Source organism: Streptomyces tanashiensis (genome assembly GCF_014648895.1).
Lineage (GTDB): Bacteria > Actinomycetota > Actinomycetes > Streptomycetales > Streptomycetaceae > Streptomyces > Streptomyces tanashiensis.
Map to the genome: position 1 here is coordinate 115344 of NZ_BMRZ01000009.1, position 56989 is coordinate 172332.

Consider the following 56989-nt stretch of genomic DNA (forward strand, 5'->3'; position numbering starts at 1 on the left):
CGTGGCGTACGCCTGCCAGTGGGTGACGACGAGGGTGACCGGACGGGGCAGGTCGGTGAGGCAGTCGGCGAGGGCGTCCCAGTTGCGGCCGAACCAGTCGGGCAGGTCGAGCGTGTCGGCGCACCGGTCCATGAGGGCGGCCTTGTCCGTGACGCCGGCCAGGTCGAGGACGACGGGGTCGTCAAGTCTCATCGGTGACCACCTCCCGGAAGGTCTCGTAGTGGTCGTCGGTGTAGTAGGTCTCGCCGCTCCGCCCGGTGACGATCCGGCGCGCTCCCCGGTCGCGTTCGCCGGGGGTCTTCACGGTGTACTCGTGGTAGTAGCCGCGCTCCCTGCGGGGCAGCACGCGCTCGAAGTTCGAGAAGACCGTGCCGTCCTTGGCGTACGGGAAGGGGCCGCCGCGCGCGATGAGGGCGAGCGTCCTCCGTGCCTCGGGCGGCAGGTCCGCGGCGCGTACGGCGGGGAGCCCGGAGGTGCCGGTGGGTGCGACGGCGGCCGCGGTCGTACGGGGGGAGGCGGGGGTGGCGGTGCCGGTCCCGCCGCCCGCCGAGGAGCACCCGGCCAGGAGGACGGCGAGGACGAGCGCGAGGAGAACGCGCGGGGGCCGGAGCGACATGTCCCGAACATACCGTTACGGGATGGCTCCGGCCCCTCCTCGAAAGGCGCGTTCAGCTGCCGTCGGGGTCCTTGCGGTCGAGCGCCGGGTGCGTGCCCGGGCTGGACTCGGTGAGCAGGTAGTCGGCCGCGGCGCGGTCGGTGACCAGGCTGGTGACGAGCCCGGAGCGGAGGACCGCCCCGATCGCCGCCGCCTTGCGCTGGCCGCCGGCGATCGCCACGACCTCGGGGATCCGGCGCAGCCGGTCGGCCTCGACGGTGATGCAGCGCTCGCCCAGGTCGCGGCCGACCCGGCGGCCCTCGGCGTCGAAGAGGTGCGCGGACATCTCGGCGGCGACGCCGAGCGAGGCGTAGTGGGCGCGCTCTGTGTCGGAGAGCATGTCGTGGACGGTCGAGATGCCGGGCTCCCAGGAGCCGATGGAGACGCAGGCGACCGTCACCTTGTCGAAGTACTCGAAGGCCCGCGCGATGCCGGTCTGGCTGCGCAGGGCGGCCGCGGTGGCCGGGTCGGGCAGCAGCATGGGCGCGTAGATGGGGTGGGCCTCGCCGCCGGAGACCTGTGCCGCGCGCCGCACGGCCTCGACCGAGCCGCGCTCGGCGGTCCCGGCGTCGTACACCCCGGTGAGCTGGACGACCGTGCAGGGCGGGAGCCGGTCGAGGGCCGCCGCCATGTGGATGGTGGAGCGGCCCCAGGCCAGGCCGAGGACGTCGCCCTCGGTGACGAGCTCGCCGAGCAGGTCGGCCGCGACCTCGCCGAGGTTCTCCGGGTCGGGCGACTCGTCGTCGCCCTCCGCCGGGGACTCGACGACGACAGCGTGGCGGAGCCCGTAGCGGGCGCGGAGCGCGTCGGAGCGCTCGGCGTCCAGCTCGGCCGGTACACGGATCTCGATCCGTACGAGATCGCGCTCCAGGGCGGTCTCCAGGACCCGGGCCACCTTGAAGCGGCTCACGCCGAACTCCTCGGCGATCTGGATCTTGGACTTGCCCTCGAGGTAGAAGCGGCGGGCCATGGCCGCCGCCTGCACCAGCTCCGCGGGGCCCATCCGCAGGGCTGACCGTCCCGCCGACATACCCGCCACCGCGATCTCCTCACTGCTGTTCACGTACCGCTGTTCACGTACGGCTGTCGTTCACACTCTGGCTCGCCGTTCATCCTGTCAGAAACGACGGGCCCTGATCAGTCCTGTCGGCGGCCCGACGGACCGCGTTCATCCGCCGGAGGCTCAGTGGCCACACGCCCACGCGGCGGAGGCGGTCGCGGCCTCCGCGCGGGCCCGGAGCGAGGCGACGGCCGCGGCCGGATCGGCCGCGCCGTACACCGCGGAACCGGCGACGAAGACGTCGGCTCCGGCCTCGGCGCACCGCTCGATCGTGGACTCGGCGACCCCTCCGTCGACCTGGAGCCACAGCTCCAGGCCGTGCTTGGAGATCAGCTCACGGGTACGGCGGATCTTGGGCAGCATGATGTCGAGGAAGGCCTGGCCGCCGAAGCCGGGCTCGACGGTCATGATGAGCAGCATGTCGAGCTCGGGGAGCAGGTCCTCGTACGGCTCGATGGGCGTGGCCGGCTTGAGCGCCATCGAGGCCCGCGCGCCCTTGGCCCGGATCTCCCGCGCGAGCCGCACCGGCGCGGCGGCCGCCTCGACGTGGAAGGTCACCGAACCGGCGCCCGCCTCCACGTACTGCGGGGCCCAGCGGTCGGGGTCCTCGATCATCAGGTGGCAGTCGAGCGGCGTGTCGGTCGCACGGGCCAGCGACTCCACGATCGGCACGCCCAGCGTCAGGTTGGGCACGAAGTGGTTGTCCATCACGTCGACGTGCAGCCAGTCGGCACCGCCGACGGCCTTCGCCTCATCGGCGAGCCGGGCGAAGTCCGCGGACAGGATGCTGGGGTTGATCTGCGCCATGTGCCAAGCCTCCCACGTTCTTGGGTACTTCTTTGCCGCTCAGCGGTTTCGAATCCGGTCCAGACCAATTTCGGTACGAAGCGACGAGACCGGGACCGGGACGGACCGGGAGATTGCGGTCAGATGATCGAAGGGTCGGGCGGCCGGAATCAGGCGGTCCGGCGCAGCAGCGCCAGATACATGGCGTCCGTGCCGTGCAGATGCGGCCACAGCTGGACGTCCGGGCCGTCGCCGAGCGCCGGGACGCCGGGCAGCAGCGGGCGGGCGTCGATCAGCTCGGCGCCGCCGACCTTCTTGAGGACGTCGTCGACGACCACCCGGGTCTCGGCGAGATGCGGCGAGCAGGTCGCGTAGCCGACGACGCCGCCGACGCGCACGGCGCTCAGCGCCTCGGTGAGCAGGGCGCGCTGCAGCGGCGCGAAGCCGTCCAGGTCCTCGGGGCGGCGGCGCCAGCGTGCCTCGGGGCGGCGGCGGAGGGCTCCGAGGCCCGAGCACGGCACGTCCATGAGGATCCGGTCGAAGGAGCCGGGGCGCCACGGCGGGCGGGTGCCGTCGGCGGTGATCACCTGGTACGGGCCGGGGTTGCCGGCCAGGGCGCGCTCGACCAGGCGGGCGCGGTGCTGCTGCTTCTCGGAGGCGAGCAGGAAGGCGCCGCGCTCGGCCGCGAGGGCGCCGAGCAGGGCGGCCTTGCCGCCGGGACCGGCGCAGCCGTCGAGCCAGCGGGTGTCGCTGCCCTCCAGAGGGGCGTTCGCGAGGGCGATGGCGACGAGCTGGCTGCCCTCGTCCTGGACGCCGGCCCGGCCCTCCTTGACGGCCTCGATGGCGCCGGGCTCGCCGCCCTCGGTCATCCGCAGGGCGTACGGAGACCAGCGGCCGGGCAGAGTCTCGGTGGCCGCGGCCAGCTCCTCGGTGGTGGAGCGGCCGGGGCGGGCGACGAGGGTGACCTCGGGGCGCTCGTTGTCGGCCTCCAGGAGGTCCTCGATGCCGGCGCGGCCGCCGCCGAGGGAGTCCCAGAGCGCCGAGACGACCCAGCGGGGGTGCGAGTGGACGACGGCGAGGTGGTCCTCGGCGTCGTCGTCGTACGGCGGGGCGACCTGCGCGACCCAGGCGTCGAGGTCCTGCTGCGAGATCTTCCGCAGGACGGCGTTCACGAACTTGGCGCGCCCGTCGCCCAGCACCACACGGGCCAGCTCGACGCTGGCGGAGACGGCGGCGTGGGTCGGGATCCGGGTGCCCAGGAGCTGGTGGGCACCGAGCGAGAGGACGTCGAGCACGGGCGGGTCGACCTCGCGCAGCGGCCGGTCGACGCAGGCGGAGATGATCGCGTCGTACGTGCCCTGGCGGCGCAGCGTCCCGTACACGAGCTCGGTCGCGAGCGCGGCGTCCCGCCCGTCGAAGTCGCCCTTCTCGCGGGCCTTCCGCAGCAGCGGCGGCAGTACCAGGTTCGCGTAGGCGTCCCGCTCGTCCACCGCCCTCAGCGCCTCGAAGGCGAGCATCCGGACGGGGTCCTTCTGGGGCCGCCGGTAGGGCTTGTGGGGACGACGACGTGCCTGCTCGCTCAAAGGTGCTCCGCGTGACGAAATGAAGAGGTCGAACGTTCTCAGCCTACGTCCGTCCGGCTCCCCCGGGAAAAACGGCCCCGCGCGGGCGGTTCCCCGCCCGGGGGACGGACCGCCCCCGCCCGCTCGTCGGGCGTGGGCGGGCGGAGGGCCGGGTCCGTGCGAGCGGCTACGCGCCCAGTCGCTCGCCCGGGGCGATGCGGACGCCGCGGGCCCAGTCGGCGGCCTTCATCGGCTTCTTGCCCTGGGGCTGGACCCAGAGCAGCTCGACGGCGTACGAGCCGGTGCCGGCGTACACGTTGTTCTTGCCCACCGCGAGCTCGCCCGGGGCGAGGTCCGTGCGGTCCGGGAGCGGGGCGACCTGGATCAGCTTGAGGCGCTCGCCTCGGAAGACCGTCCAGGCACCGGGGGCCGGGGTGCAGCCGCGGACCACGCGGTCCACCCGGAGCGCGGGGGCCGCGAAGTCGACGTGGGCGTCCTCGACCTGGATCTTCGGGGCGAGGGTGATGCCCTCGACCGGCTGCGGGACGGCCTTGAGCGTGCCGTCCTCGATGCCGTCCATGGTCGCCGCGAGCAGGCCGGCGCCGGCGAAGGCGAGCCGGGTGAGCAGATCGCCGCTGGTGTCGGTGGGGCGGACGTCCTCGGTGACGACGCCGTAGACCGGTCCGGAGTCGAGGCCCTCCTCGATGAGGAAGGTGGACGCGCCCGTCACCTGGTCGCCGGCCATCAGGGAGTGCTGCACGGGCGCCGCGCCGCGCCAGGCGGGCAGCAGCGAGAAGTGCAGGTTGACCCAGCCGCGGGCGGGGATGTCGAGGGCGACCTTGGGCAGCAGCGCGCCGTAGGCGACGACCGGGCAGCAGTCCGGCGCGATCTCCCTGAGCCGGGCGAGGAACTCCTCGTCGCGGGGCCTGGCCGGCTTCAGGACCTCGATCCCGGCCTCCTCCGCCCGCTGGGCCACCGGGCTGGCGACGAGCCGCCGGCCGCGCCCCGCCGGAGCGTCCGGCCGGGTGACCACGGCGGCCACCTCGTGCCGCCCGGAGGCGAGCAGGGCGTCCAGTGCGGGAACGGCGACCTCGGGGGTGCCTGCGAAGACGAGCTTCATGGGTGGCGACTGCCTGTCTCTCCGGGGGCGTTGCGGGCAGCGCACCAGTCTAGGCGGCCGAGGCTCAGGGGGTGTCGTGCGGGCCGGGCCGGATCAGCGAGCGGCGTCCTGGGGCCCCGGATCCAAGGCGGAGGAGGGAGGCATGACGGAGTCATGTTGACCGACGACAACGCGGGAGACGGGGTCGCAGGGCGTCGGGAGCCCGGCCCGGCCCGCACGACGCCCCCTCAGGGGGCGTACGGGAGGATGAGCGCCCCGCGCATATGCGTGTACGCCCCCGCAGCGTGACCCAACTCCCGGTGGCGCGTTGGTCAAGAGAGATTGACCGAATCGGGCCGCTGTTCCCCCCTGCGGCCCGCCCCCTTAAACGCCGGTTCGAGAGGCTTTCACATGGCCGACCACGCAACCCACGACGCCCAAGCCCGGGCAAGTCTGCATCTGTTGGTGCGGGACATCGAGCGGGTCCGGCGGCAGGTGGACGCACTGCGCACGCTCACGGCCCAGCTGGGCAATGTCTACCGCCCTCGCCGCTCCGGCCCGTCGACGGGCTTCGTCGTCTACGGGCGCGCGCCCGCCCCGACCGTACGTCTCGCCCAGGAGCTGCGGGACAGTGTCGAGACCCTGGTGACCGCGGCGGTCGACTTCGACCGCTCGCTCGGATTCTCCTGGGACGCGGTGGGTTCCGCGCTCGGGGTCACCAAGCAGGCCGTCCACCGCCGCTACGGAGCCCGCCGCGCGCCCCAGCCGGGCGTGACCGTGGACCAGGAGCACCCGGTGGAGCCGGGCACCACCCGCACGCTGCCCTCGGTCCCCGCCGCCCGTTCGATGCCGCCGCAGCCCACCTCGGGCAGCGCCGCCCTCCGCGAGGACCCGCGCCCGCCGGCCTTCCCCGGCCCGCGCAACGGCTGACCCACGAGACGACAGGCGAACGGCCGCCCGCCCCCGGAAGGGACGGGCGGCCGTTCGCGTGTCCGGGGGCGTCCCCGTCAGCCGATGTCCGGCGGGTCCACCCGGATCCGCACCGGATCCCCGCCGCCGCGCGCGAGCCGGCCCGCCCTGGCCTGTTTGAGCGAGGCCGCGAGGGCCGCGCCGCTGCCCGGCGGGACCCGGACCAGGGCCCGGTCCCACTGCTCGCCCGGCGGCGGGTCGCCCGGTCTGCGCGGCCCGCCGGGACGGACGACGGGCAGCGGTACGGGACCGAGGACCTCGGCGTCGGCGGGGAGCCCGGCCCCGGCCAGGAAGCCCTCGACGGCCTCCGGCGGCCCGGAGACGGCGGCCATCCGGGAGACCGGCGGGAAGCCCAGCTCGGCGCGCTCGGCCAGCTCCCGCCGGGCGTGCCCGACCGGGTCCCAGCGGACGAGCGCCTGGACGGGCCGCAGGGTCGGTTCGGCGACCACGACGACGGTGCCGCCCTCGGGCTGGCCGCGGACCAGCGAGGCCGCGTCGATCCAGCGGCGCAGCGCCTCCTCTCCCGCGCGCAGGTCGGGCCGGCCGAGCATGGCCCAGCCGTCGAGGAGCAGCGCGGCCGCGTAGCCGCCCTCGGCGACGGGTTCGGCTCCGGGGGTGGAGACGACGAGCGCGGGGCGCCCGGGCACGCTGTCCAGCACGTGGTCGCGTCCGGAGGTCCGTACCGGAACGGCGGGGAAGGCCCGGCCGAGCTCCTCCGCGGTCCGCCGGGCGCCGACCACCTGGGCCCTCAGCCGGGTCGAGCCGCACTCCACGCAGTGCCAGTCGGGGGCGCCGCGCCCGCACCAGCCGCACCGCAGCTCCTGCTGCTCGGGGGCTTCGAGGGGCCCGGCGCAGTGCCGGCAGCGGGCGGGCGTGCGGCAGCGCTCGCAGGACAGCCTCGGCACGTACCCCCGGCGGGGGACCTGCACGAGCACGGGCCCGGTCTTGAGGCCCTCCCGCACGGTCTGCCAGGCCAGCGAGGGCAGCCGGGCCGCCCGCGCGGCCTCGTCGCGGGCCAGTTCGCCGTCGCCGACGGTACGGATCAGGGGGGCGGCCCTGCGGACCTGCTCGCGTCCGGCGTCCAGGGCCTGGGCCCAGCCGGTCTCGACGAGCTGGGCGGCCTCGACGGTGCAGCTGGTGGAGCCGAGGAGGAAGGCGCACCGGTCGTGGGCGGCGCGCAGGAGCAGCACCTCGCGCGCGTGGGGCTGGGGGGCGTGCGGTTCGCTGTGGCTGCCGTCGCCGTCGTCCCAGATGACGGCGAGGCCGAGGTCCCGCACGGGGGCGAACATCGCGGCCCGGGTGCCGACGACGGCCCGCACGGCGCCGCGCCGCACGGCGAGCCATCGCGCGTACCGCTGCTCGGGGCCCGCCTCGGCGGTGAGCAGCGCGTGCCGCCCCTCGCCCAGGACCTCGGTCAGCGCCGCGTCGACCCGGCCGGCGGCCCTCCCGTCGGGGACGACGACGAGCGCGCCCCGCCCGGAGGCGAGGGTCGCGGCGACGGCCCGGGCGATCTCCTCGGCCCAGTGGGGGCCCGGCAGCGCGGTCCACACGGCCCGGGGCGCCCCGCCGCGCGCGAGGGAGTCCAGGAACGCGGGCCCGCGCTCGTACCGCGTCCAGCTCCCCGGCTCCGGGGCCCTCGGCGGCGGCTGCGGTGCGGGCGACGGGCGGCCCTCGGCCCGGGCGCTGCGCGGCGGCACGGCGAGCTGGAGCACGTCGGCGAGGCTTCCCGCGTACCGGTCGGCGACGGCCCGGGCGAGGCCGAGCAGCTCGGGTCCGAGCACCGGCTCGGGCGAGACGACGTCGGCGAGCGCGGCCAGCGGCCCGGAGTAGTCCGAGGTGGCCCGTCGCTCGACGAGGAACCCGTCGATGAGCCGTCCGCCCTCGCGCCGCCCGTTCTTCACCTGGTGGGCGCCCGCCCCGAACCGCACCCGGACCCGGACCCCGGGCCGGGCGACCTCGTCCAGCTCCTCGGGGACCGCGTAGTCGAAGAACTGGTCGAGGTGGAGCGCGCCCTTGTTCACGACGACCCGCGCGACCGGCAGCTCCTTGGCCAGCGCGGCCCCGCGCCAGGTCCGCGGCTTGGCCCGCGGCACCTTCGCCTTCCGGACGGTCTCCCGGATGAGCGCGAGCTGCTCGTGCTCCTCGGACTTCTCGTTCTCGCTGCTCACAGCCCCATACCTACCAGACGCCACCGACAGCCGGACATGACCGAAGCCCGGCACCCCCCACGGGGTACCGGGCTTCGTCGCCTGCGGCCTGGGACTACAGGCCGGCGGCCTGCTTCAGGGCGTCCACGCGGTCCGTGCGCTCCCAGGTGAAGTCCGGCAGCTCGCGGCCGAAGTGGCCGTAGGCGGCGGTCTGGGAGTAGATCGGGCGGAGCAGGTCGAGGTCGCGGATGATCGCGGCCGGGCGGAGGTCGAAGACCTCGGCGATGGCGTTCTCGATCTTCTCGTTGTCGACGGTGTTGGTGCCGAAGGTCTCGACGAAGAGACCGACGGGCTCGGCCTTGCCGATCGCGTAGGCGACCTGGACCTCGCAGCGCGAGGCGAGGCCCGCGGCGACGACGTTCTTGGCGACCCAGCGCATGGCGTAGGCGGCCGAGCGGTCGACCTTGGACGGGTCCTTGCCGGAGAAGGCGCCGCCACCGTGGCGGGCCATGCCGCCGTAGGTGTCGATGATGATCTTGCGGCCGGTGAGGCCGGCGTCGCCCATCGGGCCGCCGATCTCGAAGCGGCCGGTCGGGTTCACCAGCAGGCGGTAGCCGTCGGTGTCGAGCTTGATGCCGTCCTCGACGAGCTGCTTGAGCACGTGCTCGACGACGAACTCGCGGATGTCGGGCGCGAGCAGCGACTCGAGGTCGATGTCCGAGGCGTGCTGCGAGGAGACGACGACCGTGTCGAGGCGGACGGCCTTGTCGCCGTCGTACTCGATGGTGACCTGGGTCTTGCCGTCGGGACGCAGGTACGGGATGGTCCCGTTCTTGCGGACCTCGGTGAGGCGGCGGGAGAGCCGGTGCGCGATGTGGATCGGCAGCGGCATCAGCTCGGGGGTCTCGTCCGACGCGTAGCCGAACATCAGGCCCTGGTCGCCGGCGCCCTGCTTGTCGAGCTCGTCCTCGTCGCCCTCGACCCGCTTCTCGTACGCGGTGTCCACGCCCTGGGCGATGTCCGGGGACTGGGATCCGATGGACACCGACACGCCGCAGGAGGCGCCGTCGAAGCCCTTCTTCGAGGAGTCGTAACCGATCTCGAGGATCTTGTTCCGGACGAGGGTCGGGATGTCCGCCCACGCCTTCGTCGTCACCTCACCGGCGACGTGCACCAGGCCGGTGGTGATCAGCGTCTCGACGGCGACGCGCGAGGTGGGGTCCTCGCGCAGCAGTGCGTCGAGAATGGTGTCGCTGATCTGGTCAGCGATCTTGTCGGGGTGACCCTCGGTGACAGATTCCGAGGTGAACAGACGACGGGACACAACGCTCCCTGGGGTTGCAGCGGCTGCTGGCTACTCGTGACGCGGACCGGCAGGGGGCTGCGCCCCGCGACGTTCCACGAACAGTCTATCGGTCGTGGTCGGACAATGGACCAGGTGTCTCGCCTGTCGAATGCCGCCGAGCGGACGAAACCGGCCTCCAGCAAGGCAGAAGTGCCCGCCCGGGTGGGGCGCAAATCACTCCTGGCGCGGCGTTTCGCGCCTCCCCGTGTGCCGTTTCACGCCTCCCGGGAGCGACTTCGCGCCGACCTGGCGGCCGCCGTGGAGCCGCCCGGATCCGTCAGGTCGCGGGGCGCAGCCGCGGCAGGACCAGGTCCCAGACCGTCTCGGCGAGCGCTTCCTTCGGTCCGTACGGTACGGGGGTCTCGGCGCCGTCCGACGCGAGGACGACGGCCTCGTTCTCCTCGGAGCCGAAGGTCTTGTGCTCCCCCACCTCGTTGACGACGAGCAGGTCGCAGCCCTTCCGGCGGAGCTTCGCCCGACCGTTGGCGAGGACGTCGTCGGTCTCCGCGGCGAAGCCGACGACCACCTGGCCGGGCAGGGCGCGGTCGGCGGCCAGCTCGGCGAGGATGTCGGGGTTGCGGACGAGTTCGATCGTCGGCGCTCCCCCGTCGTCCGTCTTCTTGATCTTGCCGGGGGCGTAGACGGCCGGGCGGAAGTCGGCGACGGCGGCGGCCATCACGACCGCGTCGGCGTCGGCCGCGGCCTTGAGCACGGCCTCGCGGAGCTGGACGGCGGTGCCGACGTGGACCACGTCGACGCCCGCCGGGTCGGCGATGCCGGTGTTCGCCTCGACGAGCGTGACCCGGGCGCCGCGGGCGGCGGCGGCCTTGGCGAGCGCGTAGCCCTGCTTCCCGGAGGAGCGGTTGCCGAGGTAGCGGACGGGGTCGAGGGGCTCGCGGGTACCGCCGGCGCTGACGACGACATGGCGGCCGGCGAGGTCGGGGGCGGCGGTGCCGCGGGCCAGGATCCTGCGGCAGACCTCGAAGATCTCCGCCGGGTCCGGGAGCCGGCCCTTGCCGGTGTCGACGCCGGTGAGGCGGCCGACGGCGGGCTCGATGACGACGGCGCCGCGGCGGCGCAGGGTCGCCACGTTCTCCTGGGTCGCCGGGTGCTCCCACATCTCGGTGTGCATGGCGGGGGCGAAGACGACCGGACAGCGCGCGGTGAGCAGCGTGTTGGTGAGCAGGTCGTCGGCGAGGCCGTGGGCGGCCTTGGCGAGCATGTCGGCGGTGGCGGGGGCGACGACGACGAGGTCGGCCGCCTGGCCGATCCGCACGTGCGGGACCTCGTGGACGGAGTCCCACACCTCGGTGGAGACGGGGTTGCCGGAGAGCGCGGACCAGGTCGCCGCGCCGACGAAGTGCAGCGCGGAGTCGGTGGGGACGACGCGCACGTCGTGGCCCGACTCGGTGAGCCTGCGGAGCAGCTCGCACGCCTTGTAGGCGGCGATGCCGCCGCTCACGCCCAGGACGACCTTCGGCTCGGACACGACTTCCACGACTCCCCGCACTCGGATGCGTACGACTCCATGAGACACCACAGGCCCGGCGGATGTTCCGCCGGGCCTGTGGTGACAAGTGTTACAAGCGCTACGTGCTCAGGTCGCGGGGCCCTCGATGGCCTCGGACGTCAGCAGACCCGCGTTGATCTCGCGCAGGGCGATCGAGAGCGGCTTCTCGTGGACGTGGGTGTCGACGAGCGGACCCACGTACTCCAGCAGGCCCTCGCCGAGCTGGGAGTAGTACGCATTGATCTGACGCGCGCGCTTGGCCGCGTAGATCACGAGGCTGTACTTCGAGTCCGTGGCCTCGAGCAGCTCGTCGATCGGCGGGTTGATGATGCCCTCGGGCGCGGTGATGGAAGAGGACACGCTCTACCTTCCGAAGATGGAAAAAAGATCAGACAACGTGCATCAACGTTAGCAGCTCGCGTGCGACGTCCTCGACGGAGGTGTTGACGAGGGTGGTGTCGAACTCCGACTCGGCGGCCAGCTCGACCTTCGCGGCCTCCAGACGGCGCGCGATGACCTCGGGCGACTCGGTGCCGCGGCCGGTGAGCCGGCGGACCAGCTCCTCCCAGCTCGGCGGAGCCAGGAAGACCAGCTGGGACTCGGGCATGGAGTCCTTCACCTGACGGGCGCCCTGGAGGTCGATCTCCAGGAGCACGGGCTCGCCGGAGTCCAGCCGCTCGAGGACGGCTCCGCGCGGGGTGCCGTAGCGGTTGCCCGCGAACTCGGCCCACTCGAGGAGCTCACCGTTGGCGATCAGCTTGTCGAACTCGTCGTCCGTGACGAAGAAGTAGTGGACGCCGTGCTTCTCGCCGGGGCGGGGCTTCCGTGTCGTCGCCGACACCGAGAGCCAGACCTCGGGGTGGACCTTGCGCATATGAGCGACGACCGTGCTCTTGCCGACCCCTGAGGGGCCGGAGAGCACGGTCAGCCGCGGACGTACCTCTGCTGCCATGCAGCGATTATTCCAGCTTCACCGGCATGCCCGGGACGCTTGCCCCGGAACGGGCGCCGGACCGGAAGCGGGTCCGGTCGCCGATCAGGCGCCGGAGCCGCCGAACTCGCGCTCCAGGGAGGCGATCTGGTTGGAGCCGAGACCGCGCACCCGGCGGCTCTCGGAGATGCCGAGCCGCTCCATGATCTGCTTGGCGCGGACCTTGCCGACGCCGGGCAGGGACTCAAGGAGCGCGGAGACCTTCATCTTGCCGATGACGTCGTTCTCCTGGCCGGTCTTGATGACCTCGTGCAGGGAGGCGCCGGAGTGCTTGAGTCGATTCTTGACCTCGGCCCGCTCCCGGCGAGCCGCGGCGGCCTTTTCGAGCGCGGCTGCGCGCTGTTCAGGGGTAAGGGGCGGAAGAGCCACGCCTACGTCACCTCGGATGTCGATCTGTCGGATACGGACCGGTGAGGAACCTGGACGCCCCACACCAGTGGAGCAACGATCAACGGAGTGGCCGTTGAACGCCTGCTCTGCCCCGGAGACTAGCGGCCGAGGCCGCTCCAGTCAGCGAGAACAGCGGAAAAGTCCTGGTCAGCATCGACCGACCAGGACTTTTCCGGCATAACGACTCGGTTTTGAGCCAAGATTTCGTCAAGTGGTGAGACGGCTCACCTTCGGGCGGCCCGTCCCCTCCGACCTGCGGATTGTCCGGGAGACCCGTCAGCCGGCGACGGCCGCGCGGATCTCGTCCGCGTACCGGTGCGCCGAGTCCCGCAGGGCGACCACGTCCGGGCCGTTCCTGAGGACCCCGCGGCTGACGTTCGGGACGACGTTGCCGACGGCCGCGCCGAAGACGGCCGGGAGGTCGGCGGGGGTCGCGCCCTGGGCGCCGATGCCGGGGGCGAGGAGCGGCCCGTTGATGTCCAGGTCGAAGGAGGACAGGTCGCCGAGGGTCGCGCCGACGACCGCGCCGAAGGAGCCCATCGGGGTCTCCCCCGCGTTCTCCTCGGCGAGGTGGGCGAGCATGGTCGCTCCGACGGTGCGGCCGTCCTCGCGGACCGCCCGCTGGACCTCCGCGCCCTCCGGGTTGGAGGTGAGGGCCAGCACGAAGAGGCCGGCTCCGGACTCCCGCGCCAGGTCGACGGCCGGCTTCAGGGCGCCGTAGCCGAGGTACGGGGAGACCGTCAGCGCGTCGGAGAAGAGCGGGGAGTCCTTGCGCAGGAAGGTCTCCGCGTAGGCGGCCATCGTGGAGCCGATGTCGCCGCGCTTCGCGTCCATGACGACCAGGCCGCCCGCGGCCCGCAGATCGGCCGTGGCGCGCTCCAGGACGGCGATGCCGCGGGAGCCGAAGCGCTCGAAGAAGGCGGACTGCGGCTTGAAGACGGCCACGGTCCCGGCGAGGGCCTCGACGACGGTGAAGGTGAAGCGCTCCAGGCCGGCGATGTCGTCGCTCAGGCCCCAGGAGTCGAGCAGCGCGGCGTGCGGGTCGATGCCGACGCAGAGCGGGCCGCGCTCGTCCATCGCGGAGCGCAGGCGGGTGCCGAAGGAGAGGGTCACTGGGCGGCCTTTCGGTTGTCGGCGCCGACGGCCTCGGCGAGGGTGGCGTACGGGGAGGCCGCGAGGCGCGCGGCGAGGCCCTTGTGGATCGCGCGGGCGTAGAACGGGCCCTCGTAGATGAAGGCGCTGTAGCCCTGGACGAGGGTGGCGCCCGCGAGGATGCGCTGCCAGGCGTCCTCGGCGTTCTCGATGCCGCCGACGCCCACCAGGACCAGACGGTCGCCCACGCGCGCGTGGAGGCGGCGCAGGACGGCCAGGGAGCGCTCCTTGACGGGCGCGCCGGACAGACCGCCGGTCTCCTTGACCAGCGCGGGGTCGGACTTCAGGCCGAGGCCCTCGCGCGCGATGGTGGTGTTGGTGGCGATGATGCCGTCGAGACCGAGCTCCAGGGCGAGGTCGGCGACCGCGTCGACGTCCTCGTCGGCCAGGTCGGGGGCGATCTTGACGAGGAGCGGGACGCGGCGGTCGGTGACCGTGCGGTCGGCGGCCTCGCGGACGGCCGTGAGGAGCGGGCGCAGGGACTCGGTGGCCTGGAGGTTGCGGAGGGCGGGGGTGTTCGGGGAGGAGACGTTGACGACGAGGTAGTCGGCGTGCGCGGCGAGGCGCTCGGTGGACTTCACGTAGTCGGCGGCGGCCTCGGCCTCGGGGACGACCTTGGTCTTGCCGATGTTGACGCCGACGGTGGTCCGGAAGACCGCCTTGCGGGCGCCCAGGCGCTCGGCGACGGCGGCGGAGCCCTCGTTGTTGAAGCCCATGCGGTTGATCAGGGCGCGGTCCGGGACGAGCCGGAAGAGGCGCTTCTTGGGGTTGCCGGGCTGGGCCTCGCCGGTGACGGTGCCGATCTCGACGTGGTCGAAGCCGAGCATCGCCATGCCGTCGATGGCGACGGCGTTCTTGTCGAAGCCGGCGGCGAGCCCGAAGGGGCCGTGCATCCGGAGGCCGAGGGCCTCGGTGCGCAGCTCCTTGTACCGGGGCGCGAGGACGGCGGCGACGAAGGTGCGCAGGACCGGGGTGCGAGCGGCGAGCCGGATCCAGCGGAAGGCCAGGTAGTGGGCCTCCTCCGGGTCCATCCGCTTGAAGACCAGGTGGAAGAAGAACTTGTACATGGGTCTGTCGTCCAAGTGTGCTCATGACGAGGGGGACACCGCAGGTCCTGCCGGTGTCCCCCTCCTCGTACGGGCTGCTAGTCGCGGGCCGCGGTCAGGTGCTCCGCGTGCTCCTGGAGCGAGCGGACGCCCACGTCTCCGTGGCCGAGCGCCTCGATGCCCTGGACGGCCGCGGCGAGCGCCTGGACCGTGGTGAGGCACGGGACGCTGCGCGCCACCGCGGCCGTACGGATCTCGTAGCCGTCGAGGCGGCCGCCGGTGCCGTACGGCGTGTTGACGATCAGGTCGACCTGGCCGTCGTGGATGAGCTGGACGATGGTCTTCTCGCCGTTCGGGCCCTCGCCCTCGCTGAGCTTGCGGACGACCGTGGCGTTGATGCCGTTGCGCTTGAGGACCTCGGCGGTGCCGGAGGTGGCGAGCAGCTCGAAGCCGTGGGCGACGAGCTCGCGGGCCGGGAAGATCATCGAGCGCTTGTCGCGGTTGGCGACCGAGATGAACGCGCGGCCCTTGGTGGGCAGCGGGCCGTAGGCGCCGGCCTGCGACTTGGCGTAGGCCGTGCCGAAGACCGCGTCGATTCCCATGACCTCGCCGGTGGAGCGCATCTCCGGGCCGAGGACGGTGTCGACGCCGCGGCCGTGCACGTCGCGGAAGCGCGACCACGGCATGACGGCCTCCTTGACGGAGATCGGCGCGTCGAGCGGCAGGGTGCCGCCGTCGCCGTTCTTCGGCAGCAGGCCCTCGGCGCGCAGCTCGGCGATGGTGGCGCCCAGCGAGATGCGGGCGGCGGCCTTCGCGAGCGGCACGGCGGTCGCCTTCGAGGTGAAGGGCACGGTCCGGGAGGCGCGCGGGTTCGCCTCCAGGACGTAGAGGATGTCGCCGGCCATGGCGAACTGGATGTTGATCAGGCCGCGGACGCCGACGCCCTTGGCGATGGCCTCGGTGGAGGCGCGCAGGCGCTTGATGTCGAAGCCGCCGAGGGTGATCGGGGGCAGGGCGCAGGCCGAGTCGCCGGAGTGGATGCCGGCCTCCTCGATGTGCTCCATGACGCCGCCGAGGTAGAGCTCCTCGCCGTCGTAGAGCGCGTCGACGTCGATCTCGATGGCGTCGTCGAGGAAGCGGTCGACCAGGACCGGCCGGGTGGGGCTGATCTCGGTGGACTCGGCGATGTACGACTCCAGGCGGGCCTCGTCGTACACGATCTCCATGCCGCGGCCGCCGAGCACGTACGAGGGGCGTACGAGGACCGGGTAGCCGATCTCGTCGGCGATGGCCTTGGCGCCGGCGAAGGTGGTCGCGGTGCCGTGCTTCGGCGCGGGGAGCCCGGCCTCGGCGAGGACGCGGCCGAAGGCGCCGCGGTCCTCGGCGGCGTGGATGGCCTCCGGGGAGGTGCCGACGACCGGCACGCCGTTGTCCTTGAGCGCCTGCGACAGGCCCAGGGGGGTCTGGCCGCCGAGCTGGACGACGACACCGGCGACGGGGCCGGCGAGGGTCTCGGCGTGGACGATCTCCAGCACGTCCTCGAGCGTCAGCGGCTCGAAGTACAGGCGGTCGGAGGTGTCGTAGTCCGTCGAGACGGTCTCCGGGTTGCAGTTGACCATCACGGTCTCGTAGCCCGCGTCGCTCAGGGCGAAGGAGGCGTGGACGCAGGAGTAGTCGAACTCGATGCCCTGGCCGATGCGGTTCGGGCCGGAGCCCAGGATGATCACCGCGGGCTTCTCGCGCGGCGCGACCTCGCTCTCCTCGTCGTACGAGGAGTAGAAGTACGGGGTCTTGGCGGCGAACTCGGCGGCGCAGGTGTCGACCGTCTTGTAGACCGGGCGGACGCCGAGGGCGTGCCGGACCTCGCGGACGACGTCCTCGCGCAGGCCGCGGATCTCGGCGATCTGGGCGTCGGAGAAGCCGTGGCGCTTGGCCTCGGCGAGCAGCTCGGGGTGGAGCTTCTCGGCGGCGGTCAGCTCGTCGGCGATCTCCTTGATCAGGAAGAGCTGGTCGACGAACCACGGGTCGATCTTCGTGGCGTCGAAGACCTCCTGCGGGGTGGCGCCGGCGCGGATGGCCTGCATGACGGTGTTGATGCGGCCGTCGGTCGGGCGGACCGACTCGCGGAGCAGCTCGGCCTTGTCGCCGGGCTCGCCCACGAAGGTGAACTGCGAGCCCTTCTTCTCCAGGGAGCGCAGGGCCTTCTGGAGGGCCTCGGTGAAGTTGCGGCCGATGGCCATGGCCTCGCCGACCGACTTCATGGTGGTGGTGAGGGTGGAGTCGGCCTGCGGGAACTTCTCGAAGGCGAAGCGCGGGGCCTTGACGACGACGTAGTCGAGCGTGGGCTCGAAGGACGCCGGAGTCTTCTCCGTGATGTCGTTCGGGATCTCGTCCAGCGTGTAGCCGACGGCGAGACGGGCCGCGATCTTGGCGATCGGGAAGCCGGTCGCCTTGGAGGCGAGCGCCGAGGAGCGGGAGACGCGGGGGTTCATCTCGATGACGATGATCCGGCCGTCGTCCGGGTTGACCGCGAACTGGATGTTGCAGCCGCCGGTGTCGACGCCGACCTCGCGGATGATCGCGATGCCGATGTCGCGGAGCCGCTGGTACTCGCGGTCGGTGAGCGTCATCGCCGGGGCGACGGTGATCGAGTCGCCGGTGTGGACGCCCATCGGGTCGAAGTTCTCGATGGAGCAGACGACCACGACGTTGTCGCTCTTGTCGCGCATGAGCTCCAGCTCGTACTCCTTCCAGCCGAGGATGGACTCCTCCAGGAGCACCTCGGTGGTCGGGGAGAGCGTGAGGCCCTGGCCGGCGATGCGGCGCAGCTCTTCCTCGTCGTGGGCGAAGCCGGAGCCGGCGCCGCCCATGGTGAAGGAGGGGCGGACGACGACGGGGTAGCCGCCGAGCGTCTCGACGCCCTTGAGGACGTCGTCCATGGAGTGGCAGATGACCGAGCGGGCGGACTCGCCGTACCCGATCTTGGCCTTGACGGCCTCGACGACGCCCTTGAAGAGGTCGCGGTCCTCGCCCTTGTTGATGGCCTCGACGTTGGCGCCGATGAGCTCGACGCCGTACTTCTCCAGCACACCCTGCTCGTGCATGGAGATCGCGGTGTTGAGCGCGGTCTGGCCGCCGAGGGTGGGCAGGAGCGCGTCGGGGCGCTCCTTGGCGATGATCTTCTCGACGAACTCGGGGGTGATCGGCTCGACGTACGTGGCGTCGGCGATCTCCGGGTCGGTCATGATCGTGGCCGGGTTGGAGTTGACCAGGATCACCCGCAGGCCCTCGGCCTTGAGGATGCGGCAGGCCTGGGTGCCGGAGTAGTCGAACTCGGCGGCCTGTCCGATGACGATCGGGCCGGAGCCGATGACCAGGACGGACTGGATATCGGTGCGCTTAGGCACGCTCGGCCTCCATCAGGGATACGAAGCGGTCGAAGAGGTACGCGGCGTCGTGCGGGCCCGCGGCCGCCTCGGGGTGGTACTGGACGGAGAAGGCCGGCTGGTCGAGCAGCTGGAGGCCTTCGACGACCTGGTCGTTCAGGCAGACGTGGGAGACCTCGGCACGCCCGTAGGGGGTGTCGGAGACCTTGTCGAGGGGCGCGTCGACGGCGAAGCCGTGGTTGTGCGCGGTGACCTCGACCTTGCCGGTGGTGCGGTCCTGGACCGGCTGGTTGATGCCCCGGTGGCCGTACTTCAGCTTGTAGGTGCCGAAGCCGAGGGCGCGGCCGAGGATCTGGTTGCCGAAGCAGATGCCGAAGAGGGGCGTCCTGCGCTCCAGGACGGCCTGCATGACGGCGACGGGGCCGTCGGCGGTGGCCGGGTCGCCCGGGCCGTTGGAGAAGAACACTCCGTCGGGCCGGACGGCGTAGATGTCCTCGGCGGTGGCGGTGGCGGGGAGGACGTGGACCTCGATGCCGCGCTCGGCCATCCGGTGCGGGGTCATGCCCTTGATGCCGAGGTCGACGGCGGCGACGGTGAACTTCTTCTCGCCGATCGCGGGGACGACGTAGGTCTCCTTGGTGGCGACCTCGGCGGAGAGGTTCGCGCCCTTCATCTGCGGCTGCGCCTGGACCTTCGCCAGGAGGGCGGCCTCGTCGGCGAGCGCGTCGCCGGAGAAGATGCCGACGCGCATGGCGCCGCGCTCGCGCAGGTGGCGGGTGAGGGCGCGGGTGTCGATGCCGGAGATGCCGACGACGCCCTGGCGCTCCAGCTCCTCGTCCAGCGAGCGCTGGGAGCGCCAGTTGGAGGAGACGCGTGCGGGGTCGCGGACGACGTATCCGGAGACCCAGATGCGGCCGGACTCGGGGTCCTCGTCGTTGACGCCGGTGTTGCCGACGTGCGGGGCCGTCATGACCACGACCTGCCGGTGGTACGACGGGTCGGTGAGGGTCTCCTGGTAGCCGGTCATGCCGGTGGAGAACACGGCCTCGCCGAAGGTCTCCCCCACGGCCCCGTAGGCGCGGCCGCGGAAGGCGCGGCCGTCCTCCAGGACGAGTACGGCGGGAGCCTTGGCGGCTCCCCTGGTGGAGGTCGTCATCGTGCGATGCCTTCCGTCGTGGTGGTTACGGCGTTCATGGAGTTGATGGCCTCGACCCAGGCCGTGTGCTCGGCCGCCCGGTCGGAGCGGAAGCCGGAGTCGAGCTGCTTGCCACCGTGCTCCCAGGTGACGATCAGGAGCCCGCCCTCGGCGAGGACCTTGCCGGCGATGCCCTTGTCGAGGCGGGCCTCGCGCAGGGCGGCGGCCGGCACGAAGAAGTCGTTCGCCCCGGGGCGCACGACCTCGATCCCGGCGTCGGTGAGCGTGAGCTCGACGCGGCTGCGGGTGCCGAGGCCGTGGGCGACGATCCGGTCGAGCCAGTGCCCGGCGGTCGTGGACCCGTGGTAGCGCCCGCTGAGAGTCAGTTTCGCCTCGCCGGTCGTGTCCGGCGCGGTGGGCAGCTCGGGCAGGTCCGACTGGAGGCTGCCGCGCCACTTCCATCCCTGGCGCATGAGCCAGTACACGAAGGCGACGAAGAGCAGCAGCCCGGCGACCCAGCCGAGCCGTCCGGCCCAGTCGGTCACCTCCGCCGACTTCTGCTCGGCAGCCTCTGCGGCGATTGCGATGAGTGGTGTCACGCCAGCTTCCCGTCCACGACCGTTGCCCGGCCCCGCAGGAAGGTGTGGGTGACGCGTCCCGGCAGCTCGCGGCCCTCGTAGGGGGTGTTGCGGCTGCGGGAGGCGAAGTCCGCGGGGTCCACGACACCACGGTAAGCCGGATCGACCAGCGTCAGGTTCGCGGGCTCACCTGCCGAGACGGGTCGTCCGTGGCCGTCGGCGGCTCCGATGCGGGCGGGCGCGAAGGACATCCGCTCGGCGACGCCGGCCCAGTCGAGGAGGCCGGTCTCGACCATCGTCTGCTGGACGACGGAGAGGGCGGTCTCCAGGCCGACCATGCCCATGGCGGCGGCGGCCCACTCGCAGTCCTTGTCCTCGTGCGGGTGCGGGGCGTGGTCGGTGGCGACGATGTCGATGGTGCCGTCGGCCAGCGCCTCGCGGAGCGCGAGGACGTCCTTCTCGGTGCGCAGCGGCGGGTTGACCTTGTAGACCGGGTTGTACGAGCGGACCAGCTCGTCCGTGAGGAGGAGGTGGTGGGGGGTGACCTCGGCGGTGACGTCGATGCCGCGGGACTTGGCCCAGCGGACGATCTCGACGGAGCCGGCGGTGGAGAGGTGGCAGATGTGGACGCGGGAGCCGACGTGCTCGGCGAGGAGGACGTCGCGGGCGATGATCGACTCCTCGGCGACGGCGGGCCAGCCGCCGAGACCCAGCTCCGCGGAGACGATGCCCTCGTTCATCTGGGCGCCCTCGGTGAGGCGGGGCTCCTGGGCGTGCTGGGCGACGACGCCGCCGAAGGCCTTCACGTACTCCAGGGCGCGGCGCATGATCACGGCGTCGTCGACGCACTTGCCGTCGTCGGAGAAGACGGTGACGCCGGCGGCGGAGTCGTGCATGGCGCCGAGCTCGGCGAGCTTCTTGCCCTCCAGGCCGACGGTGACGGCGCCGATGGGCTGGACGTCGCAGTAGCCGGACTCCTTGCCGAGGCGCCAGACCTGCTCGACGACACCGGCGGTGTCGGCGACCGGGTGGGTGTTGGCCATGGCGAAGACGGCGGTGTAGCCGCCGGAGGCGGCGGCGCGGGTGCCGGTGAGGACGGTCTCGGAGTCCTCGCGGCCGGGCTCGCGCAGGTGGGTGTGGAGGTCGACCAGGCCGGGCAGCAGGATCTGGCCGTCGGCCTCGATCACGGTCGCGCCCTCGGCGGACAGGCCCGTCCCGACCTCGGCGATGGTCTCGCCGTCGATGAGGACGTCCTGGGCCTCGCCGCCGAGGACCTTCGCACCGCGGATAAGGATCTTGCTCATGGTTACTTGCTCTCCTCGGTACGGGTGTGGCTGACGGCGGACTCGTTGCCGCCCAGAAGCAGGTAGAGGACCGCCATCCGGACGGAGACGCCGTTGGCGACCTGCTCGACGACCGTGCAGCGGTCGGAGTCGGCGACCTCGGCGGTGATCTCCATGCCGCGGACCATCGGGCCGGGGTGCATGACGATGGCGTGCTCGGGCATCTTCGCCATCCGCTCGCCGTCGAGCCCGTAGCGGCGCGAGTACTCGCGCTCGGTCGGGAAGAAGGCGGCGTTCATCCGCTCTCGCTGCACACGCAGCATCATCACCGCGTCGGACTTCGGCAGCACGCTGTCGAGGTCGTACGAGACGTCGCAGGGCCAGGTCTCGACGCCGACGGGGACCAGGGTGGGCGGGGCCACCAGGGTGACCTCGGCGCCGAGGGTGTGGAGCAGGTCGACGTTGGAGCGGGCGACCCGGCTGTGCAGGACGTCGCCCACGAGCGTGATCCGCTTGCCGGCGAGGTCCTGGCCGAGGCCGGCGTCGCGGCCGACGAGGCGGCGGCGCATGGTGAAGGCGTCCAGGAGGGCCTGGGTGGGGTGCTGGTGGGTGCCGTCGCCGGCGTTGATGACGGGCGCGTCGATCCAGCCGGAGGTGGCGAGCCGGTAGGGCGCGCCGGAGGCGCCGTGCCGGATGACGACCGCGTCGACGCCCATGGCCTCCAGGGTCTGCGCGGTGTCCTTGAGGGACTCGCCCTTGGAGACGCTGGAGCCCTTGGCCGCGAAGTTGATCACGTCGGCGGAGAGGCGCTTCTCGGCGGCCTCGAAGGAGATCCGGGTCCGGGTGGAGTCCTCGAAGAAGAGGTTGCAGATGGTCCGGCCGCGCAGGGTCGGCAGCTTCTTGATGGGCCGGTCGGCCACCCGGGCCATCTCCTCGGCGGTGTCGAGGATCTGGACGGCGTCGTCGCGGGTGAGGTCGGCGGCCGAGATGAGGTGACGCATCATCGGGGTTTCTCTCCGTGGTGGGGAGGTGTGAGGGCATGCGGGGGCACAGGGGTGTGCCCCGGCCCCCGGCGGGGAAGCCGGTCCGGCTAGGAGGCGGGCTTGGAGCCGAGCAGGACGGTGTCGCGACCGTCTTCCTCGGCGAGCTGCACCTTGACCGTCTCCCGCAGCGACGTGGGGAGGTTCTTGCCGACGTAGTCGGCGCGGATCGGAAGTTCGCGGTGGCCGCGGTCGACGAGGACCGCGAGCTGGACGGCGCGCGGGCGGCCGATGTCGCCGAGGGCGTCGAGGGCGGCGCGGATGGTGCGTCCGGAGAAGAGCACGTCGTCGACGAGGACGACGAGGCGGCCGTCGATGCCGTCACCGGGGATCTCGGTGCGGCCGATGGCGCGGGCCGGCTTCATCCGCAGGTCGTCCCGGTACATGGTGATGTCGAGGGAACCGACCGGGACCTTGGTGCCGGTGATCGATTCGAGCTTCTCGGCGAGCCGGCGGGCGAGGAAGACGCCACGGGTGGGGATGCCGAGGAGGACCACGTCGTCGGCGCCCTTGGCGCGCTCGACGATCTCGTGGGCGATGCGGGTGAGGACCCGCGCGATGTCGGGGGCCTCGAGAACGGGCCGGGCCTCGTCGCCGTACTGCTGCTGAGTGTCCATGGAAAACGGACCTCCTTCTCCGCCTCACGGGACGGCTCTTAAAGGACGTCGGATTTGCGCCGTTCACTCTACCAGGGGTGGGAGGGCCCGTCCCGCACACCCCTGCCGCCCCTCCGGGCGCCGTCCCCCGGGAGGGGGCGGTACGGACCATTCGGCTTGACGGGTAGGTGTAACGCTGCGTAACCTCACAGTGAGTTACCAGCCGCGCGGCGCAGCCGCATGTCGTCACAGCGTCCGGGAGCGTTATGTCCAGCGAATACGCAAAGCAGCTCGGGGCCAAACTCCGTGCCATCCGCACCCAGCAGGGTCTCTCGCTCCACGGGGTGGAGGAGAAGTCCCAGGGCCGCTGGAAGGCGGTCGTGGTCGGCTCGTACGAGCGCGGAGACCGCGCGGTGACCGTGCAGCGTCTTGCCGAGCTGGCCGACTTCTACGGGGTCCCGGTGCAGGAGCTCCTGCCGGGCACGACTCCGGGCGGGGCCGCCGAGCCGCCGCCGAAGCTGGTCCTGGACCTGGAGCGCCTGGCGCACGTCCCCCAGGAGAAGGCCGGTCCGCTCCAGCGCTACGCGGCGACGATCCAGTCGCAGCGCGGCGACTACAACGGCAAGGTGCTGTCGATCCGCCAGGACGACCTGCGCACGCTCGCCGTCATCTACGACCAGTCCCCCTCGGTCCTCACCGAGCAGCTGATCAGCTGGGGCGTCCTGGACGCCGACGCGCGCCGCGCCGTCGCCCACGAGGACAACTGACCCCTTACGAGGGCACAGCAGAAACGTACCGCCGGGCCCGTGGACGTCATCCGACGTCCACGGGCCCGTCGCCTTTCCGCCGTCCGGGCCGGCCCCCGGAGAACTCCGGGCCGGCCGCCGGAGAGCCGACGGGTGTGCGAAGGGGCCCGCAGCACCGAGTGCTGCGGGCCCCTTCGCGTGCCGTACGGGACTCAGACGTCCGCGTCCCGGCGCAGGCGCGGCTTCAGGTCCTTGAAGCGCGCCAGCAGACCGTTGACGAAGGTCGGGGACTCGTCGGTGGAGAACTCCTTGGCGAGCTGCACCGCCTCGTCGATCGCGACCGCGTCGGGCGTGCCGTCCTCCCAGATGACCTCGTACGCACCGAGGCGCACGATGTTCCGGTCGGCGACGGGCATCCGGTCGAGGTCCCAGTCCACCGCGTAGGTCGCGATGAGCTCGTCGATCCGCGCCACGTGGGCCGCGTATCCCTCGACCAGCTGCATGGTGAAGTCGTTGACCGGCGGCTGGCGGTCGTCGGACCGCGCGTGCCGGATCTGGTCCGCGAGAACCTCCTGGACGGAGGCACCACGCTGGTCCGCCTCGAAGAGGATCTGGAAGGCGCGCTTGCGGGCCTTGCTCCGAGCGGCCACGGTTACTTGTTCACCCGGCCGAGGTAGCTGCTGTCGCGCGTGTCGACCTTGACCTTCTCACCGGTGGTGACGAAGAGCGGGACCTGGATCTCGTGGCCGGTCTCCAGCGTCGCCGGCTTGGTGCCGCCGGTGGAGCGGTCGCCCTGGACGCCCGGGTCGGTGTGCTGGATCGTCAGCTCGACGGCGGCCGGGAGCTCGACGTAGAGCACCTCGCCCTCGTGCTGGGCGACGGAGGCGGTGAAGCCCTCGATGAGGAAGTTGGCAGAGTCGCCGACGGCCTTGCGGTCGACGTGCAGCTGGTCGTACGTCTCCATGTCCATGAAGACGAAGTAGTCGCCGTCCATGTAGGAGAACTGCATGTCGCGGCGGTCGATGGTGGCCGTGTCGACCTTCACACCGGCGTTGAAGGTCTTGTCGACGACCTTGCCGGACAGCACGTTCTTGAGCTTGGTGCGCACGAAGGCCGGGCCCTTGCCGGGCTTGACGTGCTGGAACTCGACGACGGACCAGAGCTGGCCGCCTTCGAGCTTGAGCACCATGCCGTTCTTGAGGTCGTTCGTGGAAGCCACGGTTGCGGAATCTCCTGGACTGACGTGGGACCTGGGAGGCGTACGCGCCTTACAGCGCGAGCAGCTCCTTGGTCGTGATGGTGAGTAGCTCGGGTCCGCCGTCCGCCTCCTGGCGCACGACGAGCGTGTCATCGATCCGGACCCCGCCCCGGCCCGGGAGGTGGACCCCCGGTTCGACGGTGACCGGCACACAAGCGTCCAGTTTACCCATGGCCGAGGGTGAGAGCTGCGGGTCCTCGTCGATTTCGAGCCCCACCCCGTGCCCGATCAGGGGCACGGCCGCCTCCGTGTGCCCGGCGGCGTCCAGGATCTGGCGGGCCGCCCGGTCCACGTCCCGGTATTCGGCCCCGGGTGCCAGGGACTCGCGTCCGGCCCGCTGAGCGGCGAAGACGAGCTCGTACAGCTCGATCTGCCAGTCGGCGGGGGTGGTGCCGATGACGAAGGTCCGGCCGATCTCGCACCGGTAGCCGCGGTAGTCCGCGCCGAGGCAGACGGAGAGGAAATCGCCCTCCTCGACCCGGCGGTCGGTGGGCCGGTGCCCCCGGCGCCCGGAGTGCGGGCCGGTCCCCACCGAGGTGGGGAAGGCGGCTCCGTCGGCGCCGTGGTCGACGAGCCGCCGCTCCAGCTCCAGGGCGAGGTGGCGCTCGGTCCGCCCCACGAGGATCGACTCCAGGAGCTCGCCGAGGGCCTGGTCGGCGATCTCCGCCGCGATCCTCAGGCAGGCGATCTCGTCCTCGTCCTTGACAATCCTGAGCTGCTCCACGGCGCAGGAGAGGTCGGCGAGACGCAGTCCGGGGGCGACGGAACCCATCGCCCGGTGCCGGGCCACCGTCAGGTGGTGCTCCTCGACCGCGAGCGCGTCGGCGCCGGCCCCGCGGGCCAGGTCGACGGCGGCGACCGCGGGGTCGCCTCCCCCGGTGGGCAGGACCTGCTGCCGGAGCAGCTCGTCGAGCCGTCCGTCGGCCGGTTCGCCACCGGGCGCGACGGGGCAGAGCAGGACGTCCGCCTCGGGCTCCGGCCCGACGAGCAGGACGGCGCCGGGCGGCGAACCACCCGCGAGATAGCGGACGTTGGCGGGGCGGGAGACCAGGGCCGCCGGGCTGCCCGCGGCCGCGCACCGGTCGCGCAGCCGTACACGGCGGTCCGCATACACCTCTGACATGCTCCGAGCCTACGAGCGTCCCGCCGCGACGGCCTGTTCAGAACGGCCGTCCGGGCGGGGTCACCAGGTGGGCGGGCTCGCGATCGCGCGGGCGAGGACGTCGTCGAGCACGCGCGCGGTGGTCTCGACGTCGTACGTGGAGTTGTCGATGATCGGCAGCCCCGAGCCGTACCAGCCGGCCATCCGGCCGTGGATGGCGGCGACCTCCTCGTCCGAGAGGCGCCGGTTGCCGCTGCGCTCGGCGTTGCGCTCCAGGACGACCTCCAGACCGGGCAGGAGGACGACGGGCAGCAGACCGGGTCCGACGTGGCGCTTCCAGCCGCCGAGGCCGACGACGGGCCGGTCCGGGAAGACGGCGTCGTCGACGATGCAGGAGATGCCGTTGGCGAGGAAGTTGCGCGCGGCGAAGCCGCAGGTGCGGCGGGCCAGCCGGTACTGCGCCTCGGAGTGCTCGTTCCAGCCGGACTGCGGGTCGGCGAAGCCGGAGCAGACCCACTCGCGGACGTCGTCGAGGCTGATGTGCGCGGTGGGCACGCGGCGGCGCTGCGCCCAGTGCCGGGCGACGGTCGTCTTGCCCGCGCCGGCGGGGCCGATGAGCAGGACGGCGAGGGTCGCCGCGCCGGTCCCGGCACCGTGCTCGACGGGCGGCGCGAGGGGCGCGCTCACGGGCGGCAGCGGAACGTGCCCGGTCAGGTCCCCCCGCGGCGGGGCCGCGGCGGGGTGCTGAGGGGCCGCGGGGTGCGGCCCCGAGGCCGGGTGCTGCGGGGCACCGGGATGCTGCGGAGGCCCCGGGTGCGGCGCACCGGCCGGGTGGGGGGCCGAGGGGTGCTGAGGGGCCGCCGGATGCTGAGGCACGCCTCCGGGAGTGCCCCAGCCCGGCGGGGCGTGCGGGGGCCGGGGAGCGCCGGTCTGGACCGTCGGGTGCACCCCGAGCCGGGGTGCGGACGGCGGCGCCTGGTACGGGGCGCCCGGCGGGACCGGCGGAGGAACGGGTGGCTGCCCGCCGGGCTCCCTGCCTCCCGCCCCGGGAACCGGAGCCGGAACGGAACCGGGCACGGGTCCCGGTCCGGCCACGGGCCCGGGACCGGTCGCCCGGCCCTGCCCCTCGGGCGGTGGCAGCGGACCCCCCACTGCGTGCTGCATCCGGTGCCACTCCGTCTCGTACGCCTGTCGGATCCTCGGACCGGTGTGTCCGTGGTCGGGCGGAACGTTACCGCCCCCGGCCCCCACAGGGGGAACGGCCGGGGACGCCCCCTGGTGCCCTGTCAGGCCCTGTCAGTCGGTGAGCTCCTCGGCGAGCGCCCGCAGCGCCAGCCGGTAGGACCCGATCCCGAACCCGGCGACCGTCCCGCTCGCCACGGCCGCGACGACCGAGGTGTGGCGGAACTCCTCACGGGCGTACGGGTTCGAGATGTGCACCTCGATCAGCGGAGCGGTCCGCTGGGCGGCGGCGTCCCGCATCCCGTACGAGTAGTGCGTGAACGCGCCGGGGTTGATCACCACCGGGATCGAGCCGTCCGCGGCCTCGTGGAGCCAGCGGATCATCTCGCCCTCGTCGTTGGTCTCCCGCACGTCGACGTCGAAGCCGAGCTCCGCGCCGAGCGCCCGGCAGGACTCGACGAGCCCCTTGTAGGACGTGGCACCGTAGATCTCGGGCTCGCGGGAGCCGAGCCGGCCCAGGTTCGGGCCGTTGAGCACGAGGACCGGGCGGCCCGGACGCGCCTCGCTCACGCCGACACCTCGCCGTACGCCGCGATCAGGACGGCCGGGTCGGGGCCCTCCAGGACGGTCGGCTTGCCGATCGCGTCGAGCACGATGAAGCGCAGCAGGTCACCGCGGGACTTCTTGTCGATCCGCATCGTCTCCAGGAGCTTCGGCCACTGGTCGCCGCGGTAGGTGAGCGGCAGACCGACGGACTCCAGGATCGCCCGGTGCCGGTCGGCGGTGGCGTCGTCGAGCCGGCCGGCGAGGCGGCCGAGCTCGGCGGCGAAGACCATGCCGACGGAGACGGCGGCGCCGTGGCGCCACTTGTACCGCTCGTTCTTCTCGATGGCGTGGGCGAGGGTGTGGCCGTAGTTGAGGATCTCCCGGTGGCCGGCCTCCTTGAGGTCTCCGGAGACGACCTCGGCCTTGACCCTGATCGAGCGGACGAGCAGCTCGGCGGTGTGCGGACCGGCCGGGGTGCGGGCGGCCTGCGGGTCCTCCTCGATGAGGTCGAGGATCACCGGGTCGGCGATGAAGCCGGCCTTGATGACCTCCGCGAGCCCGCTGACGTAGTCGTGCACCGGCAGCGAGTCGAGCGCCGCGAGGTCGCACAGGACCCCGGCGGGCGGGTGGAAGGCGCCGACGAGGTTCTTGCCCTCGGCGGTGTTGATGCCCGTCTTGCCGCCGACGGCCGCGTCGACCATGGCCAGGACGGTGGTGGGCACGGCGACCCAGCGCACGCCGCGCAGCCAGGTCGCGGCCACGAAGCCCGCCAGGTCGGTGGTCGCTCCGCCGCCGACGCCGACGACGACGTCGCTGCGGGTGAAGCCCGTCTGGCCCAGCGCCTTCCAGCAGTAGGCGGCGACCTCGGCGGTCTTCGCCTCCTCGGCGTTCGGCACCTGGATGGCGACCGCCTCGTAGCCCTGGTCGGCGAGGTCGGCGCGGAGCGCCTCGCCGGTGTCGGCGAGCGCCTCCGGGTGGATCACGGCGACCCGCCGGGCCTGGGTGCCGATCAGGGCGGGGAGCTCACCGAGGAGCTGCCGCCCGACCAGTACCTCGTACGGATCGGTGCCCGCGGAACCGCCGACCTGGATACGGGTCACCTGGTCCTGGTCCGTCATACGTCCTTCAACTCCAGTGCGTCGAGGACCGCCTGGGCGACCTCTTCGGGGGTGCGCTCGTCCGTGGTGACCACGACACGGGCGACTTCGGTGTACAGATGCCGGCGCGCGTCCATCAGTTCGCGCCACTGGCGGCGCGGGTTGACGGCGAGCAGCGGCCGCGCGGTGTTCAGGCCGACGCGGCGGACCGCCTCCTCGACGTCCATCGAGAGGTACGCGACGGGCAGCCCGGTGAGCAGGGCGCGGGTCCCGGCGTCCAGGATCGCGCCGCCGCCGAGGGCGAGGACGCCCTCGTGCTCGGCGACGGCCGCGGCGACCGCGGCCCGCTCCAGGGCGCGGAAGTGCTCCTCGCCGTCCTCGACGAAGATGTCGGAGATCTCGCGTCCTTCGGCGGCGACGATGTCGGCGTCGGTGTCCCGGTAGGCCGCGCCGAGCCGTTCGGCCAGGAGCACGCCCACCGTGGACTTGCCGGAGCCCATGGGCCCGACGAGGACGACCAGGGGTCCGGCGGTCACCGGATCGTCAGGTTGTCGAGGTACGACTGCACGTTGCGACGGGTCTCGGGGACGCTGTCGCCGCCGAACTTCTCGACGACCGCGTCCGCGAGGACGAGCGCGACCATGGCCTCGGCGACGATGCCGGCGGCGGGGACCGCGCACACGTCGGAGCGCTGGTGGTGGGCGGCCGCGGCCTCGCCGGTGGCGACGTCGATCGTGGCCAGGGCGCGCGGGACGGTCGCGATCGGCTTCATCGCGGCGCGGACGCGCAGCAGCTCGCCGGTGGTCAGTCCGCCCTCGGTGCCGCCGGAACGGCCGGAGGTGCGCTTGATGCCGTCCTCGGTGCGGACGATCTCGTCGTGGGCCTTCGAGCCGGGCACGCGGGCGAGGTCGAAACCGTCGCCGACCTCGACGCCCTTGATGGCCTGGATGCCCATGAGGGCGGCGGCGAGCCGGGCGTCGAGACGGCGGTCCCAGTGGACGTGCGAGCCGAGCCCGACGGGCACGCCGTAGGCGAGGACCTCGACGACGCCGCCGAGGGTGTCGCCGTCCTTGTGGGCCTGGTCGATCTCCGCGACCATCGCCTTCGACGCGTCGGCGTCGAGGCAGCGGACCGGGTCGGCGTCGAGCTTCTCGACGTCGCCGGGGGTCGGGTAGACGCCGTAGGGCGCCTTGGCGGCGGCCAGCTCGACCACGTGCGAGACGATCTCGATGCCGGCGGCCTCCTTGAGGAAGGACCGGGCGACGGCGCCGAGGGCGACACGGGCGGCGGTCTCCCGGGCGCTGGCGCGCTCCAGGATCGGCCGGGCCTCGTCGAAGCCGTACTTCTGCATTCCGGCGAGGTCGGCGTGGCCGGGGCGGGGCCGGGTCAGGGGCGCGTTGCGGCCCGTCTCCTTGAGCTCCGAGGGGTCGACCGGGTCGGCCGACATGACCTTCTCCCACTTGGGCCACTCGGTGTTGCCGACCATGACGGCGATCGGGGAGCCGAGGGAGAGTCCGTGCCGGACACCGCCGAGGAACGTGATCTCGTCCTGCTCGAACTTCATGCGGGCGCCACGTCCATAGCCGAGGCGTCGCCGCGCCAGGTGGTCCGCCACCAGCTCAGTGGTGACCGGGACGCCGGCGGGAAGACCCTCCAGCGTCGCGACCAGCGCGGGTCCGTGGGATTCCCCAGCGGTCAGCCAACGCAACCTGCTCAACGATGCTCCTCATGCTCGCGCCTGGCACTGCGACGGCGCGACCGGGTGCGCGGCCCTGGCCCGCCACCCAGATCCTCCCACGTTCGGGGGGCGAACCGGCCCTCCGGTCCAGCTATCGGACGTCGGCCTCGCTCTCGTGGACGACCTCGTCCTCGTCGGCGGGCCCGCCGAACCGCTCGCGGAGCCATCCCAGGCCGAGGTGGACGACCACGGCGCACCCGAACGCGAGCAGGGGGTATCTCACCCATTCGGGCAAGTCGTGGAAGACCAGGCTGAAGACCAGGCGCACGATGCCCCCGACGACGTCCCACCGGGACGCCAGCGCCCATTCCCCACCCGTGTCCACTGCCACTCCCCCCGGATCCCCTTGCTGAGGGGGAGATCCTAACGAGCGGCCAGCGCCCGCTCCCCCGCGGCCCTCATGGCCGCGAGAGGCGCCTCGGGGACGCCCGTCATCTGTTCGACCTGGAGGACCGCCTGGTGGACGAGGAGGTCGAGGCCGCCGACGACCTTGCCGCCGCGGTCGGCCCAGGCGGCCGCGAGCGGGGTCGGCCAGGGGTCGTAGAGGACGTCGAAGAGGGCGCCGACCCGGTCGGGGACGGCGGTCGCCAGGGCGTTCGTGGTGCCGGCCGGGGTGGTCGCGATGACCAGCGGTGCGTCGAAGGCCTCCGCGGCCCGTTCCCACTCGGCGGTCCGGACGTCCACGCCGAGCCGCTCGCCCCAGCCGCGCATCTCCTCGGCCCGCGCCTCGCTCCGGACGTACGCGGTGACGGGGCCGGCGCAGATCCGGGCGAGGGCGGCGAGCGCGGAGGATGCGGTGGCGCCGGCGCCGAGGACGGCCGCCGACTCCACCTTCTCGACGCCCTGCTCGCCCAGGGCGGCGACCATGCCGGGGATGTCGGTGTTGTCGCCGACCCGGCGCCCGTCCTCCCGGAGGACGACGGTGTTGACGGCCTCCACCGCGGCGGCCGTGCCGGTGATCTCGTCGAGCAGCGGGATGATCGCCCGCTTGAGCGGCATGGTCAGCGAGAGCCCGGCCCAGGTGCCGTCCAGCTCGCCGACGAAGCCGGGCAGTCCGGCCTCGTCGACCTCGAAGCGGTCGTACGTCCAGTCGTCGAGACCGAGCTCGGCGTACGCGGCCCGGTGCAGGACCGGGGAGAGCGAGTGGGCGATCGGCGAACCGAGGACGGCCGCGCGGCGGCCGGTCTCACTGGCCGGTGTTGGCATTGAACTTGTCCTTCAACCTGTTGTGCTCGGCGAGGGTCTTCGCGAACTCGGTCTTGTTCATGCCGTCGGTCGCGACGAAGTAGAGCCAGCCGTCGTTCGTGGGGTTGAGCATCGCGGCCAGCGCCTCGTTGCCCGGGTTGCCGATCGGTCCCGGCGGCAGCCCCTTGTGCTTGTACGTGTTGTACGGGTCGGTGTTGGTGTTCGCCTCCTGCTCGGAGATCTTGATCTCGCTCTGACCCTTCAGATAGTTCAGGGTCGAGTCGAACTGCAGGAGCTGGACGGTCTCGCGGTTGTCCGGCTTGAGGCGGTTGTAGACGACCTCGGCCATCTTGCGGAAGTCGTCGTGGGTCTTGCCCTCCGCCTGCACCAGGCTCGCGACCGTGATGAGCTCCCAGGGTCCCTTGACGCCCAGCTCCCTCGCCTTCGCGTCCAGGTCCAGCTTGGTGTACTCCTGGTTGGCGCGGCCGACCATCTTGCGCAGCGCGTCCTCGGGCTTGCTGCCCTTGGCGACGGGGTAGCTCGCGGGGAAGAGGAAGCCTTCCAGCGGGTCCTTGATCTCGTCGTGGTTCTTGGCCCAGTCGGGCAGCCCGAGGGAGTCCGCCTTCGCGAGTGCGATCTCCTTGGTGGTGCCCGGCTTGAGGTCCAGACGCTCGTCGAGCTTCTCGTACACCCAGGCGTTCCGCTTGCCCTCGGGAATGATGAGGTTGGCCTGGCTGGCCGGGTTCAGCATCAGCGTCACCGCGCTGTCGGCCGACATCTCCTTCTTCAGCGTGTAGGCACCCGCCTGGATGGAGAGACCCCGGGGGTTCTTCTGCTGCGCGGAGACGAAGGCGTCGACGCTCTTGACGACACCGGCCTTCTTGAGGATGTTGCCGATCTCGTAGCCGCCCGCGGACTTCGGGATCTCGACCTGGACCTCGCCGCTGCCGCTGCCCGCGTAGTCGGGCGCCGCGCCGAACTCGCCCTGCCAGAACTGGTAGCCGAAGTAGCCGATGCCGCCGACGCCGCCCACCATGACGAGCGCGACGACGAGGCAGGCCACGCCGTTCTTGCCTTTGCGTTTCTTCGCTTTGCTCCGGCGTTCACGGTCGCCGTCGCGGGAGCCGCGGCCACGCCTCGGCTCCTCCTCGTCGTCATAGCCGTCGTCGGAGTCGTCGTCGGAGCCACCGGTGAAGAAGGGGTGGTTCTCCTCCTCGGCCTCCGGCTCCGGCTGGGGCTGGGGCGCCTCTTCCTCCGGCGCCCAGTCGACGACCGGCTCCGGCGGGTTCTGCCGCCGGCCGGGCGGCTGGGGCGGCGGGTAGGCCTCGGGCGTCCCGTAGAGGTCCGGGTTCTGCCCGCCGTAAGGATCGGCCGGGGGCGCGCCGTAGGCCATCGCCGCCTGGCCGGTCTCCCAGCCGCTGTCGTACTGCTGTCCGAGATGCCCGGGCGTGTCGTAACCGCCCGGGTACCCCGTCTCGTACTGCTGCGGCTGCTGCGGCTGCTGGTACTGCTGATGCTGCTGCTGGTACTGAGGGTCGACGTACTGCTGCGGCTGCTGCTGGTACTGCTGCGCCTGCTGCTGGTACGGGTCGACCCCGTAGCCCTGGTCGACGTGACCGCCCTGGCCGTACGGATCCACGTAGCCCTGGGCCTGGTGGTCGTACTGGCTCGCCTGCTGGGGGTGCGGGTACTGCTGCTGACCCTCCCACCCCTGGTCCCCGTAGAGCGGGTCCCCGGGGTGCCACGGTTCGGAGCCAGGGCCCCGGCCATACTCAGTCATCGATCCCCAAACAGCCGCGAGGCTTCCGGACGATCCGCCTCTACGTAGTGCGGCAGCTGTTCGAACACCGCCGCATCGCGCGGAACGTTACCGTATCGCGATCAGATGACCACTTCGACGCCCTCGCCGGGCGGATTACCTGATACCCGTTCGGACTCAAGAGCGTTCTGAAGGATGATCACAGCGGCGGCCTGGTCGATGACGGACCGCCCCTTCTTCGCCTTCACGCCCGAGGCCCGCAGGCCCTGGGTCGCGGTGACCGTGGTCATCCGCTCGTCGACCAGGCGCACCGGCACCGGGGCGATGCCCTTCGCCATCTCCCGGGCGAAGGCGCGGCACTTGGCCGCGGCCGGGCCCTCCCGCCCGCTGAGCGAGCGGGGCAGACCCACGACGACCTCGATCGGCTCGTACTCCTCGACGATCTGGCGGAGCCGCCGGTGGGCGGCCGGGACGTCACGTCCCGGCACGGTCTCCACCGGCGTCGCGAGGACCCCGTCGGGGTCGCACGAGGCGACCCCGATCCGGGCGTCCCCGACGTCGACCGCGAGACGGCGGCCGCGGCGCATCGTCACGCCGTCTCCACCACGAGACGCTCGACGGCGGCGATGGCCTCGCCGACGGCCTCCGGGTTCTGGCCGCCGCCCTGGGCGACGTCCGGCTTGCCGCCGCCACCGCCACCGAGGGTCTTGGCGGCCGTGCGGACCAGCTCGCCGGCCTTGAGACCGCGCTCGCGGGCGGCCTCGTTGGTGGCGATGACCGTCAGCGGCTTGCCGTTGGCCGTGGTGAACAGGGCCACGACGGCCGGACGGCCGCCGGAGATGCGTCCCCGCACGTCCAGGACGAGCTTGCGGAGGTCGTCGGCGCCGGTGCCGTCCGGGACCTGCCCGGTGACGAGGGCGACGCCGCGGATGTCGCGGGCGGAGTCGACGAGACCGGCGGCGGCCTGGAGGACCTTCTCCGCGCGGAACTTCTCGATCTCCTTCTCGGCGTCCTTCAGCTTGCCGAGCATGGAGGAGATCTTCTCCGGCAGCTCCTCCGGGCGGCCCTTGACGAGCTCCTGGAGCTGGGCGACGACCGTGTGCTCACGGGCGAGGAAGTTGTAGGCGTCGACACCCACGAGGGCCTCGATGCGGCGCACGCCGGAGCCGATGGACGACTCGCCGAGCAGCTTCACCAGGCCCAGCTGGGCGGTGTTGCCGACGTGCGTGCCGCCGCACAGCTCCTTGGAGAAGTCGCCGATGGTGACGACGCGGACCTGCTCGCCGTACTTCTCGCCGAACTCGGCGATGGCACCCTGGCGCTTGGCCTCGTTGATCGGCATGACCTCGGCGTGGACCTCCAGCTCGCGCGAGAGGACCTCGTTGATCTTCTGCTCGACGTCGGTGAGGACCGCGCCCGGGACGGCGTTCGGCGAACCGAAGTCGAAGCGGAAGCGACCGGGCTGGTTCTCGGAACCGGCCTGGGCGGCCGTCGGGCCGAGAGCGTCGCGCAGCGCCTGGTGGGTCAGGTGCGTGGCGGAGTGGGCGCGGGCGATGGCCCGGCGGCGCTTGACGTCGATGGTGGCGTAGGCGGTGGAGCCCACGGTCACCTCGCCGACCTGCACGGAGCCCTTGTGGACGGAGACGCCCGGGACCGGCTGCTGGACGTCGCGGACCTCGATGACGGCACCGCTGTGCAGCTTGATGCGGCCCTGGTCGGCGATCTGACCGCCGCCCTCGGCGTAGAACGGGGTGCGGTCGAGGACGACCTCGACCTCGTCGCCCTCGGAGGCGGCCGGCGAGGAGACACCGTTGACGAGGAGACCGACGACCGTGCTCTCGCCCTCGGTGTTCGTGTAGCCGGTGAACTCGGTGGCGCCGTTGCTGTCGGCGATCTCCCGGTACGAGGTCATGTCGGCGTGGCCGGTCTTCTTCGCCTTGGCGTCGGCCTTGGCGCGGTCCCGCTGCTCCTTCATCAGGCGGCGGAAGCCGTCCTCGTCCACGGAGAGGCCCTGCTCGGCGGCCATCTCCAGGGTGAGGTCGATCGGGAAGCCCCACGTGTCGTGGAGCAGGAAGGCCTTCTCGCCGGCGAGGACGGAGCCGCCGGCGGCCTTGGTCTCGGTGACGGCGGTGTCGAGGATGTTGGTGCCGCCCTTGAGGGCCTTCAGGAAGGCGGCCTCTTCGGCGAGGGCGACGGTCTCGATGCGCTTGCGGTCGGTGACCAGCTCCGGGTACTGCTCGCCCATCGTGTTGATCACGGTGTCGACGAGTTCCTGGACGACCGGGCCGGTGGCGCCGAGCAGGCGCATGTTGCGGACGGCGCGGCGCATGATGCGGCGCAGCACGTAACCGCGGCCCTCGTTGCCGGGGGTGACGCCGTCGCCGATGAGCATGACGGACGTACGCATGTGGTCGGCGACCACGCGGAGCGAGACGTCGCTGTCGTGGGCCTTGCCGTAGGCGACGCCGGTGAGGGCGGTGGCCTTGTCGATGACGACCTGGAGGGTGTCCGTCTCGTACATGTTCTGGACGCCCTGGAGGATCATCGCCAGGCGCTCCAGGCCGAGGCCCGTGTCGATGTTCTTCGACGGCAGCTCGCCGAGGATCGGGAAGTCGTCCTTGCCCGAGCCCTCACCGCGCTCGTACTGCATGAAGACCAGGTTCCAGATCTCCACGTACCGCTCGTCGTTGACGGCCGGGCCGCCCTCGACGCCGAACTCGGGGCCGCGGTCGTAGTTGATCTCGGAGCACGGGCCGCAGGGTCCGGGGACGCCCATCGACCAGTAGTTGTCCTTCTTGCCGAGGCGCTGGATGCGCTCGGCCGGGACGCCGATGACGTCGCGCCAGATCTGCTCGGCCTCGTCGTCCTCCTGGTAGACGGTGATCCAGAGCTTCTCCGGCTCGAGCCCGTAGCCGCCGTGCTCCACCGGGGTGGTCAGCAGCTCCCAGGCGAGCTTGATGGCGCCTTCCTTGAAGTAGTCGCCGAAGGAGAAGTTGCCGCACATCTGGAAGAACGTGCCGTGCCGGGTGGTCTTGCCGACCTCCTCGATGTCCGGCGTGCGCACGCACTTCTGCACGCTGGAGGCGCGCGTGAAGGGGGGCTTGACCTCACCCAGGAAGTAGGGCTTGAACGGCACCATGCCGGCCGGGACGAGCAGCAGAGTCGGGTCGTCCGCGATGAGCGACGCCGAAGGGACGACGGTGTGCCCGCGCTCCTCGAAGAAGCTCAGCCAGCGGCGGCGGATTTCAGCCGACTCCATCAGTGGTCCTCATTCCGGTTGTACGAACTCGTAGGCATCTTGGAAAACGAATATGTGGTCGGCTGCGCGGCCTGGCCGAGCGCGGCCCTCCGGCGCGGCTCCGGCAGCTCCCGGCCCTGGTCCACGGGGGCTTCCAGGCCGAGCGCCTCGCCCAGCTCCGCCTCCCGCTGGACCATGCCCGCCCTCACGTCGAGGGCGAAGTCCTTGAGCCGGTGGCCGGTCTCGATCGCCTTGTTCGCCGCCTGGGCCGCGAGGCTCTCGGGGGTCAGCTGCTTCAGCTTCCGGTTGACCTTGGTGGTGGCCCACACGCCGGCGGCTGCGCCGGCCGTGAACCAGAACGTGCGGCGGAACATCGCGGCTCAGCCCTTCTGCTTCCGGCGTCGCGAGGACGGCACGGTACGGCCGACGATCACAGTACGGCGGACGGCGGCCCGCGGCGCGTCCTCCGCCTCACGGCCCCGGCCGAGCGCCTTGCGGACGCCGTAGCCGAAGGCGGCCACCTTGACGAGCGGGCCGCCGAAGGTGGAGGCGACGGTCGTGGACAGCGCGGAGGCGTTGGAGGTGACCTCCTGGACGTCCGAGGCGATGGCGTCGACCCGGTCGAGCTGGGTCTGCGCCGAGCGCACCGTCGCGGACGCGTCGGCGAGCAGGGGAACGGCCTGCTCGGTCACGTCCGCCACCAGCCGGGTGGTCGCCCTGAGCGTCTGCGCCAGCCTCACCAGCACCACGGCGAGGAAGGAGACGAGGATCGCCCAGAACACGGCCACCAGGATCCCGGCAACCTCTCCACCGGTCACTGTGCACCGCTCTCTGCTGTCGTTGGGCCCTGTGAAAAGTCGTCCCCCGACCCTATCGCGCCCGGGCTGTCCTGCCGTACCGCATTACCGCCCGTGGGACGGTGGTCACGAGAACCCGATTGTACGGAGCGCGCGCGGGTGAGTACGCTCCGTGTCCCATGCGACGGAGCAATCTCCCGGCGGAGCTGAACCGGTTCGTCGGACGGGCCGCCGAGCAGGCCGCACTGACGGCGCTCCTCGAGACATCCCGCCTGGTCACGGTCGTGGGCGTCGGCGGGGTCGGCAAGACACGGCTCGCGCTGCGGGCTGCCGCGGCGGCGCAGAAACGCTACGGCGAAGAGGTCGGGCTGGCCGAGCTCGCGCCGCTGCGCGACCCCGACCTGGTGGCGTACGCCCTGGTCGAGGCGCTCGGGCTGACCGACCACACCCCGAGGGCCCCGCGCGAGGTGCTGGTCGAGCATCTCGCCGAGCGGCGGATGCTGCTGGTGGTGGACGGTTTCGAACACCTGGTGGAGAGCTGCGCGCCGCTGGTGCGGGAGCTCCTCGCCCGGGCGCCCGGGCTCACCGTGCTCGCGGTCGGCCGGCGGCCCCTGCGGGTGGCGGGCGAGGCGGTGTTCCCGCTGGCCCCGATGGACGAGACGGACGCGGTCGCGCTCCTCGCCGAGCGCGCCGCGGAGGCGGGCGCGCCGGTCGCGACGGCGGTCCCCGGCCCGCCGGGCCTCCCGGGCACGGGAACGTCCGTGGCCCCGGGGCACGGCGCGGAGGCCGTGCGGGAGCTGTGCCGGCGCCTCGACGGCATCCCGCTCGCCCTGGAACTGGCCGCCGGCCGGCTCCCGCTCCTCCCGGTCGAGCAGATGCTGCTCCGTCTCGACGACCGCTTCCGTCTCCTGACGGACGGCGAGCGGGGGGTGCTCCCCCGCCATCAGACGCTGCGTACCGCGATCGGCTGGAGCCACGAGCTGTGCACCCCGGAGGAGCGGCTGCTCTGGGCGCGGCTCTCGGTGTTCGCCGGCCCCTTCGACCTGGAGGCGGTGGAGTACGTGTGCGGGAGCCGGGAGCTGCCGCCGGAGCGGATCCTCGACCACCTCGGGGGTCTGCTCGCGCAGTCCCTGGTGTCGCGGGAGGACACGCCCGCGGGTCCCGCCTACCGGCTCCTGGACACGGTCGCCGCGTACGGGGCGGAGTGGCTGGCGGCGCTCGGTGACACGGACCGGATGCGGCGGCGGCACCGCGACTGGTACATGGGGCTCGCCACCTGGTGCGAGCTGGAGTGGTTCAGCCCCCGCCAGGCGGAGGTCGCGGCCCGTACGGACGCGGCGCTGCCCAATCTGCGGGCCGCGCTGGACCTGTGCCTCGAACTCCCGGAGGACGCCCACCTCGCCCAGCACCTGGCGGGCACGCTCTGGTTCGCCTGGGTCGGCTGCGGCCGCCTGTCGGAGGGCCGGCACTGGCTGGAGCGGGCGCTCGCGCTGGAGTCCGGACACGAGGAGGCGCGGCTCAAGGCGCTGTGGGTGCTCGGGTACACGGCGGTCCTGCAGGGGGACGGCACGGCGGCGGTGGCGGCGCTCCACGAGTGCGGGGAGCGGGCCCGTTCCTCGCGGAACGCGCTGGCGGAGGCGTACGCGACGCACCGGATGGGCTGCCTCGCGCTGCTCTCGGACGATCTGCCGCGGGCCGAGTCGCTGATCGAGCGGGCCCTCGGCTCCTACCGGGAGCTCGGCGAGCTGAACAGCAACGTGCTGATGGGCCAGGTCGAGGTGGCCATGGCGCGGGCCTTCCGGGGCGACCTGGAGGGAGCGGTGGCGATCTGCCGGGAGGTACGGGAGGTCTGCGAGGAGCGCGGGGAGCTCTGGACCCGGGCCTACGCCCTGTACGTCCTGGCGTTCTCGGCGTGGACCAGGGACGCGTACGGGGAGGCGCGGGAGCTGCTCACCGAGTGCGTCTCGATCAACCACACCTTCCGTGACCTGGTCGGTCTCGTCCTGGCGATCGAGCTGCTCGCGCTGGTGACGGTGAGCGAGGGGGACGCGGCGGAGGCGGCGGTGCTCCAGGGGGCCGCGGTGCCGGTGTGGGACACGGTGGGCATCCGGCTCTTCGGCTCGGAGGCGTTCGACGGGCCGAGGGCGCTCTGCCGGCAGCGGGCGGAGGAGGTCCTGGGCGCGGAGGCGTTCGGCGTCGCGGTCCAGGAGGGCCGGCGGCTTTCGCTGGACGCGGTCGTGGAGCGCGCCCTCGCGGCGCGCCGGGCTCCGGCCGGCGGCGGCCCGGCGGAAGCGACGGCCCCGCGTCCGTTCCGTACGGCCAGGTCGGCGCGGGTCCCGGGAACGCGGAAGCCCGCCGGCTCCCCCACCGGAAAGGGCGGGGAGGCGGCGGGCTGAAACCGCGGGTGCGGTACTACTGCCGTGCCGAGATCAGCGGGCGTAGTACTCGACGACCAGCTGCTCGTCGCAGATGACCGGGATTTCCTTGCGGTTCGGGTCGCGGTCGAGGCGGAAGGCCAGGGCCTTCAGGTTGACCTGCAGGTAGCGCGGGGTCTCACCGTCGGCGGCGAAGCCACCCTCACGGGCCATCTCGAACAGCGGCTTGGTGCGGCTGCGCTCGCGGACCATCACGACGTCGTCGGGACGGACGCGGAACGACGGCTTGTCGACCTTGCCACCGTTGACCTGGATGTGACCGTGCACGACCATCTGGCGGGCCTGGTAGATGGTGCGGGCGATGCCCGAACGCAGGACCAGGGCGTCGAGGCGACGCTCGAGCTCGACGACCAGCGCCTCGCCCGTCTTGCCCTCGGCCTTCTTGGCGCGGTCGTAGGCACGCGCCATCTGGCGCTCGCTGATGTCGTACTGGGCGCGCAGACGCTGCTTCTCGAGCAGACGGACCTTGTAGTCCGAGTTCTGCTTGCGGCCACGGCCGTGCTCGCCCGGCGGGTAGGGGCGGGCCTCGAAGTACTTGACGGCCTTCGGGGTCAGCGCGATGCCGAGGGCACGCGACTTCTTGACCTTGGGACGGGACTGGTTCGGCATGAACCAACCTCTCTCATTGATACGAAAACGGCTTCACCAGGGTTAGGGGAGGTCGCATCCGCAGCCGGGAAACCCGCCTGGTCCGTACGGGACGGACCTGCCGGGCAGCCGCTCCCAGGTCTGGGCACATACGTGCAGCACGCGAACGACCCATCGCCGTTCCCGGGAATCCGGGGGGTGATGGGTGGCACGCGACACCTTCGAAGGTGCGCGACGCTCCTGGAAACCCCGCCCTGGGGCGGAGTCTCCGGCTGACTGTCCCGTTCTGGTGTGCCGACCGGAGCCGGACACGGGACGCAGCGATCCGGACCAGTGTACCGGGTCTCCGGGGCGCGCTCGCACCGAGGCCGACCGGGCTCCGCGACAGGTGTCCGGGAGCTCCCCGACGGCCGCGTCTACTCGGCGCCCTTCAGGCGGGCTCGGACCCGCTCCACCACGTCCGCGTATCGCGCCTCCGCCCCGTAGCGCGTGGGCTCGTAGTACTGGCGGCCGTGGATCGTGTCCGGGGCGTACTGCTGGGCGGCGATGCCACCCGGTACGTCGTGGGGGTACACGTACCCCTGGGCGTGGCCGAGCTTGGCCGCGCCCTTGTAGTGGCCGTCGCGCAGGTGCGGCGGGACCGAGCCCGCGAGGCCGCCCCGCACGTCGGCGAGGGCGGCGCCGATCGCGGTCGTCGCCGCGTTCGACTTCGGGGCCAGCGCCAGGGCGATGGTCGCGTGGCTCAGGGTGAGGGCCGCCTCGGGGAAGCCGATCATGGCGACGGCCTGGGCGGCGGCGACGGCGATCGGCAGGGCGTTGGGGTCGGCGAGGCCGATGTCCTCGCTCGCGGAGATCATCAGCCGGCGGGCGATGAAGCGCGGGTCCTCCCCCGCCTCGATCATCCGCGCCAGGTAGTGCAGGGCCGCGTCCACGTCCGAGCCGCGGATGGACTTGATGAGCGCGCTCGCCACGTCGTAGTGCTGGTCGCCGTCCCGGTCGTACTTCACGGCCGCGCGGTCGACGGTCTCCTCGACGGTCTCGAGGGTGATCTCCGGCTCGCCCTTGGCGATCGCCGCGCCCGCCGCCGCCTCCAGGGCGGTCAGGGCCCGCCGGGCGTCGCCGCCGGCGACGCGCAGGAGGTGCGCCTCGGCGTCCTCCGGCAGGGTGACGGCCCCGCCGAGCCCCCGCTCGCCGGTGAGCGCCCGGGCCATCAGGCCCTTCAGGTCCTCGTCGGTCAGCGGCTCCAGGGTGAGGAGCAGGGAGCGGGAGAGGAGCGGGGAGATCACGGAGAAGTAGGGGTTCTCGGTGGTGGCGGCGATCAGCGTCACCCAGCGGTTCTCGACGGCCGGGAGGAGCGAGTCCTGCTGGGCCTTGGAGAAGCGGTGGATCTCGTCGAGGAAGAGGACGGTCTCCTTGCCGAAGCCGCCCGCCGCGCGCCGGGCGCCGTCGATGACGGCCCGGACCTCCTTGACGCCCGCGGTGATCGCGGACAGCTCCACGAAGCGCTTGTTCGTGGCCTTCGACACGACGTACGCGAGGGTGGTCTTCCCGATGCCCGGCGGGCCCCAGAGGATCACCGAGGAGGCGCCGGCGGGACCGCCGTCGCCGTCCCCCACGAGTCGGCGCAGCGGCGATCCGGGCTTGAGCAGGTGCTGCTGGCCCACCACCTCGTCGAGGGTGCGCGGGCGCATCCGGACGGCCAGCGGGCTGCTGGACGGGTCCTTCTCCTGGCGGTCTTCGGCTGCTGCGGTAAAGAGGTCGGGCTCCACAGTCATGAAGCCTAGGTCACGGCACCGACAGTCCGGTTCTCCGTCAGCTGGTCCAGAAGTCCCACCAGCGGGTCAGGATGAGCATGCCGATGATCCCGATGTGCAGGACCGGCAGGATCCACGTGAACTCGTCGAAGAAGGTCTTCAGGCCGTCGGGGGCCGGGATCACGCCGAGGCGCACGTTGTGCGAGGTCACGTACCAGAACATGACGATGGTGGCGACCCAGGCGAGGCAGCACCAGAGGCAGAGCGAGTTGATCTCGTACAGCGACTGGTACATCAGCCAGGTGCAGAAGCCGACGCCGAAGAGGGTGCCGGCGTTGAGGCCGAGCCAGTACCAGCGGCGGTAGCGGGCTCCGGCGAGCAGGCCGACGCCGATCGCGATCACCACGGCGTACGTGACGAGGCCGAGCATCGGGTTCGGGAAGCCGAACACCGAGGCCTGCTCGCTCTTCATGATGTTGCCGCAGGAGACGATCGGGTTGAGGCTGCACCCCGGGGTGAAGGTGGGGTCCTCCAGGAGCTTGAACTTGTCGATGGTGATGACCCAGGCGGCGAGCAGTCCGGCCGCTCCGGTGATCACGAGGAGCCAGGAGAAGGCCCGGCTCGCCCCGATCGTGCCGCCGCCGTCCCGGCCGGACCCGACCTCGTCCACCGCTGCCTTCGCCATGTCACCTTTTCCCTCGCTCGACCGGCCTTGTGGGCACGGTCATTCTGCAACACCGATCTGTCGTTCGGCCGTTCGCGGGAGATAAGGACGGGCCCGGACCACACCGTGGTCCGGGCCCGCTCTCACGACGGATCAGGCCAGCTTGGCCCGCACCGCCTCCACCAGATCGTCCAGCGTGACGGCCTGCTGCTCGCCGGACTCCATGTCCTTGAGCTGCACGACGCCCTCGGCCAGGTCGCGCTCGCCCGCGACGACGGCGAGGCGGGCGCCCGAGCGGTTGGCGTCCTTCATGGCGCCCTTGAGGCCCTTGCCGCCGAAGGAGAAGTCGGCGGCGACGCCGGCCCTGCGGAGCTCGGTGACCTTGCCGAAGAGGAGGCGGCGGGCCTCCTCGCCGATGGCGACGGCGAAGACGCTGGTGGCGGCGGGGATGTCGAGCTCGACGCCCTCGGCCTCCAGGGCGAGGACCGTGCGGTCCACGCCGAGCGCCCAGCCCACCGACGGCAGCGCGGGGCCGCCGATCATCTCGGAGAGGCCGTCGTAGCGGCCGCCGCCGCCGACCGCCGACTGCGAGCCGAGACCGCCGTGGACGAACTCGAAGGTGGTGCGGGTGTAGTAGTCGAGGCCGCGGACCAGCTTGGGGTCGTCCTCGAAGACGACGCCCGCCGCGGTGATCAGGGCGCGCACCTCCTCGTGGTACGCCTTGCACGCGTCGCACAGGTAGTCGCGCAGGAGCGGCGCGTCGGTCAGCTGCTTCTGCACGGCCTCCCGCTTGTCGTCGAGGACGCGCAGCGGGTTGATCTCGGCGCGGCGCAGGGTCTCCTCGTCGAGGTCGAGCCCGCGCAGGAAGGTCTGGAGGGCCTCCCGGTAGACGGGACGGCACTCCTTGTCGCCGAGCGAGTTCAGCAGGATGCGGAAGTTCCGCAGGCCCAGCGAGCGGTACGCCTCGTCGGCCAGGATGATCAGCTCGGCGTCGAGCGCCGGGTCCTCGGCTCCGATCGCCTCGGCGCCGACCTGCGAGAAGTGGCGGTAGCGGCCCTTCTGCGGGCGCTCGTAGCGGTAGTACGAGCCCGAGTACCAGAGCTTGACCGGCAGGTTGCCCTGCTTGTGGAGGTTCGCCTCCAGCGCGGCGCGCAGCACGGACGCGGTGCCCTCCGGACGCAGGGCGAGCTTGTCGCCGCCCTTGGTCTCGAAGGCGTACATCTCCTTGCTGACGATGTCGGTGGACTCGCCGACGCCGCGGGCGAAGAGGTTCACGTCCTCGAAGCCGGGGGTCTCGACGTAGCCGTAGCCGGACTTCCGCAGGGGTCCGGAGATCGCGTCCCGGACCGCCAGGTACTTGGCGGAGTAGGGCGGGATCAGGTCGTACGTGCCCTTGGGGGCCTTGAAGGTGCTCACGTGAGTCGTCACATTCCTCGTCGGGGAGCGTCCGTGCTCCCGAGGCCGGCCGCCACGTCCCGCAGATAGGGGTTCGTGGCGCGCTCCTGGCCGATGGTCGTCTGGGGACCGTGTCCCGACAGCACCACGGTCGAGTTGTCCAGCGGCAGGCACACGCGGGCCAGCGACGCGAGCATCTCGTCCATGTCACCACCGGGAAGGTCGGTGCGTCCGATGGAGCCGGCGAACAGCAGATCCCCGGAGAAGAACACGGAGGGGATCTCCGTGGTCTCGGGCATCCGGAAGGTCACCGACCCCTTGGTATGACCGGGCGCGTGGGCGACGGAGAACTCCAGACCGGCGAGCTTCAGCTCGGCGCCGTCGGTGAGCTCGCGCACGTCGTCGGGCTCTCCCACGGTCAGCTCGCCCATGAGAGGCATCCCGATGGAGCGGCCGAGGGCCTTCTCCGGGTCGCTCATCATGTAGCGGTCGGACGGGTGGATCCACGCGGGGACGTCATGGGCGCCGCACACCGGAACGACGGAGGCGACGTGGTCGATGTGTCCATGGGTGAGGACGACGGCGACGGGCTTGAGCCGATGCTTCTTCAGCGTCTCCTCGACACCCTGGGTGGCCTGGTGGCCCGGGTCGATGATCACGCACTCCTCGCCTGCGGCGGGGGCGACCAGATAGCAGTTGGTCCCCCAGGCCCCGGCGGGGAACCCGGCAATCAGCACGTTCGTCCTTAGATGTCGTCCGGCCCGGAGGCGCGGAATCACGGAATGCGGCAGATCAGAGCCTACCGGCGGTGCCGGTTCCACAGCCAACCCGTATACGGTACGGGCACATCCGGCCAGGACAGGAACAGACGAGCGACAAGGAGCGGACCCGGTGGTCACCAGCGATCAGCGGCGGCGGCAGCTTGCCAGGGAGAAGTACGCACGTCAGCAGCAGCGGCGGGAGGAGAACCGGCTCAAGGCGAAGCGGCGCAACACCGTCATCGCGGCCGCCCTCGCGGTGGTGCTGGCCGCGGGCGGCGCCGTGTACGCCTCCGTGGCACTGACGGACGACTCCTCGAAGGGCTCGGCCGACGCGGCGGGAGACCCGACGGGTACCCCCAGCAGCCCGGCGCCCACGGAGAGCGAGTCGGCGAGCCCCGAGCCGAAGCTCACCGTGGACCAGAAGGCCACGTACGCGATGGCCCTCGGCACGAACGAGGGCGAGATCACGATCACCATGGACGCGGCGAAGACGCCGCACACGGTGAACTCCTTCAAGCACCTCGCCGACAAGAAGTACTTCGACGGGACCAAGTGCCACCGCCTCACGACCCAGGGCATCTTCGTGCTCCAGTGCGGCGACCCCAAGGGCGACGGCACCGGCGGCCCGGGCTACACGATCCCCGACGAGAACCTGACCGCCCTCGGCAAGGCGGGCGCGGACGGCACCGTGACCTTCCCGGCCGGCACCGTCGCCATGGCCAACACCGGGCAGCCGAGCACGGGCGGCTCGCAGTTCTTCCTCGTCTACAAGGACACCAAGCTGCCGCCGAGCTACACCCCCTTCGGGAAGATCGACGCGGCCGGTCTCAAGGCGGTCCAGGACGTGGCCGCGGCCGGTGTCGAGGGCGGCGCCACGGACGGCGCCCCGAAGAAGCCCGTCACCATCGCGAAGGCGACGGTCACGAAGAAGTGAGCCCGCTGGTCCGCACGCGCGCGTGACCGTGGAATCTCGGTCGCGCTGAGTGCGGACAGCCGGGCCGCGGTTCGCCTAGATTGGCGTTGTGCAGCGAGGGCCGTCGGCCGCGCTGCGATGGCGGGCGAGGCCCGCCGGGAAACTGTGGACGATGCCCGTGGGGTACGACCCCGCGACGGCATCATGGTGAGGAGGCGCTGTGAGCAGCGACCCGTGGGGCCGCGTCGACGAGACGGGCACCGTGTACGTGCGGACGGCCGAGGGCGAGAAGGTCGTCGGATCGTGGCAGGCCGGCACCCCTGAGGAGGCCCTGGCCTACTTCGAGCGCAAGTACGAGGGCTTGGTTGTCGAGATCGGCCTCCTCGAGAAGCGGGTGAGGACCACCGACCTCTCGGCGAAGGACGCCACCGCGGCGATCGAGCACATCCGCCAGCAGATCGACGAGCACCACGCCGTCGGCGACCTGGCCGCGCTCGCGACCCGTCTCGACAAGCTCGTCGAGACGGTCGACTCGCGCCGCGAGGAGCGCAAGGCCCAGAAGGCCAAGCAGACCGACGAGGCGCGCGCCGCCAAGGAGAAGCTCGTCACCGAGGCCGAGGAACTGGCCCAGAGCGAGCAGTGGCGCTCCGCGGGCGAGCGGCTGCGGGCGCTCGTGGACACCTGGAAGGGCCTCCCCCGGCTCGACCGCAAGTCCGACGACGAGCTGTGGCACCGCTTCTCGCACGCCCGCTCGGCGTTCTCGAAGCGCCGCAAGGCGCACTTCGCGTCGCTCGACGCCCAGCGCGAGGACGCCCGCAAGGCGAAGGAGCGTCTGGTCGCCGAGGCGGAGTCCCTGTCGAACTCCACCGACTGGGGCAACACGGCGGCCCGCTACCGCGAGCTCATGGCGGACTGGAAGGCGGCCGGCCGCGCCCAGCGCGAGCACGAGGACGACCTGTGGAACCGCTTCCGCGGTGCCCAGGACGTGTTCTTCGCGGCGCGCGGCGAGGTCTTCGCCGAGCGGGACGCGGAGCAGACCGAGAACCTCAAGCTGAAGGAGGAGCTCGCGACCGAGGCCGAGAAGCTGGTGCCGGTGACGGACCTGAAGGCGGCGCGTGCGGCCTTCCGTTCCCTCAACGAGCGCTGGGAGGCCGTCGGCCACGTCCCGCGTGACGCCCGTCCCAAGGTCGAGGGCCGGATGCACGCGGTGGAGCGGGCGATCCAGGAGGCCGAGGAGGCCGAGTGGCGCCGGACGAACCCGGAGGCGCGTGCGCGTGCCGCGGGTCTGACCGGTCAGCTGCAGGACGCGGTCGAGAAGCTGCGCAAGCAGATCGACGCGGCCCGCGCCGCGGGCAACGACGCCAAGGCCGACAAGCTGGCGCGTGAGCTGGAGGGCCGTCAGGCCCTGCTCGACCAGGCGCTGAAGGGCCTGGAGGAGTTCGGCGGCTGATTGCCGCGGTTCTCGGCGTACGAGGAAGGCCCCCGGCATCGCGCCGGGGGCCTTCCTCGTCCGTACGGCTACGGGCGCCGGGCGCTGGTGACGCGGTAGACGTCGTAGACGCCCTCCACGCCCCGCACGGCCTTCAGGACGTGGCCCAGGTGCTTCGGGTCGCCCATCTCGAAGGTGAAGCGGGAGGTGGCCACCCGGTCGCGGGAGGTCTGGACGGCCGCCGAGAGGATGTTGACGTGCTGGTCCGAGAGGACCCGGGTGACGTCCGAGAGGAGCCGGGAGCGGTCCAGGGCCTCGACCTGGATGGCGACGAGGAAGACCGAGGACTGGGTCGGGGCCCACTCGACCTCCAGGATCCGCTCCGGCTCGCGGGAGAGCGACTCGACGTTGACGCAGTCGCTGCGGTGGACCGATACGCCGCTGCCGCGGGTGACGAAGCCGATGATCGGGTCGCCGGGCACGGGCGTGCAGCAGCGGGCCAGCTTCACCCAGACGTCCTCGACGCCCTTGACGACGACGCCGGGGTCCGCGTTGGAGCGGCGCTTGGAGCGGCCGCGGGTCGGCGGGGCGACCTCCTCGATGTCCTCGGTGGCGGCCTCCTCGCCGCCGAGCGCCTGGACCAGCTTCTGCACGATGGACTGGGCGGTGACATGGCCCTCGCCGATCGCCGCGTACAGCGAGGAGATGTCGGTGTAGCGCATCTCGTGGGCGAGGGTGACGAGGGAGTCGCCGGTCAGGATCCGCTGGATCGGCAGGTTCTGCTTGCGCATGGCCCGCGCGATGGCGTCCTTGCCCTGCTCGATGGCCTCGTCGCGGCGCTCCTTGGAGAACCAGGCCCGGATCTTGTTCCGGGCGCGCGGGGACTTGACGAAGCCCAGCCAGTCGCGGGAGGGCCCGGCGCCGGCCGCCTTGGAGGTGAAGACCTCGACCAGGTCGCCGTTGTCGAGGGTCGATTCGAGCGGCACGAGCCGCCCGTTGACCCGCGCTCCTATCGTGCGGTGGCCGACCTCGGTGTGGACGGCGTACGAGAAGTCGACGGGGGTGGCGCCGGCGGGCAGCGCGATGACGTCGCCCTTCGGCGTGAAGACGAAGACCTCGTTGCGGGAGAGGTCGAAGCGCAGGGACTCCAGGAACTCGCTGGGGTCCTCGGTCTCCTTCTGCCAGTCGAGGAGCTGGCGCAGCCACGCCATGTCGTTGAGGTGGTCGTCCTTGCCGGCCTTCTTCGGCACGTCGGCGCGGACCTTGGAGGCGCCGGCGACGGCCTCCTGCTTGTACTTCCAGTGCGCGGCGATGCCGTACTCGGCGCGCCGGTGCATGTCGAAGGTCCGGATCTGGAGCTCGACGGGCTTGCCGTTGGGCCCGATGACCGTCGTGTGCAGCGACTGGTACATATTGAACTTCGGCATCGCGATGTAGTCCTTGAACCGGCCGGGGACCGGGTTCCATCGCGCGTGGACGGTGCCGAGGGCCGCGTAGCAGTCGCGGACGGTGTCCACGAGGACGCGGATGCCGACCAGGTCGTAGATCTCCGCGAAGTCACGGCCGCGGACGATCATCTTCTGGTAGACGCTGTAGTAGTGCTTGGGGCGGCCGGTGACGGTGGCCTTGATGCGGGCGGCCCGCAGGTCGGTCTGGACCTCGTCGGTCACTATGGCGAGGTACTCGTCCCGCTTGGGGGCGCGCTCGGCGACGAGCCGGACGATCTCGTCGTACATCTTGGGGTAGAGGATCGCGAAGGCGAGGTCCTCCAGCTCCCACTTGATGGTGTTCATGCCCAGGCGGTGGGCCAGCGGCGCGTAGATCTCGAGGGTCTCGCGGGCCTTCTTCTCCTGCTTCTCCCGCTTGAGGTAGCGCATGGTGCGCATGTTGTGCAGGCGGTCGGCGAGCTTGATGACCAGGACGCGCGGGTCCTTGGCCATGGCGACGACCATCTTGCGGACGGTCTCGGCCTGCGCGGCCTCGCCGAACCTGACCTTGTCGAGCTTGGTGACGCCGTCGACGAGCAGGGTGACCTGGTCGCCGAAGTCGCGGCGCAGGTCCTCCAGGCCGTACTCGGTGTCCTCGACGGTGTCGTGGAGCAGCCCCGCCATCAGGGTCGCCGGGTCCATGCCGAGCTCGGCGAGGATGGTGGTGACGGCGAGCGGGTGCGTGATGTACGGGTCGCCGCTCTTGCGCTTCTGGCCGCGGTGCCAGCGCTCGGCGACCTGGTAGGCCCGCTCGACCTGGCGGAGCGTGGCCGTCTCGATCTTGGGGTCGTTGGAGCGGACGATCCGCAGCAGCGGTTCGAGGACCGGGTTGTACGGGGAGGAGCGCTGGACGCCGAGCCGGGCGAGGCGGGCGCGGACGCGGTTGGACGAGCCGCCGGAGCGGGCGGGCGCGGGCCGCTCGGGGGCGGCGGGCGCGGGGGCGGGCGCAGCAGGCGTGGGCCTGGTCTCCGCTGGCTTGTTCTGGGGCGTGCCTGTCCCCGGCGCGGCCTTCTCGGCCTTCGGGTCGGGCTGCGCGGCGGAGAGTGACTGGGCCTCGTCGGGCAAGAGCGCTCCTCTGGGGGTCCCCCCGGACGGAGTCTGGGGGAGGTTCCGGGTCCCCCGGTCAGGCCCGGAAAGGCCATGGTATCGAGCCAACAGTTCCCGTGCCCACGCGCCCGGGTTTCGGACGGCTCCAGGAGGGGCAGCGCGGCGGGGCCGGGGCACGTCTGGGGGAACGCGAAGGGGCGCCCCGGGGATTCCCCGGAGCGCCCCTGTCGGGGTGAAACCCGATGTCAGACCGTGATCAGCGCCGTGAGCGGTGCGCCGTCCAGGGTCGGTTCCAGGCGGGCGCGGCCCGGGAGGAAGCCGAGCTCCATGAGGACGGCGACGCCCGCCACCTCGGCGCCCGCGCGGCGGATCAGCTCGATGGAGGCCTCGGCCGTGCCGCCGGTGGCGAGGACGTCGTCGATGACCATGACGCGGTCGCCCGCGGCCAGGTCCTCGGCGTGCACCTCGATCTCGGCGGTGCCGTACTCCAACTCGTACGCCTGGCGGAGCGTGGCCCCGGGGAGCTTGCCGGCCTTGCGGACCGGGATGAAGCCCAGGCCCGCGCGGACGGCCACCGGAGCGGCCAGGATGAAGCCGCGCGCCTCCAGGCCGACGATCTTCGTCGCGCCGTGCGCGGAGCACAGCCCGGCGAGGACGTCGGTGAGCGCCGTGAACGCGTCCGGGTCCGCGAGCAGCGGCGTGATGTCCTTGAACAGCACGCCCGGCTTCGGATAGTCGGGGACGTCACGGATGCGGCTGAGCAGGAGCTCGGTGACGCCCTGGGCCTCGGCGGTCATCCTCGGTGCTCCTGGGCGCCTCGACGGCTCGCCCGGGGACCCACGACGGCGGCCTCGGCGGACAGGTCGTCCGCCGCGTCCAGCGGCTCGCCCTTGGCCGCGGCGCTCGCGCGCTTGGCCAGGATGCGCTTCCTGAGCGCCTTGATCGACGGCTCGCGCTCCTTGAGGTCCGCCACGAGCGGGGTGGCGATGAAGATCGAGGAGTACGCACCGGCGGCGAGACCCACGAACAGCGACAGCGAGATGTCGTTGAGCATGCCGGCGCCGAGGAAGCCACCACCGATGAAGAGCAGGCCGGCGACCGGCAGCAGCGCGACGACGGTGGTGTTGATCGAACGGACCAGGGTGCCGTTGATCGAGCGGTTGGCCAGCTCGCTGTAGGTGAAGCGGGTCTGCTTCGTGATGTCCTTCGTCTGCTCCTTGAGGGAGTCGAAGACGACGACGGTGTCGTACAGCGAGTAGCCGAGGATCGTCAGCAGACCGATGACCGTACCGACCGTGACCTCGAAGCCGACCAGTGAGTAGATGCCCACCGTGATCGTGAGGTCGTGGATCAGGGCGACGAGCGCCGCGACCGCCATTCTCCACTCGAAGGCGATGGCCAGGTAGATCACCACGAGGATCATGAAGACCCCGAGACCGGTCCAGGCCTTGGTGGCGATCTGCTCACCCCAGCTGGGGCCGACGATCTCCGCCGCGATCTTGTCCTCGGGGACGTTCAGGTCCTTGGCGAGCTCCACGCGGACCTTGTCGGACTGCGCGGTGTCGAGGCCGCCGACCTGGATGCGCAGGGAGCCGTTGCCGAGCTGCTGGACGATCGCGTCGTGGCCGGAGGCCTCTTCCGCGTACTCCTGCGCCTGGCTGACGGAGACTTCCGACTTCGGGGTGGTGAAGACGGCTCCGCCCTGGAACTCGATGCCCATGTTGAGGCCGCGGACGGCCAGGGCCACGATGGCGGTGATCGTGATCAGGATGGACAGGCCATACCAGATCTTGCGGTTGCCGATGAAGTCGTAACCGACCTCACCGCGGTGGAGCCGGGCGCCGAGATCGCCGAGCTTCGACATCTCACGCCTCCTTCGCGTCGACGGGGGCGTGGGCACGGCGGGTGCGGCGCAGCGGCGGCTGGGCGCCGAGACGCTTCGGGTCCAGGCCGGACCAGGCGTGGCCGTTTCCGAAGAACTTGGTCCGCGCGAGGAGCGTCATGACCGGCTTGGTGAAGAGGAACACCACCACGATGTCGAGCAGGGTGGTCAGGCCGAGCGTGAACGCGAAGCCCTTGACCTTGCCGACGGTGACGATGAAGAGCACGGCCGCGGCCAGGAACGACACGAAGTCGGAGACCAGGATGGTGCGGCGGGCACGCGGCCAGGCGCGCTCGACGGCCGGGCGGAGCGTGCGGCCCTCACGGAGCTCGTCACGGATGCGTTCGAAGTAGACGATGAACGAGTCCGCGGTGATACCGATGGCGACGATGGCTCCACAGACGGCCGGCAGGTTCAGCGCGAAGCCGATGGCCGGGCCGAGCAGGGCCATGAGCACATAGGTGAGGAGCGCCGAGACCGCGAGGCTGAGGATGGCGATCAGCGACAGGCCGCGGTAGTAGACGACCAGGTAGATGATGACGAGACCGAGGCCGATGGCACCGGCGATGAGGCCGGCCTCCAGCTGGTCCCCGCCGAGCGCGGCGGTGACGGTGTCGACGCTCTGGGTCTGGAACGAGAGCGGCAGGGCGCCGTAGGACAGGATGTTCCCGAGGTCCTGGGCGGACTGCTGGTTGAAGCTGCCGGAGATCTGGGCGCTGGCGCTCAGCGTGGTCTGGACGCGGGGCGCGGAGACGACCTCGCCGTCCAGGACGATCGCGAACTGGTTCTGCGGCTCGGTCTGCTGCGACAGCTTGCTGGTGATCGACTGGAACTTCTTCGAGCCGCCGTCCGTGAACTCCATGTCCACGATCCACTGGCCGGTCCGCTGGTCCAGGCCGGCCTTGGCGTTGTCGACGTCCTTGCCGTCGACCTCGGCCGGGCCGAGGAGGTACTTCTCCCACTGGCCGATCGCGTTCTTGCCGCAGGCCACCGTGGGCTCGGACGCCTTGACGCCCTGCCCGGCGGCGGTGCGCTGCTTGGGGTCGAGGCAGTTCAGCGCGGTGAACTTCTTCTCCAGCGCCGCGGTGGCGGCGTCGGGCGTCGGAGTCGCCTGCGGGGTCCCGGTGGCCTTCGGCTTCGCCGAGGAGGTCGCGGTGGGCGTCGGGCTCGGGGCCTTGAGGGCCTCGGTGAGCGCACGGCCCTGCGTGGAGGCGGTGGCCGTCGGGGTGGCCGACTTCTCACCGACCGTCGCGCCGGAGGAGGCCGAGGAGGACGGCTTCGGCGAGGCAGAGGAACTGGCGCTCGGCGCCGGCGCGGGCGCACCGCTCGTCACGGCGAGAACGGGCCGGAAGTAGAGCTGGGCGGTGGTGCCGACCTGCTCGCGGGCCTGCTTCTCGTTCGTCCCGCGAGGGATGTTGACGATGATGTTCTCGGCGCCCTGCGTCTGAACCTCGGCCTCGGAGACACCCAGACCGTTGACACGGCGCTCGATGATGCCGACCGCCGTGTTCATGTTGGTCTCGTTGACCGCCGACTCCTGGCCGGGCTCGGCCTTCGCCTTGAGCGTGATCGACGTACCGCCGGCGAGGTCGATGCCGAGGCGCGGGGTCGTGTGACCCGACCAGAACATCCCGCCGGTGAGCGCGACCATGGCGATCAGGATGAGTGCCAGGGCGCGGCCCGGACGGCTCTGTCCCCCCGCCGGCCTTCGGCCCTTCTTCGGTGCTGCCACCTGTCGTATCTCCCTGTCCAACCGCCTCACGCCGGGTATGCGTGAGACGGCCACGAAGTGTGTGTGGGGACCTGCCCCCGCAGACGTGGAACCGTTCCGGGGCGCGCGCACGCCGGTGGGCGTGCGCGCGGTCCCCGGCCGCGACTACTTCGCGTCGGTCTCGCCGTCGGCCTTGCCGTCCTTCTGACCCTCGGCACCGGTCTCGGCCGCGTCCGACTTCTTCGTCAGGTCGGCCTTCGGCGCGTCCTCGACGGTCTCGGCGTCCTTGTCCGTGGCCTCGGCGGCCTCGGTCAGCGAGGAGGCGTCGTCCGGGACGACGGTGTCGGCGTCCGACTCCTCGTCGTCGCCGTGGACGATCCGGTTGTACTCGGAGTCCTCGAGGACCGCGCCGATCGCGTTCTTGGCGTAGACGGCGTGCACGCCGGGCGCGACCTCGAGGAGGACGGTCTCGTCGCCGATCTCCTTGACGGTGGCGTACATCCCCCCGATCGTCCGTACGCCGGTGCCGGGCTGCATCTCGTTGCGCATCTGCGCCGCCGCCTGCTGCTTCTTCTTGGCAGAGCGGGTCATCAGGAACATGGCCCCGATGAGGACGATGAAGGGGAGGAGGGTCACGATGCTCACGGGACGGGTTTCCTTCGCACGGTCGCGGAGAACCCGCGGCCTGATCTTCGGGGGTGGGCGCGCCGACCAGAAAGGGCGGCATCGGCGGAGTCTAGGCGAGTCCGCATCGATGGAACAACGTCCAGCATCGCACCCTGGTTCCGGTCCGGGCGAGTGTCCGCACCGTCACGCCCCGAAGAGCCCCTGTTGTCCCATTCCCGTGCCGTACCCTGCGCTCCCCGGGCCCGCTGCCTGCGGCGGAACGAGTCCGAGGTGCGTCCATGCCGCCGGAGTGGCGACCCGACCACGGGGCGTGCGGGCCAGCAGACCTTCGCGTACGAGGAAGGGCTCGGCGACCTCCTCGACGGTCTCCCGCTCCTCCCCCACGGCGACCGCGAGGGTCGACAGACCGACCGGTCCGCCGCCGAAGAGCTTGAGCAGGGCCTCCAGGACCGCGCGGTCGAGGCGGTCGAGGCCGCGGCTGTCGACCTCGTACACGCTGAGGGCCGCCTCGGAGACCTCCCGGGTGATCACTCCGTCGGCCCTGACCTGGGCGTAGTCGCGGACGCGGCGCAGCAGGCGGTTGGCGATGCGGGGCGTGCCGCGGGAGCGGCCGGCGATCTCGGCGGCGCCGGCGGGGTCGATCTCGACGTCGAGGAGTCCGGCGGAGCGGTGGATCACGCGCTGGAGCTCGGCCGGGTCGTAGAACTCCATGTGCGCGGTGAAGCCGAAGCGGTCGCGCAGCGGGGGCGGCAGGAGTCCGGCCCGGGTGGTCGCGCCGACCAGGGTGAAGGGCGGGAGCTCCAGGGGGATGGCGGTGGCGCCGGGACCCTTGCCGACGATGACGTCGACGCGGAAGTCCTCCATCGCCATGTAGAGCATCTCCTCGGCGGGCCGGGACATGCGGTGGATCTCGTCGAGGAAGAGGATCTCTCCTTCCTGGAGGGAGGAGAGGATCGCGGCGAGGTCGCCGGCGTGCTGGATGGCGGGGCCCGAGGTGATGCGGATCGGCGCGTTCATCTCGGCGGCGATGATCATCGAGAGGGTGGTCTTGCCGAGGCCGGGGGCGCCGGAGAGCAGGACGTGGTCGGCGGTGGCACCGCGCTGCCGGGCGGCCCTGAGGACCAGGTCGAGCTGCTGGCGGACCTTCTCCTGGCCGACGAACTCGCTGAGGTCCTTGGGGCGCAGAGCCGCCTCGACGGCCTGGTCGTCGCCCTCGGCGGAGGCGCCGACGATGCGCGCGTCCGGCTCGGCGGTGCTGTCGTCGTCCCAGTTCACGGTGATGGTCTTCCTCTTCGTACGGGAGGTCAGCGGGCCCGGTTCAGGGTCTGCAGGGCGGCGCGGAGCAGCTGCGGCACGGGCGCGGTGCCGGTCTCGGCGAGGGCGGCCTCGGCCTGCGGAGTGACGGCGCCGACGGCCTCCTCGGCCTCGCGGCTCGCGTAGCCGAGGCCGATCAGGGCGGCGGACAACTGCTCGGTCCAGGGCGCGGGTCCCGCGGCCGCGGCGCGCTGGGCGCCGACCAGGCCGCTGCTGCCGAGCGGGGCGCCGAGCTTGTCCTTCAGTTCGAGGAGGAGCTTCTGGGCGCCCTTCTTGCCGATGCCGGGGACGGCGGTGAGGGCCTTCTCGTCGCCGGTGGACACGGCGAGGCGCAGCGCGTCGGGGCTGTGCACCCCGAGCATCGCCTGGGCGAGACGGGGGCCGACGCCGCTGGCGGTCTGGAGGAGCTCGAAGACCTGCCGCTCGTCGTCGTCGGCGAAGCCGTACAGGGTGAGGGAGTCCTCGCGGACGACGAGGGAGGTGGCGAGCCGGGCGTGCTCACCGAGGCGCAGGCCGGCGATGGTGTTCGGGGTGCACTGGACGGCCATGCCCACTCCCCCGACCTCGACGACGGCGGTCGTGGGGGCGAGGGCGGCGACCGGGCCGCTCACGAAGGCGATCATCGGGTTCGGCCTTTCAGCGCGGTGACGGGCCGGGCAGCGGCGTGCTGGGCGACGGCCTGTTGCAGACGGTTCTGGGCGGGGGCCCGCCAGATGTGGCAGATGGCGAGGGCGAGGGCGTCGGCGGCGTCGGCCGGCTTGGGCGGGGCGGAGAGCCGGAGGAGCCGGGTCACCATGGCACCGACCTGGGCCTTGTCGGCGCGGCCGCTGCCGGTGACGGCGGCCTTGACCTCGCTGGGGGTGTGCAGGGCGACGGGGATGCCGCGCCGGGAGGCACAGAGCATGGCGACCGCGCTGGCCTGGGCCGTGCCCATCACCGTGCGCACGTTGTGCTGGCTGAACACCCGCTCCACGGCGACGAGTTCGGGCGAGAAGCGGTCCAGCCACTCCTCTATGCCCCGCTCGATGCCGACGAGGCGGACGCCGATGTCGGCGTCCGCGGCCGTGCGGACCACGCCGACGCCGAGCATGGTCAGGGGCCGGCCGGCGACGCCCTCGACGACACCGACGCCGCACCGGGTCAGTCCGGGGTCCACCCCGAGTACACGCACGCCGCCCCCTCCCTGATCACCAGCTGATCGCAAGTCTGTTTGTGCAGGCTATCGGCTGCCACTGACAACGCAGCGGGCCGACGGGGTGTGTCCCGTCGGCCCGCTGCTCGGAAGGTCCGCGATCAGGCGTCGACCTTCTCCATGACCTCGTCGCTGACGTCGAAGTTGGCGAAGACGTTCTGCACGTCGTCGCTGTCCTCCAGGGCGTCGATCAGCTTGAACATCTTGCGCGCGCCCTCCTCGTCGAGCTCGACCTGCATGGTCGGGACGAAGCTGGACTCGGCCGAGTCGTAGTCGATGCCGGCCTCCTGGAGGGCGGTACGGACCGCGACCAGGTCGGTGGCCTCGCTGATGATCTCGAAGGACTCGCCGAGGTCGTTGACCTCCTCGGCGCCGGCCTCGAGCACCGACTCCAGGACGTCGTCCTCGGACA

Annotated in this window: 54 protein-coding genes (2 of these 54 only partly in view); 5 read left to right on the forward strand and 49 right to left on the reverse strand. The window is 71.9% G+C overall.

Annotation, left to right across the window (positions count from 1 at the left end; translation table 11 throughout):
* The 6 genes from IE237_RS25065 to fmt form a co-directional block, all read right to left on the reverse strand.
* A protein-coding gene (locus tag IE237_RS25065) for a barstar family protein (RefSeq protein ID WP_189804371.1) crosses the window boundary here: on the reverse strand, positions 1-192 show its 5' portion. Its footprint begins 144 nt before the window's first position; only the first 192 of its 336 coding nucleotides appear in the window; its start codon is at positions 190-192; its stop codon lies off the left edge, out of view.
* Positions 182-616, reverse strand: a complete 435-nt coding sequence (locus IE237_RS25070; RefSeq protein ID WP_189804372.1) for a guanyl-specific ribonuclease — start codon at positions 614-616, stop codon at positions 182-184. The genes IE237_RS25065 and IE237_RS25070 overlap by 11 nt, the downstream gene beginning before the upstream one ends.
* A 52-nt stretch (positions 617-668) precedes the next feature.
* Positions 669-1718 (reverse strand): sugar-binding transcriptional regulator, encoded by a 1050-nt coding sequence (locus IE237_RS25075; RefSeq protein WP_189804373.1) that lies wholly within the window; start codon positions 1716-1718, stop codon positions 669-671.
* 120 nt (positions 1719-1838) lie between these two features.
* Positions 1839-2522: a ribulose-phosphate 3-epimerase gene (gene rpe / locus IE237_RS25080; RefSeq protein WP_041128223.1), complete on the reverse strand. Its 684-nt coding sequence runs from the start codon at positions 2520-2522 to the stop codon at positions 1839-1841.
* A 149-nt stretch (positions 2523-2671) separates the two neighbouring features.
* Positions 2672-4084, reverse strand: coding sequence for an RsmB/NOP family class I SAM-dependent RNA methyltransferase (locus IE237_RS25085; protein WP_189804374.1), 1413 nt, complete (start codon positions 4082-4084; stop codon positions 2672-2674).
* A gap of 166 nt (positions 4085-4250) precedes the next feature.
* Complete coding sequence (fmt, locus tag IE237_RS25090) at positions 4251-5183, reverse strand: methionyl-tRNA formyltransferase (protein ID WP_189804375.1); 933 nt, start codon at positions 5181-5183, stop codon at positions 4251-4253.
* A gap of 390 nt (positions 5184-5573) precedes the next feature.
* On the opposite strand from fmt, the gene IE237_RS25095 reads away from it, so the two are divergent.
* Positions 5574-6092: a hypothetical protein gene (locus tag IE237_RS25095; RefSeq protein WP_189804376.1), complete on the forward strand. Its 519-nt coding sequence runs from the start codon at positions 5574-5576 to the stop codon at positions 6090-6092.
* A gap of 77 nt (positions 6093-6169) precedes the next feature.
* On the opposite strand, the gene IE237_RS25100 is transcribed toward IE237_RS25095, so the two are convergent.
* The 14 genes from IE237_RS25100 to pyrR all read right to left on the reverse strand — a co-directional run bounded on the left by IE237_RS25100 (position 6170) and on the right by pyrR (position 22751).
* A complete protein-coding gene (locus tag IE237_RS25100) occupies positions 6170-8299 on the reverse strand; it encodes a primosomal protein N' (protein WP_189804377.1) in 2130 nt (709 codons plus the stop codon).
* Positions 8300-8393: 94 nt separating this feature from the next.
* Positions 8394-9602, reverse strand: a complete 1209-nt coding sequence (metK, locus tag IE237_RS25105) for a methionine adenosyltransferase (RefSeq protein ID WP_189804378.1) — start codon at positions 9600-9602, stop codon at positions 8394-8396.
* A gap of 298 nt (positions 9603-9900) precedes the next feature.
* A complete protein-coding gene (coaBC, locus tag IE237_RS25110) occupies positions 9901-11112 on the reverse strand; it encodes a bifunctional phosphopantothenoylcysteine decarboxylase/phosphopantothenate--cysteine ligase CoaBC (protein WP_189804379.1) in 1212 nt (403 codons plus the stop codon).
* 108 nt (positions 11113-11220) lie between these two features.
* A complete protein-coding gene (rpoZ, locus tag IE237_RS25115) occupies positions 11221-11493 on the reverse strand; it encodes a DNA-directed RNA polymerase subunit omega (protein ID WP_030316319.1) in 273 nt (90 codons plus the stop codon).
* Between the two features lie 28 nt (positions 11494-11521).
* Positions 11522-12085: a guanylate kinase gene (gene gmk / locus IE237_RS25120; protein WP_189804380.1), complete on the reverse strand. Its 564-nt coding sequence runs from the start codon at positions 12083-12085 to the stop codon at positions 11522-11524.
* 84 nt (positions 12086-12169) lie between these two features.
* A complete protein-coding gene (locus IE237_RS25125) occupies positions 12170-12493 on the reverse strand; it encodes an integration host factor (protein ID WP_189804381.1) in 324 nt (107 codons plus the stop codon).
* A gap of 297 nt (positions 12494-12790) precedes the next feature.
* Positions 12791-13627, reverse strand: coding sequence for an orotidine-5'-phosphate decarboxylase (pyrF, locus tag IE237_RS25130; RefSeq protein ID WP_189804382.1), 837 nt, complete (start codon positions 13625-13627; stop codon positions 12791-12793).
* Positions 13624-14733 (reverse strand): quinone-dependent dihydroorotate dehydrogenase, encoded by a 1110-nt coding sequence (locus IE237_RS25135; RefSeq protein WP_189804547.1) that lies wholly within the window; start codon positions 14731-14733, stop codon positions 13624-13626. Before IE237_RS25135 ends, pyrF begins: the two co-directional genes overlap by 4 nt.
* A 77-nt stretch (positions 14734-14810) precedes the next feature.
* Complete coding sequence (gene carB / locus IE237_RS25140; RefSeq protein WP_189804383.1) at positions 14811-18119, reverse strand: carbamoyl-phosphate synthase large subunit; 3309 nt, start codon at positions 18117-18119, stop codon at positions 14811-14813.
* Positions 18112-19254 (reverse strand): glutamine-hydrolyzing carbamoyl-phosphate synthase small subunit, encoded by a 1143-nt coding sequence (gene carA, locus IE237_RS25145; protein WP_189804384.1) that lies wholly within the window; start codon positions 19252-19254, stop codon positions 18112-18114. The genes carB and carA overlap by 8 nt, the downstream gene beginning before the upstream one ends.
* Complete coding sequence (locus tag IE237_RS25150; protein ID WP_189804385.1) at positions 19251-19832, reverse strand: PH-like domain-containing protein; 582 nt, start codon at positions 19830-19832, stop codon at positions 19251-19253. The genes carA and IE237_RS25150 overlap by 4 nt, the downstream gene beginning before the upstream one ends.
* Complete coding sequence (locus IE237_RS25155; RefSeq protein ID WP_189804386.1) at positions 19829-21115, reverse strand: dihydroorotase; 1287 nt, start codon at positions 21113-21115, stop codon at positions 19829-19831. The genes IE237_RS25150 and IE237_RS25155 overlap by 4 nt, the downstream gene beginning before the upstream one ends.
* A 2-nt stretch (positions 21116-21117) precedes the next feature.
* Complete coding sequence (locus IE237_RS25160; protein WP_189804387.1) at positions 21118-22098, reverse strand: aspartate carbamoyltransferase catalytic subunit; 981 nt, start codon at positions 22096-22098, stop codon at positions 21118-21120.
* A gap of 86 nt (positions 22099-22184) precedes the next feature.
* Positions 22185-22751 carry a bifunctional pyr operon transcriptional regulator/uracil phosphoribosyltransferase PyrR gene (gene pyrR / locus IE237_RS25165; protein ID WP_189804388.1) on the reverse strand — a complete coding sequence of 189 codons (567 nt, stop codon included), beginning with the start codon at positions 22749-22751 and terminating at the stop codon, positions 22185-22187.
* Positions 22752-22996: 245 nt separating this feature from the next.
* Here pyrR and bldD point away from each other — a divergent pair, with 245 nt between their 5' ends.
* Positions 22997-23497: a transcriptional regulator BldD gene (bldD, locus tag IE237_RS25170; protein WP_017242229.1), complete on the forward strand. Its 501-nt coding sequence runs from the start codon at positions 22997-22999 to the stop codon at positions 23495-23497.
* A gap of 191 nt (positions 23498-23688) precedes the next feature.
* Here the strand turns inward: bldD and nusB are convergent, their stop codons facing one another.
* The 15 genes from nusB to IE237_RS25245 all read right to left on the reverse strand — a co-directional run bounded on the left by nusB (position 23689) and on the right by IE237_RS25245 (position 37399).
* The gene (nusB, locus tag IE237_RS25175) at positions 23689-24126 is read right to left on the reverse strand and encodes a transcription antitermination factor NusB (protein WP_189804389.1); all 438 of its coding nucleotides are present in this window, start codon (positions 24124-24126) and stop codon (positions 23689-23691) included.
* Between the two features lie 2 nt (positions 24127-24128).
* Positions 24129-24695: an elongation factor P gene (gene efp / locus IE237_RS25180; protein WP_189804390.1), complete on the reverse strand. Its 567-nt coding sequence runs from the start codon at positions 24693-24695 to the stop codon at positions 24129-24131.
* A 49-nt stretch (positions 24696-24744) separates the two neighbouring features.
* Positions 24745-25857, reverse strand: coding sequence for an aminopeptidase P family protein (locus IE237_RS25185; RefSeq protein ID WP_189804391.1), 1113 nt, complete (start codon positions 25855-25857; stop codon positions 24745-24747).
* A 60-nt stretch (positions 25858-25917) separates the two neighbouring features.
* The gene (locus IE237_RS25190) at positions 25918-26784 is read right to left on the reverse strand and encodes an AAA family ATPase (RefSeq protein ID WP_189804392.1); all 867 of its coding nucleotides are present in this window, start codon (positions 26782-26784) and stop codon (positions 25918-25920) included.
* A 348-nt stretch (positions 26785-27132) separates the two neighbouring features.
* Entirely contained in the window at positions 27133-27588 is a 456-nt protein-coding gene (gene aroQ, locus IE237_RS25195) for a type II 3-dehydroquinate dehydratase (protein ID WP_189804393.1), read from the reverse strand.
* Positions 27585-28682, reverse strand: coding sequence for a 3-dehydroquinate synthase (gene aroB / locus IE237_RS25200; protein ID WP_189804394.1), 1098 nt, complete (start codon positions 28680-28682; stop codon positions 27585-27587). Before aroB ends, aroQ begins: the two co-directional genes overlap by 4 nt.
* Entirely contained in the window at positions 28679-29197 is a 519-nt protein-coding gene (locus IE237_RS25205; RefSeq protein ID WP_189804395.1) for a shikimate kinase, read from the reverse strand. The genes aroB and IE237_RS25205 overlap by 4 nt, the downstream gene beginning before the upstream one ends.
* On the reverse strand, positions 29194-30378 hold the full coding sequence (gene aroC, locus IE237_RS25210) for a chorismate synthase (protein WP_189804396.1): 1185 nt from the start codon (positions 30376-30378) through the stop codon (positions 29194-29196). The genes IE237_RS25205 and aroC overlap by 4 nt, the downstream gene beginning before the upstream one ends.
* 112 nt (positions 30379-30490) lie before the next feature.
* Positions 30491-30730, reverse strand: a complete 240-nt coding sequence (locus tag IE237_RS25215; protein ID WP_189804397.1) for a hypothetical protein — start codon at positions 30728-30730, stop codon at positions 30491-30493.
* A gap of 32 nt (positions 30731-30762) precedes the next feature.
* Positions 30763-31605, reverse strand: a complete 843-nt coding sequence (locus tag IE237_RS25220; RefSeq protein WP_189804398.1) for a shikimate dehydrogenase — start codon at positions 31603-31605, stop codon at positions 30763-30765.
* The gene (gene mltG / locus IE237_RS25225; RefSeq protein ID WP_189804399.1) at positions 31586-33364 is read right to left on the reverse strand and encodes an endolytic transglycosylase MltG; all 1779 of its coding nucleotides are present in this window, start codon (positions 33362-33364) and stop codon (positions 31586-31588) included. The genes IE237_RS25220 and mltG overlap by 20 nt, the downstream gene beginning before the upstream one ends.
* Positions 33365-33465: 101 nt before the next feature.
* Positions 33466-33930, reverse strand: coding sequence for a Holliday junction resolvase RuvX (gene ruvX / locus IE237_RS25230; protein ID WP_189804548.1), 465 nt, complete (start codon positions 33928-33930; stop codon positions 33466-33468).
* Between the two features lie 2 nt (positions 33931-33932).
* Positions 33933-36602: an alanine--tRNA ligase gene (gene alaS / locus IE237_RS25235; RefSeq protein WP_189804400.1), complete on the reverse strand. Its 2670-nt coding sequence runs from the start codon at positions 36600-36602 to the stop codon at positions 33933-33935.
* On the reverse strand, positions 36602-36955 hold the full coding sequence (locus IE237_RS25240) for a DUF6167 family protein (protein WP_189804401.1): 354 nt from the start codon (positions 36953-36955) through the stop codon (positions 36602-36604). The genes alaS and IE237_RS25240 overlap by 1 nt, the downstream gene beginning before the upstream one ends.
* 6 nt (positions 36956-36961) lie before the next feature.
* Complete coding sequence (locus IE237_RS25245; RefSeq protein WP_189804402.1) at positions 36962-37399, reverse strand: DUF948 domain-containing protein; 438 nt, start codon at positions 37397-37399, stop codon at positions 36962-36964.
* Positions 37400-37557: 158 nt separating this feature from the next.
* On the opposite strand from IE237_RS25245, the gene IE237_RS25250 reads away from it, so the two are divergent.
* On the forward strand, positions 37558-39774 hold the full coding sequence (locus tag IE237_RS25250) for an ATP-binding protein (protein WP_189804403.1): 2217 nt from the start codon (positions 37558-37560) through the stop codon (positions 39772-39774).
* Positions 39775-39807: 33 nt separating this feature from the next.
* Here IE237_RS25250 and rpsD read toward each other — a convergent pair whose 3' ends face one another.
* From rpsD to IE237_RS25275, 5 genes are all read right to left on the reverse strand, one after another.
* The gene (gene rpsD, locus IE237_RS25255) at positions 39808-40422 is read right to left on the reverse strand and encodes a 30S ribosomal protein S4 (RefSeq protein WP_015032311.1); all 615 of its coding nucleotides are present in this window, start codon (positions 40420-40422) and stop codon (positions 39808-39810) included.
* A gap of 395 nt (positions 40423-40817) precedes the next feature.
* The gene (locus tag IE237_RS25260; protein ID WP_189804549.1) at positions 40818-42170 is read right to left on the reverse strand and encodes a replication-associated recombination protein A; all 1353 of its coding nucleotides are present in this window, start codon (positions 42168-42170) and stop codon (positions 40818-40820) included.
* Positions 42171-42213: 43 nt separating this feature from the next.
* The gene (locus tag IE237_RS25265) at positions 42214-42840 is read right to left on the reverse strand and encodes a vitamin K epoxide reductase family protein (RefSeq protein ID WP_189804404.1); all 627 of its coding nucleotides are present in this window, start codon (positions 42838-42840) and stop codon (positions 42214-42216) included.
* A gap of 132 nt (positions 42841-42972) precedes the next feature.
* Positions 42973-44235, reverse strand: a complete 1263-nt coding sequence (gene hisS / locus IE237_RS25270; protein ID WP_189804405.1) for a histidine--tRNA ligase — start codon at positions 44233-44235, stop codon at positions 42973-42975.
* A gap of 8 nt (positions 44236-44243) precedes the next feature.
* A complete protein-coding gene (locus IE237_RS25275) occupies positions 44244-44951 on the reverse strand; it encodes an MBL fold metallo-hydrolase (protein WP_189804406.1) in 708 nt (235 codons plus the stop codon).
* 154 nt (positions 44952-45105) lie between these two features.
* Between IE237_RS25275 and IE237_RS25280 the strand changes: the two genes are divergently transcribed.
* Both IE237_RS25280 and IE237_RS25285 read left to right on the forward strand, forming a co-directional pair.
* On the forward strand, positions 45106-45909 hold the full coding sequence (locus tag IE237_RS25280; protein ID WP_189804407.1) for a peptidylprolyl isomerase: 804 nt from the start codon (positions 45106-45108) through the stop codon (positions 45907-45909).
* A gap of 199 nt (positions 45910-46108) precedes the next feature.
* Positions 46109-47338 (forward strand): DUF349 domain-containing protein, encoded by a 1230-nt coding sequence (locus tag IE237_RS25285; protein WP_189804408.1) that lies wholly within the window; start codon positions 46109-46111, stop codon positions 47336-47338.
* Between the two features lie 68 nt (positions 47339-47406).
* On the opposite strand, the gene IE237_RS25290 is transcribed toward IE237_RS25285, so the two are convergent.
* From IE237_RS25290 to IE237_RS25330, 9 genes are all read right to left on the reverse strand, one after another.
* The gene (locus tag IE237_RS25290) at positions 47407-49869 is read right to left on the reverse strand and encodes a RelA/SpoT family protein (protein ID WP_189804409.1); all 2463 of its coding nucleotides are present in this window, start codon (positions 49867-49869) and stop codon (positions 47407-47409) included.
* Between the two features lie 227 nt (positions 49870-50096).
* Positions 50097-50648, reverse strand: coding sequence for an adenine phosphoribosyltransferase (locus IE237_RS25295; protein WP_189804410.1), 552 nt, complete (start codon positions 50646-50648; stop codon positions 50097-50099).
* Positions 50645-51715: a protein translocase subunit SecF gene (secF, locus tag IE237_RS25300; protein ID WP_189804411.1), complete on the reverse strand. Its 1071-nt coding sequence runs from the start codon at positions 51713-51715 to the stop codon at positions 50645-50647. Before secF ends, IE237_RS25295 begins: the two co-directional genes overlap by 4 nt.
* Before the next feature lies 1 nt (position 51716).
* The gene (gene secD, locus IE237_RS25305; protein ID WP_189804412.1) at positions 51717-53465 is read right to left on the reverse strand and encodes a protein translocase subunit SecD; all 1749 of its coding nucleotides are present in this window, start codon (positions 53463-53465) and stop codon (positions 51717-51719) included.
* A gap of 144 nt (positions 53466-53609) precedes the next feature.
* Positions 53610-54089, reverse strand: coding sequence for a preprotein translocase subunit YajC (gene yajC / locus IE237_RS25310; protein ID WP_189804413.1), 480 nt, complete (start codon positions 54087-54089; stop codon positions 53610-53612).
* 165 nt (positions 54090-54254) lie between these two features.
* Positions 54255-55346, reverse strand: a complete 1092-nt coding sequence (gene ruvB, locus IE237_RS25315) for a Holliday junction branch migration DNA helicase RuvB (protein WP_189804414.1) — start codon at positions 55344-55346, stop codon at positions 54255-54257.
* 29 nt (positions 55347-55375) lie between these two features.
* Complete coding sequence (gene ruvA, locus IE237_RS25320; protein ID WP_189804415.1) at positions 55376-56008, reverse strand: Holliday junction branch migration protein RuvA; 633 nt, start codon at positions 56006-56008, stop codon at positions 55376-55378.
* Complete coding sequence (ruvC, locus tag IE237_RS25325; RefSeq protein ID WP_189804416.1) at positions 56005-56556, reverse strand: crossover junction endodeoxyribonuclease RuvC; 552 nt, start codon at positions 56554-56556, stop codon at positions 56005-56007. The genes ruvA and ruvC overlap by 4 nt, the downstream gene beginning before the upstream one ends.
* 122 nt (positions 56557-56678) lie before the next feature.
* Positions 56679-56989: the 3' portion of a YebC/PmpR family DNA-binding transcriptional regulator gene (locus IE237_RS25330; protein ID WP_189804417.1), read on the reverse strand. Its footprint extends 442 nt past the window's final position; the window shows 311 of its 753 coding nt (coding positions 443-753); its start codon lies beyond the right edge, outside the window — the gene reads right to left on this strand; its stop codon occupies positions 56679-56681.

What these genes read in the sequence shown, in the direction of transcription:
- IE237_RS25155 (WP_189804386.1), bottom strand. Translation starts at nt 21,115, where the DNA reads ATGAGCAAGATCCTTATCCGCGGTGCGAAGGTCCTCGGCGGCGAGGCC.
- alaS (WP_189804400.1), bottom strand. Translation starts at nt 36,602, where the DNA reads ATGGAGTCGGCTGAAATCCGCCGCCGCTGGCTGAGCTTCTTCGAGGAG.
- rpsD (WP_015032311.1), bottom strand. Translation starts at nt 40,422, where the DNA reads ATGCCGAACCAGTCCCGTCCCAAGGTCAAGAAGTCGCGTGCCCTCGGC.
- mltG (WP_189804399.1), bottom strand. Translation starts at nt 33,364, where the DNA reads ATGACTGAGTATGGCCGGGGCCCTGGCTCCGAACCGTGGCACCCCGGG.
- IE237_RS25185 (WP_189804391.1), bottom strand. Translation starts at nt 25,857, where the DNA reads ATGTCAGAGGTGTATGCGGACCGCCGTGTACGGCTGCGCGACCGGTGC.
- fmt (WP_189804375.1), bottom strand. Translation starts at nt 5,183, where the DNA reads ATGAAGCTCGTCTTCGCAGGCACCCCCGAGGTCGCCGTTCCCGCACTG.
- IE237_RS25095 (WP_189804376.1), top strand. Translation starts at nt 5,574, where the DNA reads ATGGCCGACCACGCAACCCACGACGCCCAAGCCCGGGCAAGTCTGCAT.
- bldD (WP_017242229.1), top strand. Translation starts at nt 22,997, where the DNA reads ATGTCCAGCGAATACGCAAAGCAGCTCGGGGCCAAACTCCGTGCCATC.
- aroB (WP_189804394.1), bottom strand. Translation starts at nt 28,682, where the DNA reads ATGACGGACCAGGACCAGGTGACCCGTATCCAGGTCGGCGGTTCCGCG.
- IE237_RS25295 (WP_189804410.1), bottom strand. Translation starts at nt 50,648, where the DNA reads ATGACCGCCGAGGCCCAGGGCGTCACCGAGCTCCTGCTCAGCCGCATC.
- IE237_RS25240 (WP_189804401.1), bottom strand. Translation starts at nt 36,955, where the DNA reads ATGTTCCGCCGCACGTTCTGGTTCACGGCCGGCGCAGCCGCCGGCGTG.
- pyrR (WP_189804388.1), bottom strand. Translation starts at nt 22,751, where the DNA reads ATGGACACTCAGCAGCAGTACGGCGACGAGGCCCGGCCCGTTCTCGAG.
- ruvA (WP_189804415.1), bottom strand. Translation starts at nt 56,008, where the DNA reads ATGATCGCCTTCGTGAGCGGCCCGGTCGCCGCCCTCGCCCCCACGACC.
- gmk (WP_189804380.1), bottom strand. Translation starts at nt 12,085, where the DNA reads ATGGCAGCAGAGGTACGTCCGCGGCTGACCGTGCTCTCCGGCCCCTCA.
- IE237_RS25220 (WP_189804398.1), bottom strand. Translation starts at nt 31,605, where the DNA reads ATGCCAACACCGGCCAGTGAGACCGGCCGCCGCGCGGCCGTCCTCGGT.
- ruvX (WP_189804548.1), bottom strand. Translation starts at nt 33,930, where the DNA reads ATGCGCCGCGGCCGCCGTCTCGCGGTCGACGTCGGGGACGCCCGGATC.
- rpe (WP_041128223.1), bottom strand. Translation starts at nt 2,522, where the DNA reads ATGGCGCAGATCAACCCCAGCATCCTGTCCGCGGACTTCGCCCGGCTC.
- IE237_RS25135 (WP_189804547.1), bottom strand. Translation starts at nt 14,733, where the DNA reads ATGTACAAGTTCTTCTTCCACCTGGTCTTCAAGCGGATGGACCCGGAG.
- IE237_RS25250 (WP_189804403.1), top strand. Translation starts at nt 37,558, where the DNA reads ATGCGACGGAGCAATCTCCCGGCGGAGCTGAACCGGTTCGTCGGACGG.
- carA (WP_189804384.1), bottom strand. Translation starts at nt 19,254, where the DNA reads ATGACGACCTCCACCAGGGGAGCCGCCAAGGCTCCCGCCGTACTCGTC.
- IE237_RS25265 (WP_189804404.1), bottom strand. Translation starts at nt 42,840, where the DNA reads ATGGCGAAGGCAGCGGTGGACGAGGTCGGGTCCGGCCGGGACGGCGGC.
- secF (WP_189804411.1), bottom strand. Translation starts at nt 51,715, where the DNA reads ATGTCGAAGCTCGGCGATCTCGGCGCCCGGCTCCACCGCGGTGAGGTC.
- IE237_RS25070 (WP_189804372.1), bottom strand. Translation starts at nt 616, where the DNA reads ATGTCGCTCCGGCCCCCGCGCGTTCTCCTCGCGCTCGTCCTCGCCGTC.
- IE237_RS25160 (WP_189804387.1), bottom strand. Translation starts at nt 22,098, where the DNA reads ATGATGCGTCACCTCATCTCGGCCGCCGACCTCACCCGCGACGACGCC.